The organism is Alloalcanivorax sp. C16-2, from assembly GCF_046507615.1.
Lineage (GTDB): Bacteria > Pseudomonadota > Gammaproteobacteria > Pseudomonadales > Alcanivoracaceae > Alloalcanivorax > Alloalcanivorax marinus_A.
Map to the genome: position 1 here is coordinate 2,138,563 of NZ_JBKFTL010000001.1, position 55,587 is coordinate 2,194,149.

Here is a 55,587-nt window from a genome sequence, read left to right on the forward strand (position 1 = left end):
TACCCCGGGGTGGGCCCGGAACACGCCTGGTTGAAGGACATCGGCCGGGTCAACTACGTGGCCGCCGATGACACCGAGGCGCTGGCCGCCTTCCGCGAGGTGACCCGCGTGGAAGGCATCATGCCGGCGCTGGAATCCGCCCATGCCCTGGCCTACGCCCGCAAGCTGGCGCCCACCATGGGCAAGGACAAGGATATCATCGTCAACCTGTCCGGGCGCGGCGACAAGGACATCCTGACCGTGGCCGAGATCGACGGCATTCACTTCTGAGGATTGGGGAGACCACGCAACATGAGCCGTATTGAAACCACCTTCGCGCGCCTCAAGGAACAGCAGCGCAAGGCCCTGATCCCCTTTATCACCGCCGGCGACCCGGGGCTGGAAGTCACCGTGCCGCTGATGCGCACCCTGGTGGAGGCGGGCGCCGACGTCATTGAACTGGGCGTGCCGTTTTCCGATCCCATGGCCGACGGCCCGGTGATCCAGAAAGCCTGTGAGCGGGCCCTGGCCGCCGGCACCGGTTTGCCCGACGTGCTCGCCATGGTGCGCGAGTTCCGGCGCGCCGACGACACCACCCCGGTGGTGCTGATGGGCTACCTGAATCCGGTGGAGTGCATGGGCTACGAGCGCTTCGCGGAAACCTGCGCCGAAGTGGGCGTGGACGGCGTGCTGCTGGTGGACCTGCCGCCGGAGGAATGCGACGAGATCGCGCCGCTGTTCAAGGAACGCGGCGTGGACCTGATCTTCCTGGTGGCGCCGACCACCACGGAGGCGCGTATCAGCCGCATTGCCGAGGCGGCCAGCGGCTACCTCTATTATGTGTCCCTGAAGGGCGTTACCGGCTCCGCGTCACTGAACGTGGACGAAGTGGCGGCCCGGGTTGAAACAATTCGCAATCTTGCTCAATTGCCCATCGGGGTGGGCTTTGGTATCAAGGACGCGCAATCGGCGCGGGCGGTGAGTCGCGTGGCCGATGGCGTGGTGGTGGGCAGCGCCCTGGTCAGTCAGGTCGCCGCGCACGCCGACGATCCCATGGCCATGACCGCCGCCGTGTCGGAGATTCTGGCCGGCATGCGCGCCGCCATGGACAAGCCCTGAGCATTCGAGGAAGGCCCGGACGATGAGCAATAACTGGCTGGAAAAGATTCTCCCCACGGTGCGTCGTTCCCAGGAGAACCGACGCAGCAACGTGCCCGAGGGGCTGTGGCGAAAGTGCCCGCGCTGCGACAGTGCGTTGTACCGGCCGGAATTGGAACGCAACCAGGACGTGTGCCCGAAATGCGGCCACCATCTGCGGGTGGGCGCGCGCAAGCGTCTGCGCTTGTTCCTGGATGAAGGGCAGACCAGCGAGATCGGCGCCGATCTGGCGCCGGTGGATCGCCTCAAGTTCAAGGACTCCAAGAAATACAAGGACCGCCTTGCCGCCGCCCAGAAGGACACCCAGGAAAAAGACGCCCTGGTGGCCATGAAGGGCGGGCTGCATGGCATGCCGCTGGTGGCGGTGGCCTTTGAGTTCCGTTTCATGGGCGGTTCCATGGGCTCCGTGGTCGGCGAGCGCTTCGTCCGCGCCGTGGACGTATGCCTGGAGCAGGGTCTGCCACTGGTGTGCTTCGCCGCCAGCGGCGGCGCGCGCATGCAGGAGGCGCTGTTCTCCCTGATGCAGATGGCCAAGACCTCCGCCGCCCTGGAGCGCATGCGCGAGGCCGGGCTGCCGTTCATTTCGGTGCTTACCGATCCGGTCTATGGCGGCGTGTCCGCCTCCCTGGCCATGCTTGGCGACGTCAACGTGGCGGAGCCCAACGCGCTGATCGGTTTCGCCGGCCCCAGGGTGATCGAGCAGACCGTGCGCCAGAAGCTGCCGGAAGGCTTCCAGCGCAGTGAATTCCTGCTCGAACACGGCGCCATCGACATGATCGTGGAGCGCCAGCATATGCGCGACACTCTGCACCGTCTGCTCGCCAATCTCACCGGGGCCCCGCTGGCCGATACCGCCGACGCATGAGCGCGCGGCCATGAGCGACAGCCTGGATACCTGGCTCGCCCGCATCGAGCGCCTCCACCCCAGCGAGATTGAGCTGGGTCTGGAGCGGCTGCGCGGCGTCGCCGGGGCGCTCGGCGTGGAGCGGCTGCCAATGCCGGTGATCACGGTGGCCGGCACCAATGGCAAGGGCTCGGTGGTGGCGCTGATTCGCGCCCTGGCCGGCGCCGCCGGCCTGGGCTGTTGCGTATACACCTCGCCGCACCTGCAACGCTTCAATGAACGCATCGTGCTGCCTGATGGCCAGGCCGGCGATGACGACCTGTGCCGCGCCTTCGAGGCGGTGGAAGCGGCCCGGGGCGATACCCCGCTGACCTATTTCGAATTCACCACCCTGGCCGGTCTCTGGCTGTTCCGTGACAGCGGCGCCGATCTGGCGGTGTTGGAAGTGGGCCTGGGCGGTCGTTTGGACGCGGTCAATTTGCTCGACGCGGACGTGGCGGTGGTCACGTCGGTGGGCCTGGACCATGTGGAATGGCTCGGCGACACCCGCGAGAAGGTGGCGGTGGAAAAGCTTGGCATCGGGCGTCCCGGCCACCCGCTGGTGTACGGTGAACGGGACGCTCCCGCCAATCTTGACGCGGAGCTGGAGCGGCTGGGCGTGGTGCCACTGCGCGCCGGTCGGGAATACCACGTTGACGATGCCCACCTGATGATCCGGGTCGGTGAGCGGTTGCGCCGCTACCCCTTGCCGTTGCCCGCGCGGCTCGGCTCGGACAATCTGGCCACCGCCTGCCAGGCATTGGCCGCCGCCGGCCTGGCGCCGGCGCCGGATCTGCCGCACCGGGTGGCGGATACCGGCCTGGTGGGGCGTTGCCAGGTACGCCGCTGGCGCGGCGCCCAGTGCGTGCTGGACGTGGGCCACAACCTCGAGGCCCTGAGCCGGCTGCGTGAGCGGCTGCCGCTGTGCGCCGGTCGTCGCCGGATCGTGGCTGGCATGATGGCGGACAAACCGGTGGAGGCGGCGCTGGGCCTGCTCGCCGAGCGCCCCGCCGACTGGTACCTGGCGCGCCCGGGCCTGCCGCGGGCGGCGGACCCGGCGCGGCTCGCGGCGGCCCTGCCCGAGAGCGCCCCCCGGCGCGTGTTCGACAGTGTGGCCGAGGCCCTCGCGTGCGCCGTGGCGGACTGCGGGGCTGGCGACCAGGTGTTGATCGTGGGATCCTTCTACACGGTGGCCGAAGCGCTCAACGCCATGGACGAGGATGACTAGGTGCGACAACGAACCCGCCAACGCCTGATCGGGCTGTTGCTGCTGCTGCTGCTGGCCGCCATTCTCGCGCCGCTGGTATTGCGTTCCCCTGAGCAGGTCCGGATGGCCCTGGATATGTCGATTCCGGAGCCGCCGGCGGTGGATGAACCGCGAGTCGACCCGGTGATCGGCGGCGAGGAGCAGGTCGCCACCGACCAGCAGATCAGCGAGGAACAGCAGGCGGTGGCCGAGGCCGGCGAGGAGCAAGCGAAGGACGAGCCAGCCGAGGACGCGCCCGCCACCACGCAAGCTCCCGCCGCGCCGAGCCGCGAACCGTCGGCGGAGCAGGGCGGCGGGGCAAGGGATGAGCCCGCCCCGGCCCCGGCCAAACCGGACGGACAGGACGGGCCGCGACCCGGCTTCACCGTACAGGTGGCCAGTTTCAGCGACGCCGCCAACGCCGAGGCCCTGGTCACGCGCCTGCGCGCCGCCGGCTACAACGCCTATCACCGCACCGTCAGCCAGGACGGCAACCACTGGGAACGGGTGTTCGTGGGCCCGGAGATCAAGCGCGCCGACGCGGAGTCCCTGCGTCAGCGCCTCGCCGACGACAAGGACTTCGCTCTGGATGGCCTGGTGCGGACCTTCGTGCCTTGAATCCGGGCCGACAAAGCCCTGTGCCGGCAAGGGCCGCTCTGGTAGACTTTGCCGCCTGTTCCAACCACGCGCGTGTTCATGAATCTGGCAGACGGCATCATTCTGTTCATCATCGCCGTATCGGCGTTGATCAGCGTTCGGCGCGGCTTCACGCGCGAAGCGTTTTCCCTGCTGACCTGGATCGCCGCCTTCATCGTCGCGCGCCTGTTCAGCCCGGCCCTGACGGTGCTGCTGGCCGATTCCATCGAAACACCCAGCGTGCGCCTGGCGGTGGCGTTCGGCGGCCTGTTCGCCGTTACCCTGATCGTCGGCGCGCTGATCAATCATCTGCTCGGCGAGCTGATTCGCGTGACCGGTCTCAGTGGCACCGATCGTCTGCTGGGCATGGTATTCGGCGCCCTGCGCGGCGCCCTGGTAGTGGTGGTGCTGGTGGCCCTGGGTCATCATCTCTTCGCCCAGGATGTCTGGTGGCAACAGTCGCTGCTGGTCCCGCATTTCGCCATGCTGGAGGACTGGACGCGGCGCGTCGCCGGGGATCTGATCGCTTATCTCATGAACGTCAGCGGAAGCTAAACTCTCAAGTTAGCGAAGCAAGCTAGAGGACACGCAAAATGTGCGGCATTGTTGGCATTGTCGGCCACTCCTACGTGAACCAGGCGATCTACGACGCCTTGACGGTTCTGCAGCACCGGGGACAGGACGCCGCCGGCATCGTTACCTGCGACGGGGACCGGCTGTTCCTGCGCAAGGACAACGGCATGGTGCGGGATGTTTTCCGTAACCGCCATATGCGTCGCCTGGTGGGCAACATGGGCATCGGCCATGTGCGTTACCCCACCGCCGGCAGTTCCAGTTCCGCGGAGGCGCAACCGTTCTACGTCAACTCGCCCTACGGCATTACCCTGGCGCACAACGGCAACCTGACCAACTCCGAGGTTCTGGCCGAGCATCTCTACCGCTCCGACCTGCGCCACATCAACACCACCTCGGACTCGGAAGTGCTGCTCAACGTGTTCGCCCATGAACTGCACGAGCGGGGCAAGGGCAAGCTGCGCCCCGAGCCGGACGATATCTTCGACGCCGTGGCGGCGGTGCACCGTCGCGCCGAGGGCGCCTATGCCGTGGTCGCCATGATAACCGGCTACGGCATTCTGGCGTTCCGCGACCCGCGTGGCATACGTCCGGTGTGCTTCGGCAAGAAGGACACCGAGCACGGCCCGGAATACATGGTGGCGTCGGAATCCGTGGCACTGTCCTCCCTGGGCTTTCACCTGGTACGGGACCTGGCCCCCGGCGAGGCGATCTACATCACCGCCGACGGCGAGGCCCACACCCGCCAGTGCTACGATCAGCCGCGTCTTAACCCCTGCATCTTCGAGCAGGTCTATCTGGCTCGTCCGGATTCCATTATCGATGACATCTCGGTGTACAAGGCGCGCCTGCGCATGGGCGAGAAACTGGCGGAGAAGGTCGAGCGCGAATGGGCCGATCACGACATCGACGTGGTGATTCCGATTCCCGACACCAGCCGCACCTCGGCGCTGCAGATGGCCAACCGGCTGAATCTGAAATACCGGGAAGGGTTCATCAAGAACCGCTATATCGGCCGCACCTTCATCATGCCCGGCCAGCAGCAGCGGCGGAAATCCGTGCGCCAGAAGCTGAACGCCATCGAGCTGGAATTCTCGGGCAAGAACGTGCTGCTGGTGGACGACTCCATCGTGCGCGGCACCACCTGCCACGAAATCATCCAGATGGCCCGGGAAGCGGGCGCGCGCAAGGTGTATTTCGCTTCCGCCGCGCCGGCGGTGAAGTTCCCCAACGTCTACGGCATCGATATGCCCGCCGCCCGGGAACTGATCGCCCACGGTCGCAGCGACCAGGAAGTCTGCGATCTGATCGGCGCCGATCGACTGATCTACCAGGACCTGGACGATCTGGTCAGCGCCTGCCAGGAGGGCAACCCGAACATCACCGACTTCGATTGTTCGGTGTTTAACGGCGAATACCTGGCCGGTAACATCGATCAGAATTACCTGGATGAGCTGGAAGCACGGCGCAGCGACGACGCCAAGAAAAACAAGGAAAAGAGTCGCGCCCTGGCCGACAACGAAGTGATCGATCTCCACAATTCGAACTGAACGAGAAGGCAATGAGCGACAAACCGGATCCGAGCGACTACAACACCGACACCCTGGCCATTCGGTGGGCGCAACTGCGCACCGACGAGATGTCGCACTCGGATCCGATCTTCCTCACCTCCAGTTTCGTCTACAACAGCGCCGCCGAGGCCGCCGCCCGCTTTTCCGGCGAGCAGCCGGGCAATGTTTACTCGCGTTTCACCAACCCCACCGTGCGCGCCTTCGAGCAACGCCTGGCGGCCCTGGAAGGCGGCGAGCAGTGCCAGGCGCTGGCTTCCGGCATGGCCGCCATCAGCAGCACCTTTTTCGCGCTGCTGACGCCGGGGGATCACATCGTCAGCTCGCGCAGCGTGTTCGGCACCACCAACGTGATCTACGATCGTTACCTGAAGAAATTCGGTATCGACACCACCCTGGTGGATCTCGATGATCTGGATCAGTGGAAGGCGGCGATCCGCCCGCAAACCCGGGTGCTGTTCCTGGAAACCCCCTCCAACCCGCTGTCCGAGGTGGGCGATATCGAGGCGCTGGCGAAGCTGGCCCACGACAACGGCGCGCTGCTGATCGTCGATAACTGCTTCTGCACGCCGGCGCTGCAGAAGCCCATCGCCCTGGGCGCCGATCTGGTGATCCACAGCGCCACCAAATACCTGGATGGCCAGGGTCGCTGCATCGGCGGCGCCGTGGTGGGCCCGGCGGATCTGATCAAGGAAGTGCACGGTTTCGTGCGTTCCGCCGGCCCCAGCATGAGCCCCTTCAACGCCTGGGTGTTCCTCAAGGGTCTCGAGACCCTGGGGCTGCGCATGAAGGCGCATTGCGCCAACACCCTGGAGCTGGCGCGCTGGCTGGAACGGCAGCCGGGCATTGCCAAGGTTCATTACGCCGGGCTGGAAAGTCACCCGCAGCACGCCCTGGCCGCCCGCCAGCAGAGCGGCTTTGGCGCGGTGCTGGCCATCGAGGTGGTGGACAGCGACGGCAATGCCGACCGTCAGGCCGCCTGGCGTTTTATCGACGGCACCAGGCTGCTGTCGATCACCGCCAACCTGGGCGACGTGAAATCCACCATCACCCATCCCGGCTCCACGACCCACGGTCGTGTGAACCCGGAAGAAAAAGAACGCGCCGGGATTACTGAAAACCTGATCCGTATCGCGGTAGGCTTGGAAGACATCGACGATCTGAAACAGGACCTGACGCTGGCGATCAAGGCGCTCGGCTTCTAAAGCAGGGGGTTTATGCAGGCACTGGACAAGGCGCTGGCCCAGGTGGGCCGCGTGGTACTGGGGAAGCCGGAGCAGCTCAAGCTGGCCCTGGCCTGCATGCTTGCCGGTGGCCACCTGCTGATCGAGGATCTGCCGGGCATGGGCAAAACCACCCTGGCCCATGCTCTGGCGAGGGTGTTCCGGCTTGATTACCGCCGGGTTCAGTTCACCAGCGACATGCTGCCCGCCGACATCCTTGGTGTTTCGGTATTCGACCCGGACAGCGGCGCTTTCAATTTGCGTGAAGGGCCCGTGTTCAGTCAGTTGCTGCTGGCCGATGAAATCAACCGCGCCACCCCCAAGACCCAGGGCGCCCTGCTGGAGGCCATGGAGGAGCGGCAGGTCACCCTGGATGGCCTGACCCGGCCATTGCCCGAGCCGTTCTTCGTGGTCGCTACCCAGAACCCGGTCACCCAGGCCGGCACCTTCGTGCTGCCGGAATCCCAGCTCGACCGTTTTCTGATGCGCATCTCCCTGGGCTATCCGGCCCCGGAGGTAGAGATGGAACTGCTCGCCGGCGGCGATCCGCGCGACACGGTGCGCGGCCTCAAACCGGTGATCGAACCCAGCGGCCTGATCAAGCTGGTGGCCCACGTCGGCAAGGTGCGCGCCACCCGCGACCTGCTCGATTACGTGCAGCGTTTGCTCGAGGCCACCCGCGCCGACGACCGGCTGGTGGCCGGGCTATCGCCCCGGGCCGGCCTGGGCCTGCTGCGCGCCGCTCGTGCCTGGGCCCTGATCCACGACCGCGACTACGTGCTCCCCGAGGACGTGCAGGCGGTGTGGCCCTCGGTGGCGGAACACCGTCTGCAGCCCCGTGAGGGGGGCAGCGTGGCCGCCATGACCCAGTCGCTGTTGCAAACCGTGCCCGTGGTGCGCGGCTGACCCGGCCCCCGGCCGCGGCCCGACGGAGAGCGCCATGGTCAAGAACGCCTGGCAACGCTGGCTCGACCGCCGCCTGCCCCGCGCCCGCCAGGTACGCCTGGATCAGCGGCGCATCTTTATCCTGCCCACCGGCTACGGCCTGCTATACCTGACCGTGGCGGTGCTGCTGTTCTTCGGTGGCATCAACTACGAAAACAACCTGATTCTGGCGCTGTGCTTCCTGATGGTGAGCCTGTTTCTGGTCGCCATCCTGCACACTTTCCGCAATCTCTCCGGCCTGATGCTGCGCGCCGGTGGTGGCCGCTCCGGCTTCGTCGGTGGCCAGGGCAGCCTGGAGGTGGTGCTGATCGCCCGCCGCCGGCCACACCGGGCGCTGTGGCTGCGCTGGCTGGACCAGGCCGCTCAGGAAACCAGTGTTGAGCCCGGGGAGGAAACCAGCCTGTGGCTGAACCTGCCGCTGCGTCGCCGGGGCCCGGTGCTGCCACCCCGACTGCGTGTGGAGAGCCGCTACCCTCTGGGTCTGTTACGGGCCTGGTCCCTGGTCGCCCTGGACCAGGAATGCCTGGCCTGGCCACGCCCGCTGGAAAGCGCCGATTGCCCGGCGGAGGGCGGTGACCGGGAACGGCGCGTGGCCCGGGCCGGGCAAAGCGGCAGCGAGGAATTCCGCGGGCTGCGCGGCTATGTGCCCGGCGACAGCCTGTCCCAGGTGGATTGGAAGGGCTATGCCCGGGGGCGTGGACTCAACGTCAAGCTGTTCGAGGAACCCGCCAGTGGCCGCCTGTGGTTGCGCTATGACCGTACCGAGGAGCGCCCTCTGGAACAGCGGCTGTCGATTCTGTGCTACTGGGTGTTGCGTCTGAGCCGCGAAAACCGGCCCTTCGCGCTGGTGTTGCCCGGTGCCGAGCTGGCCCCCGGCCAGGGCGACGAGCAACGCCTGCGCGCCCTGGACCTGCTTGCCCGTCACGGCAAGGAGGGCTGATGGCGCGCATCTATCAGGTACCCAGCCACGCCCGCCTGTGGCTCACCCTTGCGATCATCGCCGCCTCCCTGCCGCAGTTTCAGGACGGGCCCTGGTGGCAGGCGCTGCTGCTGCTGGTGGTATTGGGCTGGCGCGCGCTGCTCGATCACCAGCGTCTGGCGCAGCCAGGCCGGCTGGTGCGCCTGGGGCTGCTGCTGGCCACCGTGGGCGCTACCTTTTACAGCTATGGCCGCCTGCACGGGCCGGAGGCGGGCAGCGCGCTGATCACCAGCCTGTTCGCCCTCAAATACCTGGAACTGGTCGGCAAGCGCGACGCCTATGTATTGATCGTGCTGGGTTATTTCGTGTGCGCCACCATCCTGCTGTTTCACCGCGGCCCCCTGGCGGCGCTCTACGTGCTGGGCTGCCTGACCCTGCTCACCGCCAGCCTGGCGGGCATCAACTACAGCGATACCCACGCCCGGCGGCGGCAGCATCTGACGGTGGCCGCCGCCATGCTGCTGCAGGCGCTGCCCCTGGCGTTGGTATTGTTCGTTCTGGTACCCCGGGTGGCGCCGCTCTGGAACATGCAGCTCGACAGCGGCCAGGCCCGCACCGGCATGAGCGACAGCATGTCACCGGGGCAGGTGAGCCGGCTCACCGAATCCAGCGAGCTGGCGTTCCGGGTGCAGTTCGACGGCTCGCCGCCGCCCCCGGAGCAACGCTACTGGCGGGGTCTCACCTACAGCTATTTCGACGGCGGCACCTGGCGGCAGGCGCGCCCGCCGGGATGGGGCGACACGGACACCCTCTACAACGGGCGTGGCCCGCAGCCACCCTGGTACCGGGATCTGCGTGCCGCCGCCCGGGGGCCGGCCTGGGAATACCGGGTGATCATGGAGCCCAGTCAGCAGCGCTGGCTGTACGCTCTGGCGGTGCCGTTCACCAATCTGGACGGCCAGGGCCTGGCCCGGGACCTGCGCCTGGTGGCCGACAATCCGGTGTCCGGCAGTTACAGCTATCGGGTGCGCAGCGTACCGGCGGCCGCCGAGGGCGTTACCCTGAACGGGCCCGAACGTCGCCTGATGCTGGATCTGCCGGCGCGCGGTAATCAGCGCGCCCGGGATCTGGCGGCCTCCTGGCGCCAGCGCTACCCGGACGACGACGATCTGGTGCGCGCCGCGTTGCGTTATTTTCGCGAACAACCTTTCCATTACACCCTGGAGCCGCCCAGGCTCGCCGGCGACACCGTGGACGGTTTCCTGTTCAACACCCGGCGCGGCTTTTGCGAACACTACGCCTCCGGCTTTACCTTCCTGATGCGCGCCGCCGGCATTCCGGCCCGGGTGGTGGCCGGCTATCAAGGCGGTGAACGCAACGGTGATTACCTGCAGATTCGTCAGTACGACGCCCACGCCTGGAGCGAGGTATGGCTCAATGGCCGCTGGCAACGGGTGGACCCCACCGCCGCGGTGGCCCCGGAACGCATCGAACTGGGCCTGCGTGGTCTGGTGGAGCAACGCGCCGACAGCGGCGGTGACGCGGTGACCGGTGCCCTGGGGCGTCTGCCGGTGCTGTTCCGCCTGCGGCAATGGATGGACTATGTGGACTTCAACTGGCAGAAGTGGGTGCTGGGCTATCGTCAGGAGGATCAGCGTGCCCTGATCGAACGGCTGCTGGGGGCGTTCACGCCTACCCGCGTGGCGCTTGCCCTGGTGGGCGTGGTGTTGCTGGTATGCGCGGCGTTGGCGGTAGTGATACTGGCGCGCCGCCGGGACGACCCGGCGCGGCCCCTGGAGCGGGAGTTCGGGCGCCTGCGCCGGGGGCTCGCCAGGCGTGGTCTGGATGTGAGTGCCTGCCATTCCGCCGCCGCCCTGGAAGCGGCGGTGGGGCGTCGCTGGCCGGGCAGTGCTGCCCGTGCCGGGCACTGGCGGCGCTATTTCGAGTACCTGGCCTACCGCCGCGACGGCGACCCGCCCCGGGCCGAACTGCACCAACTGGGCCGCCGGCGCCGGGCGCTGCTGAGCGGTTTGAATGCCGGCGCGGACCGCGCCTAGCATGAACCACGGCAACACAATGCGGGCATCAACGACGGATAATGAAAATCAAGGGAGGAATCGCTATGGGGGTCGCACGTTACAAGGAAGCCCTGTCACTTACCGAGCACTCGCCCTGGGCGCGCCGTTTCTGGGACGCCCTGGTGCCCCTCAAGGACCGGGTGGTGGAGCATCCGCTGTTCGTCCAGATGGGGCAGGGCAATCTGTCCCTGGAACGCTTCCAGGATGCTCTGCTGCATTTCTATCCGCTGGTGGAGAATTTCCCCAAGTACATGGGGCTGGCCCTGGCCAAGACCCGGGCTGGGCGCCTGCCCGGCCACGAGGACACCAAGAACTGGCTGATCGGCAACATCAAGATCGAGCAGCGCCACGCCTACTGGTATCAGGACTGGGCCGCCGGCTTCGGCCTGGACCGCCGGCGCCTGGAGACCACCACGCCACCACCGGCCATGGACGCCGTCAATCAGTTTCTGTGGAGCATCGGTCACCAGGGCACCCTGGAAGAGAGCATCGCCGCCACCAATCTGGCCATTGAATGGGCCACCGGTGAGTGGAGCCAGCGCGTGGTGGCCGGCGTCAAGCACTACGCCGAGCAGGGGCGCGCCGACATCAACCGCCACACCATGGCCTGGCTGCGGGCCCATGCCAGTTACGACGACGCTCATCCCCACGAAGCCATGGAACTGGTCAAGCGGCTGGCGGTGGACGAACCTGCCCGACAGCGTGCCTTCACCGCCGCGCGACGCGGCCTGGAATATTATGTGCTGGCGCTGGACGATTGTTACCAGCAGGCCGGAAAACGCTCGTTGGTGGTGCCGCCAGTACTCGCTGATTCAAATTAGCGCGCCATTTTTTGAAGAGAAATTCGTTTGATTCTCATTATTGAAAAAAAGGGGCTCGTTATTTTGAGCCCTTAGTATTTCAGAGAGTATTTTAACAAATAGAACAATAAAATTGCTGGACCACGAAAAACATCAACGCTATTTTCCGCCGGAAGGGAGGCGCAAGCCTCTTTTGACGGGCATTCGCCGATGAACGGCGACCTTAGGTCGGGAAAAGAAAGATGATGGTCCATTCATTGAATGAAGCATCGCGCCTGGGCGCGCTTACCGATTATAAAGTTTTTGGCACACCGCCCGAAAAGGAATTCGACCGGATCGTCAAGCTGATGGCGGAGGTGTTTTCCATGCCGACCGCGCTGATTGGCTTCATGGGCGGTGAATCGCATTATTTCAAGGCGCGGGTCGGCTTCGACGCTTGCGAGGCTTCCCGGGAGGTGTCGTTTTGCACCTACACCGTGGAAAGCAATCAATTGCTGGTGATCCCGGATACCCACGCGGACCCGGCCTATCGGGACAGCCCTCTGGTGCAGGGCCCGCCGGGCATTCGCTTCTATGCCGGCGCGCCCATCCGCAGCCCGGATGGCCATTGCCTCGGTGCCATCAGCCTGGTGGACTATGTGCCGCGCGCGCCCCTGAGCGCGGCGCAGGAGACCATGCTGGAGGAGTTCGCCGAGATGGTGATGGACCATCTCAACCGGCGCCGCCTGCTGATGGTGCGTCGCGCCGCTCTGAAGCTGGCATCCTCGATTCCCGACGCGATCATCTGCACCAACCATTTCGATGAAGTCACGTTCTGGAACAAAGGCGCTGAAGGTCTTACCGGTATCCATGGCAACAAGGCGCGGGGTCGCAAACTGGGTGCGCTGTTGGGCGCTCAGTTTCAGCACCTGCTGTTCGATGTCGGCCAGCACGCTGGTCTGGACCGGCGCCCGGTGGAGAACGAACGCAGCTTCATTTTGCGTGACGACGGCAGCCACCGCCCGGTGGAGGTGTCGTCCGCGATCTGGATGGAGGACGATCAGCAACAGAGAGGGTTCGTGATTCGTGACGTGGCCCACCGCCAGGACCTGCAGAACCGGGTCCGTTATCTGCGCGACAGCGACCGCCTCACCGGCTTGCCCAACCGGAGCCGGTTCCTGGAAATCGCCCAGGACTATCTGGAGCGCGGTCGGGCGTTGACGGTGCTGAAGGTCGGGCTCGATAACTTCAAGGTGGTGAACTCTTCCCTGGGCATCGCCACCGGCGACGAGGTACTGCGTGAAGCGGCGCGGCGGGTGTCCGCCCTGGCGCCGGAGCAGGCCATGGTGGCCCGACTGGCCGGCGACGAATTCGGCGTGCTGCTGTCCGGCGACCCGGACCCTGAGACCATCCACCGGTTGGGTGAGGCCATCGTCCGCGACATGGCGCGCCCTTACCGAATCCACGGTTTCGAATGCCGGCTTACCGCATGCATGGGCATTGCCTCGGCGCCGGCGGAGGCCAAGGGCGAGCTGGACAGCGCCGGTCTTCTGAAACGGGCGCTGCTGGCCCTGCAGGAGGCAAAATGCCGGGGGGCCAACCAGAGCGTGGTGTTCACGTCGGCGCTTAGCGAGCAGGCGGACAAGAAGCATCGCCTGGAGCAGGACCTGCGCACCGCCTTTCAACAGCACGATTTCGAGTTGCACTTCCAGCCGCAGAATACCCTCGGCTCCGGCAAGGTGGTGGGCGCCGAGGCCCTGCTGCGCTGGCGACACCGCGAACGGGGTCTGGTGTCCCCGGCGGAGTTCATCAGCGTGCTCGAGGTCAGTGACCAGGCGTTGCGGGTAGGTGACTGGATACTGGAAGCCAGCTGCGCCTTCGCGGCGGCGCAACGGGCCCGGCACGAGACCTTCCGGGTCGGCGTCAATCTGTTCCCTTGCCAGCTCCATGATCCGGAGCTCGCCAACAAGGTGGAGGCCCTGCTGAACCGCTATGGACTGCCGCCCCAGGCGCTGGAACTGGAAATCACCGAGACCACCATCCTCGAGAGCAGCCCGGATATTCTGGGGATGCTGCGGCGGCTGCATGATCTGGGCGTGGGAATCGCCTTCGATGATTACGGTACCGGTTATGCCTCCCTGAGCCTGCTCAAGAAATACCCGCTGACGCGGCTCAAGATCGACCGTCAGTTCGTCGCCAATCTGGGGACCAGCCCGCATGACCTGGCGATCGTTAATTCGATCATCGTGCTGGGCCGCAATCTGGGGCTGGAGGTGATCGCCGAGGGCATCGAGGAGCAGGGCCAGATGGAGATGCTGCTGCGCCTGGGGTGCCAGGAAGGGCAGGGTTATTGGTTCAGCCGCCCGGTGCCGGAGGCGGAGTTTCCCACCAGCCAGTGATCCACCCCGCGCGCGCTTTCCGATACCATGCCGGTTTTCCTGGCCAAGGGTGCAGGCGCGATGTCGAACATGAACCCCGCCTCCCTGCCCGTGGAGGCGGTGCTGCCGGAATTGCTGGACTGCCTGGCGGGGCAGGGTGGGGCGGTGCTGGAGGCGCCGCCGGGGGCTGGCAAGTCCACCCGGGTGCCGCTGGCTCTGCTGGGCGCGCCCTGGCGAGGCGAGCGCCGGATTCTGGTGCTGGAGCCGCGCCGGGTGGCGGCGCGGGCGGTGGCCACCTTCATGGCCCGCCAGCTTGGCGAACCGGTGGGTGCGACCGTGGGCTACCGCACCCGGCTGGATTCCCGGGTCGGGGCGACCACCCTTGTGGAAGTAGTCACCGAGGGCGTGCTGACGCGGTTGTTGCTGGATGATCCTTCCCTGGACGGCTACGCCGCGGTGCTGTTCGATGAATTCCATGAGCGTTCCCTACAAGCGGATCTGGGCCTGGCCCTGGTCCAGGAAGTGCGTGGCGCGCTGCGCGAGGATCTGCGTCTGCTGGTGATGTCCGCCACCCTGGCGGTGGGGCCGCTGGCGGCAGGGTTGGGGTTGCCGGTGGTACGCAGCGAGGGTCGCGTGTTCCCGGTCACCATCGACCATGCGCCGCCGCCTCGCGACGGTGATCCCCTGGAACACTGCGCCCGGCAGGTGGCGGCGCTGGCCGGGCGGGGCACCACCCTGGTGTTTCTGCCCGGCGTGCGCGAGATCGAGCGGGTGCGTGAACGGCTCCGTGACGGCCCGCCGGTACAGGTGTTGCACGGGCGGCTGGACGGCGACGCCCAAGCGGCGGTCCTGGATGCCGGTGACGAAGCCCGGGTGGTACTGGCCACCAACGTGGCGGAGACCAGCGTTACCCTGGGCGGCGTCACCACCGTGGTGGACAGTGGCCTGGAACGGCGCCCGGATTATGACCCCCGCCGTCATCGCACGCGTCTGGTGACGCGCCGCATCAGCCAGGCCAACGCCGATCAACGCGCCGGGCGGGCCGGCCGCCTCGGCCCTGGTCGCTGCCTGCGGCTGTGGGCTCGCGAAGAGGTGCTGGCCCGGCACATCGAGCCGGGGATTCATCACACCGCCCTGGACGCCCTGGTACTCGATCTGGCCCGTTGGGGCTGCCGGGACCCGGCGGAGCTGTTCTGGCTCGACCCGCCGCCGGCCGGCCCCTGGCGTGCCGCCACGGGCCGCCTGCGCGAAGCCGGGGCCCTGGACGCGGCGGGTGGCCTTACCGAGTTGGGCCGACGCCTGCACGGCGTGCCGCTGCCGCCGGACCTGGCCGCTCTGGTGCTGCTAGGCCGTGATCGTGGCCGCCCCCGGGCCGCCGCCGCCCTGGCGCTGCTGCTCAACGAGCGAACCCCTGGCCTGGACCGGGAGCCGGATCTGTCCCGGCGCCTGCGGCGTTTTTCGCAACGTCCCGACGATTGGCCACTGCTGGCCCGGGAGTGGCGGCGCCTCGCCGGTGAGCGCCAGGATCGGGATAATGGCTCACCGCTGGACGTCTTGCTGGCCGCCGCCTTCCCGGAGCGGCTGGCACGGGTTCGCGATGGCGATGCCCGTCGCTATCTGCTCGCCGATGGCAGTGGCGCGCGCCTTGATGCGGACAGCCCGTTCATCGGGCGTGATTGGCTGCTGGTGCTGGATACCGACGGTCGTGCCCAGGATGCGCGGGTGCGTCTGGCCTGGCCGTTGAGCAACGACGTTCTGGCCATGGTGTTGGGTGAGCGGGGCCGCGACGAAGAACGGGTGCATTGGGATGCCGACCGCGACCGCGTGGTGGCGGAGCGGGTGCGGGCGGTGGGCGCCATCGTGCTGGAGCGGCGCCCCCTGGCGAACCCGCCGCCGGCGCTGCTGGAACGGGGGCTGCTGGACGGAGTTCGAGCCCGGGGCCTGGAGCTGCTTCCCTGGGACGAGGCGGACCGGCAATGGCGCGCCCGGCTGGCCTGGATGCACCGGTTGGCGCCGGATGCCTGGCCGGCCATGGACGACGACGCCCTGCTGGCCGGGCTGGAGACCTGGTTGCTGCCGTTCCTGGCCGGCCGGCGTACCCTGCGTGATCTTAACCAGGTGCCGCTGCGCCAGGCGCTCAACCTGCTGCTGGCGCCGGGCCAGGCCGCCGAGCTGGAGCGGGACCTGCCGGCCCGTTGCCCGGTGGCCTCCGGGCGCGATGTGACAATCAATTACCGGGCCGAGGGTGGCCCGCGACTGGCGGTGAAGCTGCAGGAGTGTTTCGGCATGGAGTGTCTGCCGGCGCTGGCCGGCGGGCGGCTCGCGCTGACCGCCGAGCTGCTCACGCCCGCCGGGCGACCGGCGGCGATCACCGGCGATCTGGCGCGTTTCTGGCGGGAAGGCTACCCGGCGGTGCGCAAGGACCTGCGTGGCCGCTATCCCAAACACCCCTGGCCGGAGGACCCGACCACCGCGCAAGCCACCGGTAAAACCAAGCGGGCGTTGAGCGATCGCTGACCCCTTTCCAAGCGGGAGCCGCTCTGCTATCAATAGCCGCTTTGTTGGGAGCGATTTATGAAATACAGTTCCATTGTTGAGGCGGCCGCCGCCACCTCCATGACCGTGCCCGAGGGCTGGGGCCAGGGCCGGGCCACCTTCGGCGGCATCGTGGGCGCCATCCTGATCGCTCACATGGACGCCCATCTCAAAGCGGAGCAGGGCGATGACGTGGCGCCGTTGCGCAGTTTCTCGCTGTCCTTCGTGGCGCCGATGGCGCCGGGGCCGCTGGATCTGGACGCGGAAACCCTGCGCGCCGGCAAATCGGTGACCCAGGTTCTGGTCACCGCGCGCCAGGACGGCGCCGTGGTGGCGACCATGCTCGGCAGCCTGGGGCGCCCACGTCCCTCCTCGCTGGCGGTGCCCGGCGCCGGGGCGCCGGCCATCAAAGCACCGGAAGAATGCATGCCAATGCCCTTCATCGAGGGCGTGACCCCGGATTTCCTGCGTTACTTCGATCTGCTCTACGCCGGTGACAACCTGCCATACACCGGTTCGCCGCGACCGGACTTCGAGGGTTACATGCGCTTCAAGGACGACAACCAGCCCCAGGACGCCGCCAGCCTGGCTTGCCTGGTGGATACCTGGCCGGCGGCGGTGATCACCATGCTCAGCAGGCCGGCACCGATGAGTTCGCTGACCTGGACCATGGATTTCCTGGTCGATCCGGCGACCCTGCCGCCCACCCGCGACTGGCAGTACGACGTGATCACCGACGCCTTCGCCGACGGCTACGGCCATACCCGCTCAAGGATCTGGGATGGTGAAGGGCGCCCGGTGGCCTTCAGCCGCCAGGCGGTGGTGGTATTCGCCTGATCCGCGGGCCGCTCACCCGGCTTCGCGATGCCGGCGGATGTAATCCTCGCGACCCATGGCCGCCACCAGTGCATAGGCGAGCGGCGCCGCCAGCGCATCCAGCAGGGTGCGGGTATCGTCGTCGAAGGGCTCCAGCGATGCCAGTTCCAACACGCCCAGAGCCTCGTCGCCCTGGCGGATGGTCAGGAACAGCAGGTGGCCCGGACGTATCACGCTCTGGCCGGTTTCCAGGTCCAGATAACCCGCCGGCACGTCGTGGCGCACGGTGATCGTGCCTTCCGTGTCCAGGGCTCCGGCCAGCAGGCCGTCGCGCTCCACCCGGCCCGTTTGCCGGGCCTCGGCGTTGAGGCCCCGAGCGGCCTCCTGGTGCAGGCCATCGTCGTCCACCCGGTAGGCGGCGCCGGCCACCGCCGGCCCGTGCTCGATCATGAACGCCAGGGCCTGGTCGAGCAGCACCGCCACCCGGGGGTTACCGGCGATGTGCGCCATGAACTCGTTGAGCAGGGCCTGGCGGCGCGCTTCCCGGTCCGCGTTGTCGCGCCATTGCCGCAGGCGGTCGGATTCCCGATTGAGCAGCAGGGTGTTGGCGTAGCTGTGGCGGGCGCTGGCGTCGAGCATGTAGCCATTGAGCGCGCACACCACCAGCGGGAAGCCGTAGAACAACAGCAACGCCGCCGGGTCCACGGACCAGCCCAGGATCAGAGCCAGGGTCAGCGCCACCACCAGCGAGCCGAGACACCAGAACAGGGTGCGCGTGGGCGGCAGTCGCAGAATGGAAAAACCGATGATCAGCACGTAAACGGTCTCGAAGGCGGCCACCTGGCCCAGGAAGGTGTCGGCCAGTTTGATCGCGCCGAGCAGGGTGCCGGCCAGGGAGGTCATCAGCGCCAGGCCGATCAGGGTGCTCATGAAGCGCTTCAGAGCCTCCACCTTCACCGCCAGGAACAGCAGCGCCAGGGCACCGGCAATGGGCCAGAAGCCATACAGGCGCCAGGTGGCCAGGTGACTGTCGTCGACGAAGACCAGTACCGGTAGCGTCACCGCCAGGAACAACACGATCAGCACGTACAGTGAACGACCGATCAGCTTACGGGCGCGGCGCAGGGCGTGAATGATGTAGGCGTCTTCCAGGGAACCGGGAAAGCGCACCCACAGGGTGGCGACCGCCCGCTTCAGATCGCGCTCCTGGCGCGCGTCCACGGCGGGCTTGGACGTGGAACCGGACATCGGTGGAACCCCCTCTTTGTTGTCGGTCTCCGTGCCCGGCATTGGCCCGGCGGCGCGGAGCGCTTCGCGTTATTGCTTTACGTCAGGGTGCTCGTTGGCAGTAGACTGGTGCCGTCGACCGGCCCCCACCGGCGGCGACCCTAAGGAAAAATCGGTAGCCAACAAACAGGTGAGAATAATGGCGGATACAGCGCGTTTTGAACAGGCCCGCGAGGACGTTCAGACCCTCAACAAGAAACCCGGCAACGATGACCTTCTGTTCCTGTACGCCCACTACAAGCAGGGCAGCCAGGGCGACGTCAGCGGCAAACGTCCGGGCATGCTGGACATGGTCGGGCGCGCCAAGTACGACGCCTGGGCCAGGCTCAAGGGCATGAGCGCCGACGATGCCATGCAAAAGTACATCGACAAGGTCGAAGCCCTGCTCAAGACCCACAAGTAGGCGTGGGCCGGGCGCCCCGACGGCGGGGCGCGCCGCTTATTCCGAATACTGCCGGTATTGTTCTTCCAGCAATTCCTGCTGGCGCTGAAGTTCGAACTGCTGGGCGCGGGCGCGCTCCGCGTAGTTCTGGTAGGCCGGCAGTGCCACGGCGAGCAGCAGCCCCACCCAGGCCACCACCAGCACCAGCAAGGTAACCGCTCCCACCACCAGGCCCGCGCCATTGGCGACCGGGCGCGGTCCGAATCGGTTTTCTGACGTGTTGCCCGGTACGAACAGCAGGACGACGGTGAGCACCAGGTTCACCAGGGGCACCAGCGCCAGCAGAATCCACCAGCCCGAGAAGCCCAGATCGTTGAGCCGGCGCTTGCCGAATATCAGGCCCGACACCGCGCACAGCACGGTCACCAGCAGCATCAGGGGCATCAGCACCATGCTGGCCGCCGATTCCGCCATGAACCCGGACACCAGCACGGAAGCGACGGTCAGCACGGCATACAGGGCCGCCACCACCGCACCGCCGTAGACGAAATAGCGCAACCGTCCAAGACGGCCCTCGATAGCGAAAAAACGAGGCACGTAGGTAACGTCCGCCGGCGTGCCCGCCACGCCTTCCGGTGGTGTATAGGGCTGGTTCATCGTGGTTCCCCCGATTCATGAGTGCGTTTCAAGCAAAGCGGGCATCATAGCCGGTCGCCGTCGCGCCAGCCATGAAGGGGTTGGCGTCGTTTACAGATAACGGCCGGCGGAGCCGATCACCACCACGATCAGGCCCAGCAGCAGGTTGAGCCCCACCAACTGGCGAATTTGTCCCACCCGGCGTGCGCCTTCGGCGGTGTCGCTGGCCGCCACCGCCTGCTTCAGGCGCCGGAACGGCGCGAAGTATACATGGGCGAAGATCAGCATCATCACGATGCCCAGCCCGAGCATGGCGTGGATATGCCAGCCGACTTTGGCCATGCCGCCGTAGACGCCGAAAATCATGCCGAAGCCGGTGGCCAGCAACAGCGCCACCGCCGCCCACACCCAGACGAAGAACCGGCCCAGGGTTTCCGCCCACAGGCGGGGTCGCCAGGCGGGGTCGATCACCGCGCCCACCGCCGGGCGCATCGCCATGTAAGCGTAGAACATACCGCCTACCCAGATCACGGCGGCGAGCAGGTGAAGGGCGAGGGGAAGGGCCATGGCCATGGTGGTCTCCGGGGTTGGTAATCAGGGCCGGCCAGTCTATAAAAAAAAGCCTTGGAAGTATCTCCCCAAGGGGGGCGGAGCTTGCTACCTTTGGCGCCCGTTGCCATCGCAACGGATCGTGCCCATTTACGGGCCGGGTCAGCGCGCACAAGAGGAAAAACGCTCCCATGACCATCGAGGCCATTCGCGTCGAGGATTATTACGAACCGGCGGTGTTCCGCCGCATCAAGGACCTGGCGGACACCCAGGAAACGCCCTTCGTGGTGATCGACACCGAGACGGTCGGCCGCCATTACGACCAGCTCATCGAGCAGTTTCCGTTTGCCCGCGTCCACTACGCGGTGAAGGCCAACCCGGCCCCGGAGCTGATCACCCTGCTGCGCGACCGGGGCGCCAACTTCGACATCGCCTCCATCCATGAGCTGGATAAGGTGATGGGCCTGGGCGTGGCGGCGGAGCGCTGCATCTTCGGCAACACCATCAAGAAGGCCCGGGATATTCGCGCCTTCCACGAAAAGGGCGTACGCATGTTCGCCACCGACTCGGAGGCGGATCTGCGCAACATCGCCAAGGCGGCGCCGGGTTCACGGGTGTATGTGCGCATCCTTACCGAGGGCACGCACACCGCCGACTGGCCGTTGTCGCGCAAGTTCGGCTGTCAGACCGACATGGCTCTGGATCTCATGATCCTGGCCCGGGATCTGGGCCTGGAACCCTACGGGGTGTCCTTCCATGTGGGATCGCAGCAACGGGATATCGGCGCCTGGGATGCCGCCATCGGCAAGGTCAAGATCATGTTCGAGCGGCTCCGCGAGGAAGTCGGCATCGAGCTCAGGATGATCAACCTGGGCGGCGGCTTCCCCGCCAACTACATCGCCAAGACCAACGATCTGGAAACCTACGCCTCGGAAATCATCCGTTTCCTCAAGGAGGATTTCGGCGAGGACCTGCCGGAGATCATCCTGGAGCCGGGCCGTTCGCTGATCGCCAACGCCGGGGTGCTGGTCAGTGAGGTGGTGCTCATTTCCCGTAAATCCCGTACCGCCCTGCAGCGCTGGGTATTCACCGACGTGGGCAAGTTCTCTGGCCTGATCGAGACCCTGGACGAAGCCATCAAATACCCGATCCATACAGAGAAGAAAGGGGAAATGGAAGAGGTGGTGATCGCCGGCCCCACCTGCGACAGCGCCGATATCATGTACGAGAACTACAAGTATGGCCTGCCGCTGAATCTGGCCATCGGTGACCGGTTGTACTGGTTCTCCACGGGCGCCTACACGACCAGCTACAGCGCCGTGGAATTCAACGGTTTCCCACCGCTGAAAAGCTACTTCGTGTAGGTGTCGCTCACGCTGCCTTGACCGTATTCTGAGACATTCTTCCCTAAAGCGCTTTACGCGCGGCAAGAAAAAGCGGCAAGCTTTAGCCCCTTTTTCATGGTTGTGCATATGGGGAGAGGCATGCTGAAGCAGGCCCGAAGATGGTTTGAGGACCGAAAACTGGCGCGGTTGCCGGTGGATCGGGACCAATGGGAGGAGGCGGTGGCCCGCTGGCCGGTGGCCGCCCGCTATGAAGGCGCGCAGCGCGATCGGTTGTTCGAGATGACGCTGCGCTTTCTGGTCCGCAAGGAACTGGCCAGCGGTGGCGGGTTCGAGCTGGACGACGGTATGCGCCTGCTGATCGCCACCATGGCGGTGGTGCCGGTGCTGGAGCTGGGCCTGGACTGGTACGACGGCTGGTACACGGTGATCGTCTACGAGGACACCTTCGTGACCCCGGAAGGGGAAATGGACCAGTACGGCGTGGTCCACGAAGAAGGCCGGGTGCTGGCCGGCGAGGCCTGGCTGCAAGGGCCGGTGATTCTATCCTGGGGCGACATCCGTCGCGCCAGTGCCGAGGACGGCTACAACGTGGTCATCCACGAGCTTTCCCACAAGCTGGACATGCTGGCCGAGGGTGCCAATGGCGCGCCGCCGTTGCATCCAGGCATGGACGGCGAGCATTGGCATGAGGTATTCAGCCATGCCTGGCAGGCGTTGCAAAGCGCCGAGAAGGGCGGTCACCCGTTTCTCGACCCCTATGCCCTGGAGGACCCGGCGGAGTTTTTCGCCGTCGCCTCCGAGAGCTTTTTCGAGGCGCCGGCCTACCTGCGCCGGGTGCTGCCGGACGTCTACGAGCAACTGGCGCTGTTTTATCGTCAGCGCCCGGGCGGGGATCGTTAGCGCGGGTCCAGGAATCGTTCCAGGCGTCGTCGCAGGGCCGCGTTCTCCCGACGCAGGCGCCGGTTTTCCTCGCTCAGTTCCAACGCCAGGGCGACACCGCTCCAGTCCATGGCCAGATCCCGGTGCAGCCGCGCCGCCCGGGTCACCAGCACGGTGACGGTTTCGTCGAACAGCCAGTGAGGGTCGTGGCTGTCCGGCTCGATGATGCCCAGTTCGACGATCTCGGTGACCGTGGCCACCGGCAGGGCCACGCGTCGGGACAGTTCGGTGAGGGTCAGTCGGCTCATGCTCGTTTCTCCCAGTCCGCGCGTGGATCGAAGCCCGCCCGGTCAGCCAGTTGCCGCCAGAGTGCGAGGCTTTCTTCGTCCTGGTGCTCGGGCAGCACCACCTTGAGCACCGCGTACAGGTCACCGGTATGGCGCTGGCCGACGAGGCCCTTGCCCTTGATGCGCAGGCGGCGACCATTCTGGCTGTTGGCCGGCACCGTCAGGCTGATGCGTCCGCTCAGGGTGGGCACCGATACCTTGGCGCCGAGCACCGCCTCCCAGGGCGCCACCGGCACCGTCACGAGCAGGTCGTGGCCGTCCACGTCGAACAAAGGGTGGGGCACCAGCCGCACGCGCAGATAGAGGTCGCCGGCGGGGCCGCCGTCCAGGCCCGGGGCACCCTGACCCTTGAGCCGGATGCGTTCGTTGTCGCCGGTACCGGCGGGCACGGTCACGTTCAGAGTGCGATCACCGACCCGGATTTGCTTGCGAGTATCCGCCACGGTGTCTTCCAGAAACAGGGGCAGCTCCACCTCCAGATCCCGCCCGGCACGGGGCCCGCCGCGCTGGCTGAAACCGCCGCCACCACCGAAAATCGATTGGAAAAAGTCCGAGAACGCGCCGGCGTCATCGAAATGCGCCTCGCCGCCACCCTGGCGGAAACCCTGCCAGCCGTCGGGGCCGGCCTGGCCGCCGCCGCTTTGCCGATAGCGCCGCAACTGGTCGTATTCGGCGCGTTTTTCCGGGTCCTTGAGCACGTGATAGGCCTCCGACACCGCCTTGAATTTGCTCTCGGCGTCGTCGTCACTGCTCACGTCCGGGTGGTATTTGCGCGCCAACTTCCGGTACGCGCCCTTGATGGCCTTGTCGTCGGCATCCGGTTTGATGCCGAGAATGTCGTAGTAGTCCTTGAACTCCATAATCGCCGCGAACTCCTTGGGAGTCTTCGTTCTGAATGTCCTTTTTATGGCGTCACGGCGGGCTTTTACAAGCCTTTACCAGCGCCCCGGACCGCTTTTCCCATGCCAATGCTATTTTAGTTCCAGTCAGTGTTTTTTGACGAAAATCAGCAAGTTGAGCCAGCGAGCTGGACCAGGGAAAAGGAGAGCGGCTTGAAGATTCTCGACACCACCCTGTTTTACACCCAGGCAAGCGGGGGTGTGCGTACCTACGTGGACGCCAAACGACAGGCATTATTGCGACGCGGCGGCATGGGCCACAAGGTGGTGATGCCCGGCGCCGGGGTGCGTTTCGACGAGGACTTCATCGAGCTGCCGGCCATGCCGTTGCCACTGGCGCCCGGTTACCGGTTCCCTCTGCGGCTGGGGTTGTGGGCCAGCGTCATGGCGGGGCTGCAGCCGGACCTGATCGAGGCCGGTGATCCCTATACGCCGGCCTGGGCCGCTCAACGCGCCGCGCGCCTGCTGGACGTCCCGGCGGTCGGTTTTTATCACTCGGATCTCATGTCGCTGGTGCATCACCGGGTCGGCGCCTGGCTCGACTCGGGTAGCCGTTCCTACATTCGCCGTCTGTACCGGGGGTTCGATCTGGTGCTCAGCCCCAGCCATTTGATGGCCCGGCGCCTTGAACAGTGTGGGGTGGAGGACGTCCAGGTGCAGCCGCTGGGCGTTGATCTGGAGGCCTTCCGGCCCGACCGCGCCAAGCCGGACGCCCGGCGCCGGCTTGGCATCGACGACGATCGTCCATTGCTGGTGTTCGCCGGTCGTGGCACCCAGGAAAAGAACATCCCGGTGCTGCTGGAGGCGATGCGTCACCTGCCGGAGTATCACTTGCTGTTGATCGGTACCGGGCTGCAGCCGGACGCGCCCTCCAATGTGTCGGTGATCCATGAATTCTGTCCGGCTCCGGAAGTGGCCGGTTGGATGGCGGCGGCGGACGCGCTGGTGCACGCCGGTGACCAGGAGACCTTTGGCCTGGTGGCCCTGGAAGGCATGGCCTGCGGCTTGCCGGTGGTGTGCGCCGACGCCGGCGCGCTGCCGGAGGTGGTGCCGGAACAATGCGGTCGACGCGCCGCCCCTAACGACGGTGGTGCCTTCGCCGAGGCGATCCGCGACCTGTTCGAGAACGACGATCCGGCGGCTCTGGGTCAGGCGGCACGGGCCCATGTGGAAGGCCGGCACAGCTGGAACGTGGTGGTCGACAATCTGCTCGCCCACTACCGGCGCGTGCTGGGTGAACACGAGCAACCGTCGATGGTGCCGAGCCATGAATCCCATTCCTGATCTCGGCCCCGCTTTCTTTCTGTCGCTGCATGATGTGGCGCCGCACAGCTGGCCGCTGTACCGGGCCTTCCTGGCCGAGTTGGAGCGGTCGGAGGAGGGCGGTCGGCTGGCGTGCACCTTGCTGGCGGTACCGGATTTTCACCACCGGGACACGGCCGAGCGCCATCCCGGCTTTTGCCAGGACCTCCGTGAGCGCCAGCGGGCCGGCGATGAGCTGGTGCTGCATGGTTTCTACCACGAGGACGATGGGCCGCCGCCGCGCGGGCCCGGCGCGCTGCTGCGGCGCCGGGTGCTGACCCACGAAGGCGAATTCTCGGCGCTCAGCGGCGGCGAGGCGGCGCGTCGTATCCGCGACGGGTTGTCCTTGTTCTACGGCCAGGGCTGGCGCACGGACGGCTTCGTACCGCCCGGCTGGGTCACCAATGAAGCCAGCCGCCGGGCGATCCGCGAGGCGGGTTTCGCCTACCGCACCGACGCCAGCGCTCTTTACCGCCTGCCCGACGAGCGCCGGTTGCCACTGCCCACGCTGGTGATGTCATCCCGCTCCGCCTGGCGGCGGCGCCTGTTCGTGGCGCTTAACCGGCTACGACTGTGGCGCTACCGGCATGCCCCGGTGATCCGCCTGGCGTTGCATCCCGTGGACCTGCGCCACGAAGAAAGCCGCCGGTTCTGGCTCGATACCGTGCGCCTGCTGCGACGGCAACGTCGTTGCGTCACCAAACGTCGCTGGCTGCTGGAACAGGCCGGGGCGGCGCGATGAGACGTCACTGGCGGTGGCTGCTGCTGGCGGCCCTGGTAGTGGGCGCCACGGTGCCGCTGGTAATGGGCGGCCCGGCGGCGTTCCATGAGCTGGTACGGCTGCCCCCGTCCTGGCTGCTGGGCATGCTGGCGCTGATTGGCCTGTGTTGGAACCTGAACGCCTGGCGCCTGCGGCTGATGCTTAATGGCCGGGCACCGGGTATGGGCCACGGGTCGGCCCTGGCCACGGTGGTGGTCACTGAATTCAGCCTGAACGCCACTCCCGGCGGTAGCGGTGCTCCTTTTACCCTGGCGGCGCTGTTGTCACGGTATGGCGTGGCCCCGGCCCGGGCCACCGCGGTGCTGGCCGTGGACCAGCTCACCGACATGCTGGTGTTCGCGACCCTGTTGCCCACCGTGGCGCTGTATGGTTTGGCCCGTTATCTGGACTGGGGCGGCTGGTGGCAACTGGCGGTGCCGTTGGGACTGCTGGTGGGGGGCCTGGCGTTGGTGACGTTGCTGGCCCGGCATCAGCGTCGCGTGTTGATCGCGTCCGGGGACCTGCTGGCCTGGTTGGGCCTGCGCCGACGGCGTCGGTATCGCATGGCGCGGGCGGTGTTGCGCTTTCGCCGGGGGCTGGAGGAGACCCTGGCGGTGCCGCGCCGTCGGTTGCTGCTGATGTTCGCGCTGTGTCTGCTGCACTGGTTGCTGCGCTACTCGGTGATTTACCTGGCGGTGCTGGCCCTGGGCGAGCACCTGGACTGGACCTACGGGTTCTTCGTGCAGATGGTGGCCATGGGCGCCGGCCATCTGACCCTGCTGCCCGGTGGCGCCGGCGGCGCCGAGGTGGCCGGCGCGGCGCTGCTCAATCCCTGGCTGGGCACGGTGACCGCCGCCACGGTGATCGTGATCTGGCGCTTCGTGACCTTCTACTGGTATCTGATCGCCGGCGGTCTGGTGATGCTGTTCCTGGGCTTCAAGGAAGCCCGCCCGCTGATGAACGGCGGATAAAAAAATCCCCGGCCGGGGCCGGGGAGATAGACACGCTTCAAGGTGCGTCGAGCGTTAAATCAGAAACCAAAGGCCAGAATCAGCTGGGTGTAGAGGTTGCCGTCGTCGTTGCCAAGCTGGGTGCCACCTTCGGCGGCGGAGGCGTCCGGCTGGTACAGCCCGACCAGCGGGATGATCGCCAGGTTCGGCGTTACGCCCCATTCCACGAACAGATCGAACTCGCGGGCATCCAGGTTGCCGCCGGCGCCCTTGTCCAGGGTGGTGAAGTCATAGGCCAGCAGGCCCACCGCCAGGTTTTCCCGGGGCGCGGCGTGCACGGCCACGTTGTGGACCTTGGCGTTGGTATTGAACGGCCCCGCGTAGTTGGCCGCCACCTCGCCCTGGAACCAGGTGCCGAGGGTGCGCCCGTTGCCGTAGAACATCGGGTCGAAACCCTCGGAGAAGCGGCTGTAGCGGTAGTTCACGCTGGGCTGCCAGGGCGCGTCGGCGAACGTCCAGCCGGCTTCCACGTACCAGGCGTCTTCATCGCCCTGGTCCTGGTCCTGCCAGGCGTATTCTCCGGACAGGAACAGGTTTTCGACGCCGGCGCTGCCCTGGTAGCGCAGGCTCCAGGTTTCCATGCCGTCGCGTTGCGGGTACAGGAAGGCCAGGTCTTCTTCCACATCGTCCACCTTGATGTAGCTGAGGCCCACGGTGCCGTTCTCGCCGACGTGCTCCAGGTTGCCCACCTTCATGGACGCTTCCACCTGGGCCGGGTTGTCCGACTCGATCCACATGGCGTCGCCGCGCCAGCCGCTGTCGCCGCCCAGGCTGAGCACGGCGGTCTTGTCGAAGGCCTGGCGGGCGGCCAGGTAGTAGGCGCCACCCCGGTCGAGCAGGCCGCCGGCGATGCCCTCACCGAAGTTGAGCGCGTCACCGGCGATCAGGAAGCCATCGCCCAGTGTGATGGCCTGGCGCCCGGCGGAAAGGGCCACGCCGTCTTCTCCCAGTGCCGGGAACAGATCCCCGGAGCGCCAGCCCAGATAGGCGTCTTCCACGTCGGTTTCCCGCTCATCGCCGTTGCTGAAACCGGCGGCGTCGCCGTCGCCCCAGGTGCCGCCACTGAGGGCGTTGAGGGCACCGAACAGGCGGCCGGCGCCCAATTCCTGTTCCAGGGCGAAGCCGTATTTGAGGTAGCCTTCCTGCCAGCTGGAGGAGCCTTCGCTCTTGCTGCCGGCGGTGGCGTAGTTTTCCTCGCTGTGGAAGGCGCCGGCCACGCCTTCCACGGTGAGATCCAGTTGCGTGGTGTCGTTGGCCACCAGCTCCAGGGCCTGGGCCTGGACCCCCAGGGCGGTCAGTGAACAGGCAAGCAGGGCCCGTTTCACGGCTTTCGGATAAGCAGTGATCATGGTTGAGTCTCCATTCGGGTGAAGCCCGCGCCGGCGGCGCGGGCCGCGGGATCAGCTCATTGGCTGTCTCCGTTGTCGTTGTTGTCGAGCAGGTCCTCGTGGGGCATGCCGTCGTGGATGGCGATGCCCTGGTCGTGCATGCGCCGGATCAAGTGGGCGCGGGTGTCCGGCAGATTGTTCAACCGGGTGGCGCGAATGCGTGTTACCTCGGCGGCGGTGTAGGGCGCCGCGTCCTCCGGCGTGCTGGTGCCGGCCATGCCGTCGCGGTCAAGAATCCAGTTGAGCAACTCGGCGAGTTGATCGTCGCCGAGCGCGGACTGGGAGACGCCGGGTACCCGTACCAGGAACTCGCGGCCACCTTCCACGCGCAGGAAGTTGCCGACGAATCCGGTCATGCGGGGTACATCATTGCGCGGTGCCCCCTGGCCTTCGGACAGGTGACAGCCGGCGCATTGCAACTGGTAGTTCACGGCTGGTCCGTAGCCGGCCCGGGACAGAGGAATCTGCGGCACCTCGTTGCCCGGCGCTGGCGTCTGCGACGGGTCCGGCATGGCCCGGGCGTGGGCGCCCGGGCCGGTGACGGTGGCCGCCAGCAGAACAGTAAGCAGCAGGCCGTGTCGCATACGCCTCAACCGGCCTTGGCCACGCCGCGGATCACCGCCACGGTGCAGTTATAGACGTTGGCGTCGGCGCCCAGGCACCAGTTGATGTCGTTGTTGTTGAACGGCCGGTACATCGGCTCCTCGCTGTCGTTACGGGTGCAGGCGCACTGGGCGCAGCTGTGCTTACCGCAGCAGTCGTTGTAGGAAATGATGTAGTCGATGCCGTCCGCCGGGTTGCGGCAGGTGCCCACCCAGGTCACTTCCGAGCCCTGGGTGCCCGGCGGGCAGCTGTTCACGGTGCCGCCGCAGCAACTGCACAGGAAGCCGTCGATGGAGCAATAGCGCCAGTAATCGCAGCTGGTGGGGTCACCGGGGTCGCCGGCCTGGGGCGATTCCGCCGCCAGGGCCTTGGCGGTGCGGTCCACCGGCAGCAGGACCGGCATGGCGGCGCCGGCCACCAGGAAGGAGCCGAGCCGGCCCAGGAAACGGCGCCGCGAGGTGGTGCTGGCCACATGGCGGGTGGAACGCTCGAAGAAACGGTCGAGGAATTTCATGGTTCAGGCGCTCCCTTTTTCGGTGGGCAGGTTGTCACCGGGATGGTGGATGTGAGGCGCCTGGCCACGCAGGTAGTCCTGCAGGGTGGCGGCGCCCAGCAGTTCGGTCTCGAACAGGCTGTCCAGGTGCTCGCGGGAGTTCACCAGCCCCTTGGCCTTGAGGGTGCCCTCGGCGTCGATCAGCACCGCGTAGGGCAGCTTGCCGATCTGGTAGGTCATGCCCACTTCCGGGTCCACCACGTAGCGGGAGCGGTCGAGCTTGAACTCGGCGATGATCTTTTCCTGCTCGGCCATGTCGCCGTCGCTGACGTAGACCACCTCCAGGTCGTCCCGGGAGCGGTCGATGGCGCGCACCGCCGGCAGCAGGGATTTACAGATCGGGCAGGTGGGGGACAGGAAGAACAGCATCTGTGCCCGCTCGCCGGGGTAGCCCACGTTCACCGGGCGTCCCAGGCGGTCCTCGGCGGTCAGTTTCGGCGCCGGCTGATTCACCGCCACCCCCTTGTCCACCATCAGGGCGCCGGCCGGCGCGATGCGCCCGTGCAGCACGCCGATCTGGCGGATCAGACCGACCACCACCAGGGCCATGGCCACCAACAGGCACCAGAGAAGTACATTGGAAACAATCAAGGCTTGCATGGATGTCACCTTAGTTCTGTTTGTTCATCGTCCGGACAGACCGAGCAGACGGGGCTGGTTGGCCAGCCACACCTCGATCGCCGCGTACAGCAAAACGGTTACCGCCGTGGCGGCCAGCACCACGAAGCCGTCGAACACACCCAGCGCGCGGGGCGCGGCGGGGGCGGCGGCGAGCAGTGCCAGCCCGGCCAGCAGCAGGTTGCGCGAGAGCAGCCGGGGGTGCAGCGGCTGCGGCGCGCCGGGGCCGGCGCAGCCGCAATCCAGGTCGTGGCGGCCGCGCGCCAGGTTGACGCCGATGGCGGCGGCGTACAGCCCCACCAGGGCGAGCGCCGCCAGGGCCGCCGCGCCACGCGTGGCCGGCCACAGCAACGCCAGCGCCAGGGCACCTTCCAGCAGCGGCAGGGCGCGCGCCGCCGGCCCGTGCAGGGCCTCCGGGAGCAGCCGGTAGTCGGCCACCTGGCGGCGGAACCAGGCCGGCGCGCGTACCTTGTGGCTGGCGGCGCTGGCCAGGATCACCGCCAGGGAGACGGCACCGGTGGCGGTGAGAATGGGATCCACGGTCATGGGCCCTCCTGGTTAATGGTTGATGACCAGGGTCGGGGTCTTGCTGACGCCGTCCATGGTGTCCACGTACTCGCCCTTGGTGAGGTCGAAGATGTCCAGACCGCCCTCGATGTTGGTGCCCAGCAGCAGGGGCTTGTCATCGGAGGTGGCGTTCAGGCTCCACACCAGGCTGGGTGTTTCCATGGTGTCCACCTTCTTGCCGGTCTTGAGATCGTAGACCCAGATGGTCTGGCTCGGATCTTCCCATTTGTGCGGTGCGTGCTCCGGGTGCATCAGCACGTAGAGCCGGTTCAGCGCCGGGGCCACCGCCATCAGTTGCCAGCCGCCCGGGGCCCAGCCTTCCTTGCGTTCCTGCTTGGTGGTCAGCCACCAGTCACGCAGCACCTTGGGTTTCTTGCCGGACAGATCGACGCCGCGTACATGACCTTCGGTGGTGACGAAATAGTAGGTGTCGCCGTTGCCCACCGCCCGTTCGATCAGCTTCTCTTCATCCGGGTTGAAGAAGCGGGTGGCGGTGCGGTTCACCTCCTGGCCATCGTCGTCCAGGGTGATGACCTGAAGCTTGCCATCGCCGCACAGGGAGGCGAAGCGGCGCTCGCCGGCCGGGTAGTTGAGGATGCAGCCAGGGATCGCCAGTTCGTTGACTACTTCCTGCTTCTCGGTGTCCACCACGGTGATCGAGGTGGAGGGCGTGAAATTGTAGATGTACACGAAACGGTCATCGGCACTGGTGCTCAGGCCGTAGCGCTCGGTGAGGATGGAGGCGCGTTTGCTGGGGATTTTCACTTCCCAGCGCGGCGACAGGGAGGAGGTGTCCCAGGCGGTGATCACGTCGGTGCGCTTGCCGCGCACATAGCGCTCGAAGAAGATGTCCGCGGTGTACACGGTTTTCTGGTCGTGGGACAACACCGCCGGTGCCGCGCCGCCGGTGCTGAGCATGCCCAGTACCTTGCGCTGGTCCGGATCGACCACCACCACCCGGGTGGCGACCATGTTGTTGAACTCGAAATCAACGATGTAGCTGCGGTGCGGGTCCGGCGGGAACGGCAGGGTGGTGTTCTGCCCCAGCTTCTCCACCGGCAGTTGCGCCTGGGCTCCGGCGGCGGCCACGCAGGCCGCGGCCAGCAACAGGCCCTTGCACAGGGGTCGTAGTAGTCGCATAGCTGCTCCGGTTGTAGGTGTGGTTATTCATCGAGTGTGTGCCAGCGCCGGCCCGCGCGCATGCTATTGCGTGCCAGAGACTTGTTAATTTTTGCCAATCCGGCACCCCGGAGGGCGTATCAATGGAGACAAAAGTGCCATCGGCACGTCTCCATTGGTTACACTAGTGGGCGCGCGCCGTCGCGTCCGCTGCAAGGAGAAAACCACTCAATGTCCCGCGAAGACCGGAATCCGGACGCCTCTCATCCGGCTACGGAGCTGGATCTGACCCGCTTTTTGCCGTACCGGCTCAACAATCTGGGCGGGCGGATCAGCCAGGCCCTGGCGGTGATCTACCGCGAGCGGTTCGGTATTTCCATCCCGGAATGGCGCATTCTGGTGTGGCTTAATGAGCGACCGGTGCTTACCGCCAAGCAGTTGACCGGGTTGACGCAGATGGACAAGGTGCGGGTGTCCCGTTCGGTGCGCGCCCTGGAGAGTCGGGATCTGATTCAGCGCCGCCCGTCCACGGAGGATCAGCGTCAGCAGCTGTTACGGCTCACTGATCCGGCCCGGGAACTGCTCGCGGAACTGATACCGGCCACCCGCCGTTGGGAGGCGGAGTTGGCGGCGACTCTGTCGGAGGGTGAGCACGAAGCGTTGCTGGCGGCGCTGAACAAGCTCGAGGAACGTCTCGAGCACCTGGTGGCGACGGAGAGCGACAACAGCTAGGGCGCCGGTCGCCATTGCATCGCCGGTCGCGCCCGGCGGGCCTTGGCCAGCGCCCCCGGGCCGCCTTCGGAGAACGTCAGTTCGGCCATGAAATAGAACGATTCGCCGAACGGGATGCGATCAAGAGCGAAGCCCACATTGGGAGTCTGGCCGGGAAAACGCTCCGGTTTGTCTTCCAGCTCCGGATCATCCTGGTAAAGAAAGCGCGCTCCGGTGCCGAAGCCGGAGGCGAAATTCAGCCGCGCCAGCATGGCGAAGCCGTTACCGGTGTCGAACCACAGCCAGTTGCGGGCCGGCACCGGGCTATCCACCATGGCCCGCTCATCGGCGTCCAGCCGGCCATCCACCCGCGCCTCCCGGTCTCCGGTCCAACTGGTACGCAGCCGCGCGCCGTTCAGATCGTGGCCGTCCACGGTGACCCGGGCGCCGGGTTCGCGCAGCACGGCGGCGGCGAAACCGGGCAACCGGAAGCGGGCGTGCACCGCCACCGCCTGGTCCTGGATCACCAGGAAATTGTGTACCTTGAGCACCGGCAGGCCGGCCACCCGTACCCGGGTGCGGGCGTACACCAGGGTCGCCAGGGGGCCGTCGATCACCTGGCGGATCTCCGGGTCCAGATTTTCGTTGGTGAGGGTAAGCCGGGCACCGGCGCTGAACACTCCGGCGCTCAGGCGCAGTTTAAGACTGTCCAGCAGATTGCGGCGCCGGCCTTCGGCGTCGGTGTAGCCGTCATGGAAAAAGTCCCCCCAGAGGAACAGGTTGTCGTCGCGCAAGCGCAGCTCGAAGTCGTCGGTGCGTAGACGCAGCGGGTCCCGGCGCAACCGGGCCGGCGCCGGGTGGGGGGAGGGTGGCCGGGCCAGCAGGTAGAGGGTTCGGGTGTCGTCGCCGGCATCGATGATCAGAGTGCCGAGAAGTCCCGGCGGGTCGGTGGAGGGTGCCCCGTCGGTGTCCTCCGGCACCTTCACCAGCAGACGGTCGGCGGTGGCGATGCGCGTCACCGGCAGGTCGCGTTCGCTGTCCGGGTCCTGCTCGAAGTAGGGAGCCTGGCCGTTGCTCCAGGCCAGCCATTGGTGGGGTACGCTCTGGAAGGCGCCGTCGCGGTAAACGGCCACGTCCACCGCCGCCCGTTCCTGGCCGGCCAAGCCCTCCAGTCCGCCGCCTTCCAGCGCCACCACCCGGGCGGTGCCGGCGGCCGGTACCAGCAGCAGCGCCAGCGCGGCGGCGATCAGATTCCGGGAACGTACGCGAGTTAGCATGGGCCTCCTTGCCTGACTCGACGGATTGATTCATCACTGATCAGGCTCGGCGTGAGGCGCCGGGAAGTCGAGGCCGCCCGGCCCGGTTGGGCGGGCGTTCGGGTCATGGGGTGGTAATCGCGGCTAAAGCCGCTCCTACGGCGAAAAATATCCCTATAGGAGCGGCTGTAGCCGCGATCGAGCTCAACGTCAGTCCGCCAGTTCCGGGCGGTCGGCGAAGTGTTGCAGGGCATCCGGGTTGGCCAGGGCGTTGCGGTTACGCACCTCCCGGCCGTGCACCACGTCGCGCACCGCCAGCTCGACGATCTTGCCGCTCACCGTGCGCGGAATCTCCGGCACGGTGAGAATCACCGCCGGCACATGGCGGGGGCTGGCGCCGGCGCGGATGGTGGTCCGGATTTTCTTTTGCAGCTCGTCGCTGAGCTCGACACCCTCGGCGGGCACCACGAACAGCACCACCCGCACGTCGCCCTGGAACTGCTGGCCGATGACGATGGCTTCACGAATTTCTTCCAGGGTTTCCACCTGACGGTAGATTTCGGCGGTGCCGATGCGCACGCCGCCGGGGTTGAGCACGGCGTCGGAGCGACCATGGATGATCAGTCCGTCGTGGCCTTCGTGGGCGACGATCTCGGCGTAGTCACCATGGGCCCAGATGTTCTCGAAGGTGTCGAAGTAAGCATCGTGGAAACGCTGCTCATCCGGGTCGTTCCAGAACGCCACCGGGCAGGCGGGGAAGGGCGCCCGGCATACCAGCTCGCCTTTTTCGCCGACCACCGCTTCGCCGTCGTCGTTGAACACCGCCACGTCCAGCCCAAGGCCCAGGCATTGCAGCTCGCCCCGGTAGACCGGCACCACCGGGTTGCCCAGGGCGAAGCAGGACAGGATGTCGGTGCCGCCGGAGATGGAGCTTACCAGCAGGTCCGGTTTGACCTGCTCATAGAGGAAGTCGTAGCTCTCGTGGAGCAGCGGCGAGCCGGTGGACATCAGGGTTCGCAGGGTGGACAGATCGTGGCTCTCCCGGGGCACGATGCCGGCTTTTTCCACCGCTTGCACGAACTTGGCGCTGGTGCCGAAGTGGGTGATCTTCTCGGCGTCGATCAGATCGAACAGGCGGGCGGCGTCCGGGTAGGCCGGGTTGCCGTCGTAGAGCACCAGGGTGGCGCCGGTCTGCAAACCGCTCACCAGCCAGTTCCACATCATCCAGCCGCAGGTGGTGAAGTAGAACAGCACGTCGTCGGCGCCCAGGTCGCCGTGCAGGCGGTGCTCCTTGGCGTGCTGGATCAGGGCGCCGCCGGTGCCGTGCACGATGCACTTAGGGGCGCCGGTGGTGCCGGAGGAATAGAGAATGTAGAGCGGGTGGTTGAACGGCAGCTCGGCGAACGGCGGCGGCGCTTCGGCGGCGGCCAGCCAGTCGCTCCAGTTGAGCGCCTTGTGCACCCGGCTGGTGTGGCCCCGGCCGGGAATCGCCACCAACAGCTCCGGTTGCAGCTTGTCGTGCAGGTCCTGGATGCGCTGATCCAGTTCGATCCATTTCCCGTTGTACTGATAACCGTCGCAGGCGAACAGCACCTTGGGTTCGATCTGGCCGAAGCGGTCGATCACGCCTTGCACGCCGAAGTCCGGCGAACAGGACGACCAGATCGCACCGATCCAGGCGCAGCCCAGGGCGGCGATCACGGTTTCGATGCGGTTCGGCATGAAGCCCGCCACCCGGTCGCCGGGTTGTACGCCGGCGGCACTCAGTTGCGCGGCCACCTGACCGGCGGCCACACGCAGGTCGTTGTAGCTGATTTCGTCGCGGTGTCCGGACTCATCCACGCTGATCAGCGCGGGGTGGGTGTCGTGGCGCGCCAGCAGATTCTCCGCCATGTTCAGACGGGCGTCCGGGAACCAGCGGTTGTGACGGAATACGGGACTGGGTTCCAGGACCCGTTCGCCCTTGTGCCCTTGCAGCGCGCAGAAATCCCAGACCAGGTTCCAGAACGCCTCGGGCTCGCGCACCGACCATTGATGCAGGGCGCGGTAATCGTCCAGGGCTTGTCCGGTGAGGGCTTCCGCCTGTTTACGGAACGCGGTGAGCTGGCTGTGTTCCAGCCGCCGCGCGTCGGGCTGCCAAAGCGGGGATGGGGCTGTTGTCATTCTTCCTCCGTTTCAAAGTCCACCAACAAGGTGCCTTCAGAAACGCTGTCTCCGGCTTGCACGAGGAAGGCCCGCACGGTGCCTGGGGCACTGGCGCGCAGGGTATGTTCCATTTTCATGGCTTCCAGTGTAATCACGGCATCGCCGGCGGCCACGGGCGTATCCGGCGCCGCATGGCAGGCCACGATGGTGCCGCTCATGGGCGCGCGGAAATCGTCCGCGCCGCCGGCGTGCTCGCTCTCCCGAGCCGGATGCGTTTCGATGCGATAGTCCTGTCCGTGGACGAACAACGTCAGGCGCCGGCCATCAAAAAAGAGGGCCTGGCCGGAAAGCCTGTCTTCACCCCAGTCCAGTTCGAACAGGTCGCCGTGCCGGCGCAGCCGGTAGGGCGCGCGCCGATCCGCGACGGTCGCCTGTTCATTATCGAGGACCACGGTGAAGTCGTGTTCGTCCACGCGCAGCGGCACTAGGGTACGCCGGCGGCCAAGCGGACGCCAGGCGGGCAGCCCGGACCAGGGGTCACCGCCGGCTTGGCCCTGGCCGGCGACCAGCGTGGCGGCGGCCACCGCCAGGGGCTCCGGCGCTTGCCCGGCGGGTTCCAGCAGGTAGGGGCGGTGCTCCAGCAGGCGGGTGTCCAACTCGCCGGCGGCGAACGCCTCGTCCAGCAGCACCCGACGCAGGAAGGCGGTGTTGTGATGCACCCCGGTGAGCGCCAGCTGGTCCAGGGCCCGGGCCAGACGCCGGCGGGCCTGGTCCCGGTCGTCACCGTGGGCGATCAGCTTGGCGATCATGGGATCGTAATAATCGGAAACAATATCCCCTTGCTCCACGCCGGCGTCGACGCGCACGCCGTCCGGCCAGCGCAGTTGGTCGATGCGCCCGGAGGAGGGCAGGAACTGTTGGTAGGGGTTCTCCGCGTACAGGCGCACCTCCATGGCGGCGCCGTTCAGACACAGGTCCTGCTGGGCCTTGGGCAGCGGCCGGCCCTCTGCCACCGCCAGCTGCCAGGCCACCAGGTCCTCGCCGGTGACCAGCTCGGTGACCGGGTGCTCCACCTGCAGGCGGGTGTTCATCTCCATGAAGAAGAATTCGCCTTCGGGGGAAAACAGGAACTCCACGGTGCCGGCGCCCTGGTAATCGATGGCGCGAGCGGCGCGTACCGCCGCCTGGCCCAGCTCCTGGCGCTGTTGTTCGCTGAGCCCCGGCGCCGGCGCTTCCTCGATCACCTTCTGGTGGCGCCGTTGCACCGAGCAGTCACGCTCGAACAGATGCACGGCGTTACCGTGTTCGTCGGCGAACACCTGCACCTCCACGTGGCGGGCGGTGGGCAGGTAGCGCTCCAGCAGCACGCGGTCGTCGTCGAAGGCATTGCGGGCCTCGCGGCGGGCGGCGGCCAGGGCTTCCTCGAACTCCTCGGCACGCTGCACCGCGCGCATGCCCTTGCCGCCGCCCCCGGCCACCGCCTTGATCAGCAGCGGGAAGCCGACCCGGTCGGCCTCGCGGAGCAGGGTGGCGTCGTCGGCGCCTTCCCGGTCGAAGCCGGGCAGCACCGGCACGCCGTGCTCCGCCATGCGCTGGCGGGCGGCGGCCTTGTCGCCCATCAGGCGGATCGAAGCCGGGGCCGGGCCGACGAAAATCAGCCCGGCCTCGGCGCAGGCTTCGGCGAAGGCGGCGTTCTCCGACAGAAAGCCGTAACCGGGGTGAATGGCGTCGGCGCCACTGTCCCGGGCGGCGGCCAGCACCGCTTCGATGTTCAGGTAGCTGTCGCGGGCACTGGCCGGGCCCAGATGCATGGCGCGGTCCGCCTCGCGGACATGGGGCGCGTCGGCGTCGATGTCGGAATACACCGCCACCGTGGTGAGCCCGAGCTCACGGCCGGTGCGGATGATGCGCCGGGCTATTTCGCCCCGGTTGGCGATCAGAAGGGTGTCGATGCGGGCCATTGTTGTTCCTTTCTGTGTGGGCGGCTATTCGTCGATCCAGTTCGGGGCGCGTTTTTCCAGGAAGGCGCTCAGGCCCTCCTGACCTTCGGCCCCGGTGCGCAGCTCGGCGATCAGGTCGGCGGTGTAGTCCACCACGGCCGGGTCCACGGCGCTGCCGTCGGCACGGTGCACCAGTTCCCGGGCGCGTTGCTGGGCGCCAGGCGCGCCGTTCAGCAGGGCGGCGATCAGCCGTTCCACGGTGGTGTCGAGATCCACCGCCGGCACCACTTCATGGACCAGCCCCAATTGCCCGGCGCGGGGGGCGTCGATCACCTCGGCGGTCATGAAATAGCGGCGCGCCTGCCGTGGCCCCATGGCGCGCACCACGTAAGGGGCGATGACGGCCGGCAGAATGCCGAGCTTCACCTCACTGAGGCAGAAGCGGGCGTCGTCGGCGGCCACCGCGATGTCGGCGGCGCAGATCAGCCCCAGGGCGCCGCCGAAGGCGGCCCCCTGGACCCGGGCGATGACCGGCTTGGCGGCGCCGTCGATGGCGCTCATCAGTGCCGCCAGCCGGCGTGCGTCGGCGCGGTTCTGGTCCGCGTCCAACTCGCCCATGGCGCGCATCCAGTTGAGGTCGGCGCCGGCGGAAAAGTGCTTGCCGGCGGCGTCCAGCAGGATCACCCGGGTGCTTTCCTCGTCGCCGGCCCGCTGGAACGCTTCGATCAGCGCTTCGATGATGGCGTCGTCAAAAGCATTACGTTTGTCCGGCCGGTTGAGGGTGATGTGCGTAACCAGGCCCGTATTGGTGCTTGTTATGCTCATGGGTTGCTCCTGTTGTTGGTCGCTGGAGGTCAGACGCCGGACGCCGGACGCCGGACGCTGGACGCCGGACGCTGGACGCTTAACCCTGGGCGTCCAGGTGTGACGTGTTTCCTGACGGGTTGTTCTGAACTGGCAGGGAACACGTCATCCTTTCAAGGCTCGGTTTAAGCGTCTGGCGTCTGGCGTCTGGCGTTACTCACATCCGGAAAATGCCGTAGCGGGTTTCGCCGATGGGGGCGTTAAGGCTGGCGGAGATCGCCAGGCCAAGCACGTCGCGGGTGTCCGCCGGGTCGATAACGCCGTCGTCCCACAGCCGCGCGCTGGCGTACCACGGTTGCGCCATGGTTTCGTATTGCTCGGTCATGTCCGCCTGGAAACGGCGCGCCTCGTCCTCGTCCCAGTGCTCGCCTTTCTTCTTCAGGGCGGCGGCCTTCACCTGGGTGAGCACGCTGGCGGCCTGCTCGCCGCCCATCACCGAGATGCGCGCGTTGGGCCACATGAACAGGAAGCGCGGGTCGTAGGCGCGACCGCACATGCCGTAGTTGCCGGCGCCGAAGCTGCCGCCCGTGATCACCGTGAATTTAGGCACGGCGGCGCAGGCCACCGCGTTGACCAGTTTGGCGCCGTGCTTGGCGATGCCCTCGGCCTCGTACTTCTTGCCCACCATGAAGCCGGTGATGTTCTGCAGGAACAGCAGCGGAATGCCGCGCTGGTTGCACAGCTCCACGAAGTGAGCGCCCTTGAGGGACGATTCGGAATAGAGCACGCCGTCGTTGGCCAGAATGCCCACCGGGAAACCGTGGATGCGGGCGAAGCCGGTGACCAGCGTGGTGCCGTAGTTGGCCTTGAACTCGTCCAGGTCGGAGTCGTCGACGATGCGCGCGATCAGCTCCCGGGCCGGCATCGGCGAACGGGTGGTGGGCGGAATCAGGCCGTACAGCTCGTCGGCGTCGTAGGCCGGCGGTCGGGCCGGGCGCACGTCGAGCAGCTCCGGCTTGCGTCGGTTGAGCCGGTCGATGCAGCGGCGCGCCAGGTCCAGGGCGTGGGGCTCGTCGTCGGCCAGGTGGTCGGCCACGCCGGACTGTTCCCCATGCAGCGCGGCGCCACCCAGTTCCTCGGCGGTGACCTCCTCGCCGGTGGCCGCCTTGACCAGCGGCGGGCCGGCCAGGAACACGGTGGAATGCTCGCGCACCATGATCACCTCATCGGCCATGGCCGGTACGTAGGCGCCGCCGGCGGTGCAGGAGCCGAGCACCACGCTGATCTGGGGAATCCCCCGGGCGGACAGGTTGGCCATATTGAAGAAGATGCGACCGAAGTGTTCCCGGTCCGGGAATACCTCATCCTGGCGGGGCAGGTTGGCGCCGCCGGAATCCACCAGGTAGATACAGGGCAGATTGTTTTCCGCGGCCACCGCCTGGCAGCGCAGGTGTTTCTTTACCGTGAGCGGATAGTAGCTGCCGCCTTTCACGGTGGGGTCGTTGGCGACGATCATGCATTCCACGCCGGCCACCCGGCCGATGCCGCCCACGCAGCCGGCGGCGGGCACGTCCTCGCCGGGGTAGACGCCGTCGGCGGCCAGCGCCGACAGCTCCAGGAACGGCGAGCCCGGGTCCAGCAGGTGCTGGATACGCTCGCGGACCGGCAGCTTGCCCCGTTCGCGCAGGCGCCGTTCGGCGGCTTCGCCACCGCCGGCGGCGACCCGGTCCAGTTTTTCCCGGAGTTGCTCGCGCAGGGCCAGGTTATGGTCCCGGTACTCGGCGTATTCCGGGGTGCTTTTGTTGAGTTGGCTGATGATTTTTGGCATGGCTACGCCTCGCTTACACGCTTCACGCTGGCACGCACCTCGCTACGGGCGGCGTGCCAGCGTGAAGCGTGGTGCGTGTTAGCGGGTTTCATTGAACAACTCCCGACCGATCAGCATACGGCGGATTTCGCTGGTCCCGGCGCCGATTTCATAAAGCTTGGCGTCGCGCAGCAGGCGGCCGGTGGGGTAGTCGTTGATGTAGCCGTTACCGCCCAGGCACTGGATCGCGTCCAGGGCCATTTGCGTGGCGTTCTCGGCGCAATAGAGGATGGCGCCGGCGGCGTCCATGCGGGTGGTGCGGCCGGTGTCGCAGTTGCGCGCCACCTGGTAGAGGTAGCTGCGGCTGGCGTTGAGGGTCACGTACATGTCGGCGATCTTGCCCTGCATCAACTGGAACTCACCGATGGCCTTGCCGAACTGCTTGCGCTCGTGCACATAGGGCAGCACCACGTCCAGACAGGCCTGCATGATGCCGGTGCAGCCGCCGGCGAGCACGGTGCGCTCATAGTCCAGGCCGCTCATCAGCACCTTGACCCCTTCGCCGACCCGGCCCAGCACGTTTTCCTCCGGTACCTCGCAGTCCTCGAACACCAGCTCACAGGTGTTGGAGCCGCGCATGCCCAGCTTGTCCAGCTTCTGGGCCCGGGAGAAGCCGGGGAAATCCCGTTCCACCAGGAAAGCGGTGATGCCGCGTGGGCCGGCGTCCGCGTCGGTCTTGGCGTAGATCACGTAGGTGTGGGCGTCCGGGCCGTTGGTGATCCACATCTTGTTGCCGTTGAGCACATAGCGGTCGCCTTTCTTGTCGGCGCGCAGGCGCATGCTCACCACGTCGGAGCCGGCGCCGGGCTCGCTCATGGCCAGGGCGCCGATGTGCTCGCCGCTGACCAGGCCGGGCAGGTAACGGGCGCGCTGGGCGTCGTTGCCGTTCAGCCAGATCTGATTCACGCACAGGTTGGAATGGGCGCCGTAGGAAAGCCCCACGGAGGCGGAGGCCCGGGAGATTTCCTCCATTACCAGGGTGTGGGCCAGGTAGCCCAGGCCGGCGCCGCCGTATTCCTCGCCCACGGTGATACCGAGCACGCCCAGGTCGCCGAGTTTTTTCCACAGGTCATTGGGGAACTGGTTGTCCCGGTCCACCTGCTCGGCGAGGGGCGCGATTTCGTTGCGGGCGAAGGCGCGGGCGCTGTCGCGCAGGGCCTCCAGGGTATCGTCCAGTTGAAAGTCCAGGCCGCCGTTAAACATGATCGTTCTCCAGGTTTTCCATTGCTTGCCGGGCACGGGCCTCGGCGTCCTCCAGTTCCCCTTGCAGGATCCGGATGTCGGTGAGTTGTTGTTCGAGCTGGGCGCGTTTTTCGTTGATCTTGCCGATCAGGGCCATCAGCTGATCGCGGTTGTCCTCGGTGGGCCGGTACATGCGAATCAGGTCCCGGGATTCGGCCAGGGAGAAGCCCAGCCGCTTGCCGCGCAGGATCAGCTTCAGCGTGGTGCGGTCCGCCGTCGAATAGATTCGGGTCTGGCCGCGACGCTCCGGGCTCAGCAGGCCCTGATCCTCGTAGAAGCGGATGGTGCGCGTGGTGACGTCGAAGGCACGGGCCAGCTCGCCGATGGTGTAGGTCTTTTGAGTTTCCATGGGGTCGGAGATTAGGGGAAGTTTACGTTAACGTAAAGTGGCGGTTATGGATGGGACCGTGCCGTTGCGGGTGCCGGCGGGCCGGACACGCGGCAAGTACGTCCATGTAGCTCGTTTCCGGCATCCCTGCCTCCAACGGTCCGGCCCGCCGGCACCCGCAACGGCACTCCCGGGGTAACCTTCCCCTTGGGGGGTAGGAGCGGCTTTAGCCGCGATTGGGGGTGGCACGGCGGTCGGTCTGGCTCGGTCGCCAGCCGCGATGCGGTAGCCTGGGCGGTTGGGGGGTGTTACCTTTAGCGCCCGCTGGTTCCGAGGGTGTGGGACGGTGATTTACAGAAAAGATCGCAAGGTCCTCAAAAGAGTGGATTTCGGGGCCGCCAAGAATTCCCTGATGGGGGTGTTGGCGGCCCTTGTGGTTTACGCGCTGGTGATTGCCTGGGGCCGCGTTTACGAGGCGTTCCAGCTGGAGGCGCTGATCGCCGGTGGCGCGGTGGTGGTGGTGACCGCTTTCCGCCTGTGGCTGGTGGCGCGCTTCGATGCCCTGTATGGCGCCGGGCCGGCGCGCTGGCGGAGGCTGTTCGCGCTCGGCCTGATTCTGCACGCTCTGGTGTGGGGGCTGCTGCCGGCCTGGCTGGTGTGGCGCGTGGGCACCGGCTTCAATTTCTTCGTGGTGATTCTCTACAACGTCGGCGTGACCACCGCCCTGGGCAGTTCCTGGATGGCGGGGCTGCGGGTGCGGCAGGTCTATATCGTGCTGATGTTCCTGCCGGTGATCATCGCTCTGGTGTTGGGTGGCGGCCTGCGTGAGTGGCTGCTGGCGATGCTGGTGGCGGCCTATACCTTCTACCTGTTCCGGCTTTATCGCGGCCAGTACGAGCTGTTCTGGCACGCCGTGACCCGGGAACGCCGTGGTAGGGGCGTGGAGCGGCGCCGGGAGCTGCCGGCCAGCACCGACATCCAGCTCAGCCTGGTGTACCGGCTGGCCCATGAACTGCGCACGCCGATGAATTCGGTGATGGGCATGATGTCGCTACTGGAAGACACCCGCCTGGATGATGAACAGCAGGAATACCTGCAGGTGGCCGGGCAGAGCGGCAAGCTGATGATCACCCTGATCGACGACGTGCTGGATTATTCACGCATTCTCACCGGCCGCATCACCCTGAGCCCGGATTACTTTGATCTGCGTTTGGCGCTGGAACAGATTCTCGAGGCGTTCGGGCCGATGGCTCAGAGCAAGGGCCTGGAGCTGGCCGCCGTGGTGGATCGCTTGTTGCCCAAGCGGGTACGTGGCGACCGCGACCGGCTCATGCAGGTGCTCACCAACCTGCTCAGCAACGCGGTGAAATTCAGCGAACGGGGCGAAATCCGGGTGGACGTGGATTTCACCGCCGAGGGGGAAAACGATGGCGTGTTGCGGGTGCGGGTCAGTGACCAGGGGGCCGGCATGGACACCGACACCCTCAAGCACCTGTTCGAGGACCAGTTCCTGGATGGCGCCCAGGACGCCTTCGCGGTTCGTCACGCGGGCTTCGGCCTGCTGGTGTGCAAGGGGCTGATCGAGGCCATGGGCGGCCATATTGGCGCCGAAAGCGTGGAAGGGGAGGGCTCCACCTTCTGGTTCACGGTGCGGCTGGGCATGCAGGCGGACATGAGCGAATCCACCAAACTGGCCGCCGCCATGACCCAGGTTCAGGGGCTGGTGGTGGGCGCCGGCGGCGGCTCCCTGGCCGCCCTGCAGGAAGAGTTCGAGGCACTGGGCAGCCAGTGCCAGGGGGCGCGGGATTACGATCATGCCTTGCAGGCGCTGCGCGCCGGTCACCGTGAGCAGGCGGAGTTCGACCTGTTGCTGGTGGATACCCATGACCGCCGTGAGCTGGCGCTGAACCTGTGCCGCAACGTGCTGGAAGACCCCAGCTTGCGACCGGTGAAGCTGATGCTGATGTGCACCATCGAGGAGCGTGGCCAGCCGACCATCCAGCGTCTGGTGGACAAGCATGGCCTGGTGACCCTGGTGCGGCCGGTGCATCGCTCCGGGCTGCGCATCGCCCTGGGCCGGGTGCTCGGCATCCGCCGTCCGGCGCCGGTACAGGATCTGCCCACGGAGACCCCGGAGGAGCGGCAGCGTCGCAAGCTGTTCCGCCTGCTGCTGGTGGAGGACAACGAGGTTAACCAACTGGTTACCCGGGGCATGTTGGGCAAGCTCGGTTACCAGGTGAAGACCGTTAATAACGCGGAAACCGCTCTCGCGCTGCTGGAGCAGGAGACCTTCGATCTGATCCTGATGGACTGCATGATGCCGGACCTGGACGGCTTCGAAGCCACCCGGGTATTGCGCGAGCGGGAGCAGGCCGAGGAAAGCCCGCGCACGCCGGTGATCGCCATCACCGCCAATACCGCCGAAGGGGTGCAGGCGCGTTGCCTGGCCGCCGGCATGGATGACTTTCTCGCCAAACCCGTGCATCTTCAGGAACTGGAAACCGTTCTGCGGCGTTGGCTTTCGAAGGACGAGGACGACGCCGGAGGGGAACAGGACAGCGAATAACAAGAGGATGACGCCATGAGCCGAAGGGCCTTGCTGCTGGGCGCCACTGGATTGGTGGGCGGACACTGCCTGCGACTGCTGCTGGATTGCGACGAGTATGACGAAATCCGGGTACTCACCCGGCGCGCCACCGGGGTCGAGCACCCCAAACTGGTGGAAAGGGTCATCGACCCGACGGACATCGAAGCGCAGGCGGACTTCTTCGCCGTGGACGACGTGTTCTGCGCCATCGGTACCACGCTCAAGCAGGCCGGTTCCAAGGATGCTTTCCGGCGCGTGGATCTGGAGCTGGTGATCACCGTCGGCCGGCTGGCCCGGGACGCCGGCGTGCAGCGCTTCCTGCTGGTGTCGGCGGTCAACGCCAACGCCCACTCGCCATTCTTCTACGCGCGTACCAAGGGACAACTGGAGCGCGAGCTCAAGGACCTCAAACTACCGTTGCTGGCCCTGTTCCAGCCGTCGCTGCTACTCGGTGAGCGGGAAGTGCCGCGCCCGGTGGAGGCGTTCGGCATTCGTTTTTCCAAGATCATCGACCCGATCACCCGCTGGACCGACGCCCACTGGCTGCCGGTGAGCGGCGAAAGGGTCGCCGAGGCGCTGATCGGCATGGCGTTGATGGGCCCGGACACCGGCACCTACCGGGTGCGGTTCCGGGATTTCATCGTCTACGCCGGCAAGTTCCGCGACAAATGTTTGCGCTCGGCCTCCTGAGCGCGAAGGAGTTCACCCCCGGACAATGCAAACAATGGAGAGACAATGACTTTCGTCACCTGTGATCTGTGCGACGACAACGCCGACATCGTATCCGTGGTCACCGGCCTGAACTGGTTCAGCTACGGCGGGCGGAGTGCCTTTGGCGGTGAGATCGTCACCGTGAAATGCTTCGAGGACAATTCCCGGGTCAAGGAGCATCTGGGCACCGACGGCAAGGGCAAGGTGCTGGTGGTGGACGGCGGCGGCAGCCTGCGCAACGCACTGATCGGCGACATGATCGCCGAAAACGCGGTCAAGAACGGCTGGGAAGGGGTGATCATCAACGGTGCCTGTCGGGACGTGGATGAACTGGCCAAGCTGGACATTGGCGTCATGACCCTGGGTTGCGTGCCGATCAAATCGGTGCGCCGCGACGAGGGCCAGCTTAATATCGATGTTACCTTCGGCGGGGTCAGCTTCCGCCCCGGCGAATACGTCTACGCCGACAACAATGGCGTGATCGTGGCGCCCCGTTCGCTGCTTTGAGCGGCACCACCCACGTTTTGCGAAAATTTATAGTTCGTTCCGTGCCGACGCGAGCCAGTCGGTGGTCCGCCGTATAGGATGTAGCGCAACATCTTCGTCGATTCTTGCGTTGTTCCGTTGAAGGGGTGGTAGTACATGGAGCGTTTTCGTTGCTGGCCGGTGCTGGTCATGGTGCTGGTCTGCTGGCCGTTGGCGGCCCAGGGCTTTGGTTTCCAGGACGTCATCGACCGCGCCAGGGAGCAAGCCGGGGAGCCCTACCGGGCGCCGACGCCGATTCCATCCTTCCTGCAGGAACTCAACCACGAGCAATACCAGGGCATCCGCTTCAAGCCGGAGCGCACCCTGTGGCATGAAAGCGGCTCGCGTTTTCAGGTGCGACTGGTCTCGCCGGGGCTGTATTTCAAGCACGCCGTCAAGCTCCACCAGGTGGACGCGGAGGGCGTGCACGACGTGCCCTACGACAAAACCGATTTCAACTACACCAGCGAGGAACTGGCACGGCGAGTGCCGGCGGACCTTGGCTACGCGGGCTTTCAGCTTACCTATCCGTTGCACGGCGAGAACAGCCGCGATCCTTTCCTGGTGTTCGCCGGCGCCAGTTATTTCCGCGCCGTCGGCAAGGACGGCCACTTCGGGCTGTCCGCCCGGGGCATCGCCGTGAACACCGGCTTGCCATCCGGTGAGCAGTTTCCCTCGTTCACCGAATTCTGGCTGGTGCGGCCGACCGCCAAGGCCGACACCATGACCTTCTACGCCCTGCTGGACGGCCGCGCCCTCACCGGTGCCTACCAGTTCGACGTGCGTGTCGATGACGCCGCGATCATGGACGTGAAGTCCCGGCTGTTCCTGCGCGAGGACATCGAGAAACTGGGCATCGCGCCGCTCACCTCCATGTTCTTTTACGGTGGCAACACCGCCCGGCCAGTGGGCGAGTGGCGCCCCCGGGTACACGATTCCGACGGCCTTCTGATGCACGACGGCGGCAGCGGCGAATGGCTGTGGCGGCCACTGCTCAACCCCAAGAATCTGAAGATCGATTACTTCAGCGCCGAGAAAACCGGTGGTTTCGGGCTCATGCAGCGCCAGACCCGTTTCGATGATTTCCAGGATTTCGCCGCCCATTATCACCAGCGACCAAGCGCCTGGGTGGCTCCCAAGGGAGAATGGGGCAAGGGGCGCATGTCCCTGGTGCAGTTGCCGTCCAGCAACGAAAACAACGACAACATCGTCGCCTTCTGGACCCCGTCCGAACCGGCCCGCAAGGGCCAGGCCCTGGCCTACGACTACCGCCTCAAGTTCGGTGATCCGTCGATCAGCGGCAGCCAGCGGGCCAGCGCCGTGAAGACCTTCGTCGGCGACGGCAACCGCGCCGGCGGCGGTAACGTGGAAGGCGCCTACCGGGTGGTGGTGGATTTCGCCGGTGGGCCGCTCGGCGATCTGTCCGGTGACGCCCCGGTGACCAGCGCGGTGACCGCCGAGGGCAACGGCGAGGTGATCGAGCACTTCGTGGAGTACCTGTCACCGGTGAATCGCTGGCGTATCTCGATCCTGGCCAAGCCAGCGCCGGAACGGCCACTGGCCCTGCGTGCCTTCCTCAAGAACGGTGATGAAGCGGTAAGCGAAACCTGGTCCTACGAGATTCCCGCCAACAATGACATTCTGGGAGCGGAATCCTGATGAGCGATAATCTGATCGAGGATGCCCTGGGCCGGGCGCTGGCCTACCTGCGTCTGGCCGGCCTGGATGCCGACCCGGCGCTGACCCGACGCGCCCTGCGATTGGTGGACGAAATGCTGGAGCAGGGCGAGGATGGCCTGGTGGAGCGGGTGATGTCGGCGCTGCCGGAGCGTTTCGCGGTGCCCGAGCCGCCGGAGCCGCTGGGCACGCCGCCGATTCACCGTGGTGCCATCGGCTATGGCGTGGGCGGTTACGGCGTGGGGCGATGAGCCTGGCCATGAACGCGAACCCCGAAGCACCCACCGTGCCGCGCTGGAAGGCGGTGGCGGCCACCCGCCGCGCAATACTGATACTGCTGGTGCTGGCACAGACCGTGGGTGGCCTGTACGGCATGCAGTCGGTGCTGCCCTATCACGGTGGCAACCTGCTGGAAAAGGGCATCCTGTTCCTGTTCGCGGTGTTGTTCGCCTGGATCTCGGTGGGTTTCTGGACCGCCTTGCTGGGGTTCTGGCTGCGGCGGCGCGGCGGCGACCCCTATTCCCTGGTACGCCACCATGACGCCGCCACCCTGGCGGCCACGCCTCTGGCGCGCACCGCGGTAGTGATGCCGGTGTACAACGAGCCGGTGGACCGCACCCTGGCCGGTTTGCGCGCCACCATCGAGGACCTGCGCGCCACCGGCGAGCTGGACCACTTCGATTTCTACATTCTCTCCGACAGTCGTGACGCCGAGCAGTGGCTTGCCGAACGCAGCGCCTGGTATCGGCTGTGCGAGGAACAGGATCTGCATGGCCGGCTGTTCTACCGCCACCGGCCGGTCAATCTGAACTTCAAAAGTGGCAACGTGGCGGATTTTCTGCGCCGCTGGGGGCGGGACTACGTCTACATGGTGGTGCTCGACGCGGACAGCGTGATGGGCGGCAATACGCTTACGCGCATGGTGCGGCACATGGAGCTGGCCCCGCGCGTGGGTATCCTGCAAACCAGCCCGTCGCTGATCAACGCCCATTCCGCCTTCGCCCGCTTCCAGCAGTTCGCCAACCGGGTGTACGGTCCCTTGTTCACCGCCGGTCTGGCCGGCATTCAACTTGGCGAGGCCGCCTACTGGGGCCACAACGCGATCATCCGCACCGATCTGTTCATGCGTCACTGCGGTCTGCGCCGGCTCAGCGGGTTCGGCCTGTTCAATGGCCCGATCATGAGCCACGACTTCGTGGAAGCCGCCTACATGGGCCGGGCCGGCTATGAGGTATGGATGGAGCCGGAGCTGGACGAAAGCTACGAGGAATCACCGCCCACCCTGGTGGACGAACTGACCCGCGACCGGCGTTGGGCCAAGGGCAACCTGCAGCACGCCTGGTTGTTCTTCTTCGCCCCCAGGCTGCGTTTCGCCCATCGCATGGCGTTCCTCAATGGCATTCTGTCCTATCTGTCGTCGCCGATCTGGCTGGTCTTTCTGATTCTGACCAGCATCGAGGCCACCCGGCTGACGTTGTGGCCCATCGATTACTTCCCCGACCAGCGCGGCAGCATGTTCCCGGTGTGGCCGGAGTGGCACCCGCACTGGGCCGTGGGATTGGTGCTGAGCACCCTGTTTCTGTTGTTCGTGCCCAAGTTCCTGGCGGTGCTGGATGTGCTGCTCACCGGTCGGCGGCGCCAGCACGGCGGCGCCTGGCGGTTGTTCCTGTCGGTATGCCTGGAATTGCTGGTGTCCATGTTGCTGGCGCCGATTCGCATGCTTGCCCACAGCCGTTACGTGCTGGAAGCCCTGTTCAACGTGCGCCTGCACTGGGGTGGCCAGAACCGCACCGATGAGACCGGCTGGCGACAGGCGTTTCTCAGCCAGGCGCCGGGCACCCTGCTGGCGATCGGCTGGTCGGGCCTGGCTTTGCGGCTGGACCCGATGTTCTTCTTCTGGTCCCTGCCGGTGGCGCTGCCGCTGATTCTGGCCGCGCCCACCTCGGTACTGCTCAGCCGGGTGGCGATCGGTGAACGCCTGCGCCGCCGGCGTCTGCTGCTCACCCCGGAAGAACAGCGGCTTTCCCCCCAGGTGGATACCATCGCCGCGCCGCGACCGCTCAACCCGGTGCGCCTCACCGCCTTCGAGGCGGCGGTGCTGGACCCGGTCCTCAACCGGGTGCACCGGGCGCTGGCCCGGCGCCGGCGCCCGGTGGATGCCGAGGCCTGGCGGCAGTGGCTGGAGCGCTGCATGAAGGAGGGCCCGGACGGCCTCAACCGCCGTCAGCTCAATGCCCTGGCCCGGGACGCCGACGCGCTGGCGCGTCTTCATCAGGCCGCCTGGACCGCGCCCCGGGACAGTTACTGGGGCGTGCGGGTCGGGGTGGTGAAAAGCCGCGATTATGGGTAGGCTTCTGTCCCTTCTTTGACGCTTCAAGGGACGAAGCCATGTTGAGAGCCAATCCGGTCAGGGATTGCATGAAACCGGACCCCTTCACACTGTCTCCTTCCTCGACGGTAAGCGATGCCGCCCGGGCCCTGCTGACGCGCAATCTTTCCGGCGCGCCGGTAGTGGATGAGCGCGGAGAGCTGATCGGTATGTTTTCCGAAGCGGACGCGCTCAAGGCCGCCCTGGACGCTGATTACCACGGCACCGGCAGCGGGCGGGTAGTGGATTATATGAGCCGCGAAGTGCATGGCGTGCCGGTGGCGGCCACCGTGCAGGAGGCGGCGGAACTGTTCTTGCGTTATCACCGGCGAACCTTGCCGGTGGTCCAGGGGCCGCGGCTGGTGGGACTGCTAAGCCGCGGGGATGTGCTGCGCCAGGTGACGCCGGCGAGGACAACGTCACCGTGATGGTGGTGGCACGATGTTTAACGACCAAACAGGGGATCACCCGATGAATCAACCTTACCAAGCGCCGGAAGCCAGCCTGGGGGCCGGCTCCGAGGAAACCTATCAGCCCAGGTTGTTCCAGACCTCCGGCCGTCTCGGTCGGGCGCGTTATTTCGTTTACGTGATGGCGCTCACCATGATCACCTACCTCGCCATGGGGCTGGTCATGGGGGTGGGTTTCGGCAGCGCCTCACCGGGCAGTGGCCCCAGTGGCATCTTTATTATCCTGATGCTGCTGGTGATGGCGCCGGTGAGTATTTTCACCATGGTGATGAGCATCATTTACGGTATTCGCCGGCTTAACGACATGAACATGAGCGGCTGGATGATTCTGCTGATGTTCGTGCCCATCGCCAACTTCGTGATCGCCATCATGCTGCTGTTCGTGCCCGGCTCCAAGGTGGCCAACAAATACGGCCCGAAACCGGCGCCCAATGGGAACGGCGTGATCGCCGCCCTGGTGGTGCTACTGGTTCTTTTCGTGGGCGGCTTCGTGGGCATGGGCGCCATGATCGGCTCGATGAGCCAGGGCATGAACAGCCCGGGCATGTACCAGATGGACGGCTACTGAGCATCTGAGCATCGAACCAAAAAAGGCTCCCCGAGGGGAGCCTTTTTCATGCGCCGATCGCCGCCAGGAGACGGCGGGCGAGGTTACGGCAGCAGGTGTTTCACCGCGTCGCGTTCCTCGGCCAGCTCGGTCTCGGTGGCGGTCATGCGCTCGCGGGAGAAGTCGTTGACCTCCAGGCCCTGAACGATTTCCCAGTCGCCGTTCTTGCACACACACGGGAAGGAGTAGATCAGACCTTCCTGAATGCCGTAGGAACCGTCGCTGTAGATGCCCATGGACACCCAGTCGCCCTCGTCGGTGCCCAGCGCCCAGGAGCGCATGTGGTCGACGGCGGCGTTCGCGGCGGAGGCGGCGGAGGAAGCACCACGGGCCTTGATGATGGCCGCGCCGCGCTGTTGCACGGTGGGGATGTACTCTTCCGCGTACCACTTCCGGTCCACTTGCTCGGCGGCGTTCTTGCCATCCACTTCGCAGTGGTGCAGATCCGGGTACTGGGTGGAGGAGTGGTTACCCCAGATGGTCATCTTCTTGATGTCGTTCACGGTCTTGCCCAGCTTCTCACCCAGCTGCGCCATGGCGCGGTTATGGTCGAGACGGGTCATGGCGGTGAACTGGCGCGGATCGATGTCCGGCGCGTTGCGCTGGGCGATCAGGGCGTTGGTGTTGGCCGGGTTGCCGACCACCAGAACCTTGATACCACGGCTGGCCACCTCGTTGATGGCCTGGCCCTGAGCGGAGAAGATCGCCGCGTTGGCTTCCAGAAGGTCCTTGCGCTCCATGCCCGGACCACGCGGACGGGCGCCGACCAGCAACGCGTAATCGGCATCCTTGAAGGCCACCTTGGCGTCGTCGGTCTGCACGATGCCGGCAACCAGCGGGAAGGCGCAATCTTCCAGTTCCATGGCGACGCCTTTCAGCGCTTCCAGGGCAGGGGTGATTTCGAGCAGCTGCAGGATGACCGGCTGGTCCTTGCCGAGCATGTCGCCGGAGGCGATCCGGAACAGCAGGGAGTAGCTGATTTGACCAGCGGCGCCGGTGACAGCAACGCGTACAGGTGCTTTCATGAACAATCTCCTAACCAGAATTCGGGAGGACGTAAGTGACTGAAAGTTGGGGAGCCTTCGAGCAATGGCGAAACCCGGCACGGGCCAGCGGGCCCGGGACGGCGCGTATTATAGAGGAACCGCGAGCTCATTCATACTTGCCGCGCTGACCTGTTCCCTGATCTCCCCCTAACCTCCGTCTTGTGCGTGGCGGGCCCGCCGCCTGCCAGGCGCTGCCCGCATAGTCCGTCGTCTCCAAAAAATCAGCGGACTGCTTTGTTTCATAGCGGGCTCCTGCCCGAAAAGGTTGCATTTCGCTTCTGTGATCCACCTCTAATAATGCTAAGCCATAATTATTATAGGCTGGCTAAAGGATGTCTTTGATTGGTTGTGCGCCCGCCGGGGATCAGGGGAGGGCAGAGGTTTTTGCCGAAAATAGAAGCTATTTCACGCCGGTCCGTTATTGCCTTTTACATCATCTTACGAGTAATCCGAATCAACTGGGCCGCAAATGCGCGGGCTTGCGATATTGCCCGACCGTGACCCGGCAAGAGTCCGCTGACCAAGCCGAATTGGGGGTTTTTAGGTAATATTTTCCGGGGCGTTGATATTGGGCGTCTACCTCTCGAGTTTACAGCTTGTATGGTGGGGGATATGAGTTTTTCCAAGAACAACACGAAGTTAGTTGGGCGCGTGGCGCGAAAACCGTTGTGGATTTTTCTTATATTTTTTGCTTTAGCAGTTTTATTTCTTGTGGCGGAGGGCATATACAAGGATATCATCCATGATGGATTTGAGCCTGGTCCGAAGCTGGCGACGGTCGAGTATGCTGAGCCGACGAAAGATTTTCCGAACGGCAGTGTTGAGAGATGGTCCTACAAAAATGGATTTTTCTCTTTTGATACCAGAAATGCAAGATCTAGGTTAATAGCTGCATCTGAAGAGACCAGTTTGATGGTTGTCATGGGGGCTTCATGGCGGGAATTTTATGATAAAAAAACTATTTCAATAATATAAGAAATGATCCTTATAGTGAAATGAGAATTATTTTTCAAGTTAGAACTGATACAGGAAATGCTCATACCCAAATCAGTCATGATATCAGTGTCCTAGGTGGGGTGGATCAACGTTACCCTGATTTCTACGGCTATGCCCGAGGGAGCGGGGCATATCCAAGGTGGACTTATATTGGTAGGTATCCTGAACTTATGAAGCCAAACGGCGAACCTGTAATAATCTCATGCACTGGCGATGATGTTGTTGGGATAGGAAATACAAAAAAGGGTTGGTGTAGTTATTCGTTTATTTACGACGATTTGCTTCGTGCACAAGTCAGGTTTAATAAGCCTTTAATGTATGAGTTCAGCAAAAAACACAGCGATCTTGTCAAGTTTTTGGAATCTTTCAAGGAGGAAAGATGATGGTTTTTTATTATTTTGATCTGTTTACAAAAATAAAAGCTCATGTGGCGGTGCTTTACCATGGAGGCCAATTTTTAGAGAAATGGAAAGAGGTGCAGCGGAAAGTATCTCGCCTTATTTACGGCTTTTCCGTAAGAGAGAGTAAAGTTAATGAGTGGTTGTCATGGCTAAGTCATTGACCTGCGAGCAACTCGAAAGTTATCAATTGATTATTGATTGGCGGACAGTCACTTGGGTCAAGCCTTGTTGCTCGCTCGCTTGAATGGGGTGGCTGGAAATGTTTTTAGAGTTAATAAAGAAAATCGTTGGAAGGCCAGTTTTTGCTCTTTTCTTTCTGTTTTTTGGGGGGGCTTTGTTTCTTGTTGGGGAGGAATTATATAAAGATAGCGTCTATGCAAGAGAAGTGCCGCCACCAATAGCAACTGTTCAATTTTATAAACCAACAAAAGAATTTCCTTCTGGGAGCATGGAGAAGTGGAGATATAAGTACGGTTTTCTTAAAGTCGATAGAAGGTATGGTTATGCTAGGAGTTATAGACTTCCAGAGCCAAGGCTCTTCGCGGCGACAAATGTCGCATGGCCTCATTATGATAAAATGGAAGAGCGTTATGAATTTATCAAGGAAAATCCGGACGGTCGATTGAGAATTCTGTTTTTTATAAAGAGGGGCACAAAGGATATACGTACGGTACTTCCTGCTGATATGGATAAGCTGAGAGGGGTGGATAAGCGTTATCCTGGTTTTCTTGGTTATGCTTATCAGAGTGATAAGAAGCCTCTATGGATTTATATAGGGAAATACCCTGATTTGATTAAACCTGACGGGGGGCTCGTCACGGTGCGATGCTCATCTGATGAAAGCTATGGGATCGATAACAGAAAGGTAGGGCATTGCAGTTACATATTGGTTTTTGATGATTTTCTGCATGCACAGGTTAGATTTAATAAACCATTAATGCATGAATTCAGCAATATGCATAGTGATCTCGTTAATTTTTTGCACTCATTCAAGGAATGATGGATGTGTGATTCATGGACATCGTTTCACTTTTTCTGGCCTCAGGTCGAGCTTGTGGCTTGGATCGCGCATCCCGTACACCTCACCCCAGAAAGGCGTGTCGTGGATTAAATCCATGAAGTTTTCCATTGGTCTTCTGCCTCCATGAACCGCTTCTGAACTTTTTCTGCAATCGCCGCTGAATTTCTCTGTTCATGACTCCCGAGTATATTGAAGGGGTGTCTATGAATTACATGGCTCGTATATTTCCACGGCGGATATTCCAAGCCAGTGATGGCCCGAGAATCCGCGGGGACTCAGTCTCGAGCCGCTGCATGGATGAGAGGAGAGACCATGGTGCACTGGGACGTGATCGTGGCGGGGGCCGGCCAGGCGGGGTGCGCGGCGGCCTGGGATCTGGCCGCCGGTGGCGCCCGGGTGTTGTTGCTGCACGGTGGTCCGGAGCGGCCCAAGCCCTGTGCCGGCGGCCTTACCATCAAGGCCTTGCGGCGCTATCGCTTTCCGGTGGACGCGGTGATCCGCGAGCGGGTTGATCGGGTGGCCATGAGCCGGGCTGGTGGGCCGCGGGTGTTGGCGGGCGCGGCGGTTCCGTTTTGTGTGATGACCCACCGGCGGGAGCTGGACGCTCTGTGCCGCGAGCGGGCGCTGGCGCGGGGCGCCGAGTGGCGCGCCGTCGCCGGGGTGCGCGCGGTGCGTCAGGGTGCCGCCGGCGTCACCCTGACCACTAGCGAGGGGGAGCTGTTGCGGGCTACCTGGCTGGTCGCCGCGGACGGCGCCCACAGCCCGGTGCGTCGTTTGTTGCAAGGCCAGCCGGCGGCATCGCCGGCCATGGCGCTGGAAGGGCACCTGCCCCGGGCGAAGGCCCGTCATTATCCCCCCATGACCCTGGATTTTCAGGAGGTGCCGGGCGGCTATGGCTGGCTGTTTCCCAAGGGCGATCACATC

Annotated in this window: 53 protein-coding genes (2 of these 53 cut by a window edge); 34 read left to right on the forward strand and 19 right to left on the reverse strand. The window is 65.4% G+C overall.

What is annotated here, in order from left to right; all coding sequences use genetic code 11:
- The 15 genes from trpB to ACLD02_RS09920 all read left to right on the forward strand — a co-directional run.
- Positions 1-270, forward strand: partial view of a tryptophan synthase subunit beta gene (gene trpB / locus ACLD02_RS09850; RefSeq protein ID WP_203101263.1) — the end only. The gene continues 942 nt to the left of window position 1, outside the view; 270 of the gene's 1,212 nt are visible here — the last part of the coding sequence; its start codon lies beyond the left edge, outside the window; its stop codon occupies positions 268-270.
- Positions 271-291: 21 nt separating this feature from the next.
- The gene (gene trpA / locus ACLD02_RS09855; RefSeq protein ID WP_410298588.1) at positions 292-1,098 is read left to right on the forward strand and encodes a tryptophan synthase subunit alpha; all 807 of its coding nucleotides are present in this window, start codon (positions 292-294) and stop codon (positions 1,096-1,098) included.
- A 22-nt stretch (positions 1,099-1,120) separates the two neighbouring features.
- On the forward strand, positions 1,121-2,002 hold the full coding sequence (gene accD, locus ACLD02_RS09860; protein WP_203101266.1) for an acetyl-CoA carboxylase, carboxyltransferase subunit beta: 882 nt from the start codon (positions 1,121-1,123) through the stop codon (positions 2,000-2,002).
- A gap of 10 nt (positions 2,003-2,012) precedes the next feature.
- On the forward strand, positions 2,013-3,248 hold the full coding sequence (locus tag ACLD02_RS09865) for a bifunctional folylpolyglutamate synthase/dihydrofolate synthase (protein ID WP_203101267.1): 1,236 nt from the start codon (positions 2,013-2,015) through the stop codon (positions 3,246-3,248).
- Entirely contained in the window at positions 3,249-3,884 is a 636-nt protein-coding gene (locus ACLD02_RS09870; protein ID WP_410298589.1) for an SPOR domain-containing protein, read from the forward strand. It abuts the gene before it with no gap.
- Positions 3,885-3,962: 78 nt separating this feature from the next.
- Positions 3,963-4,457, forward strand: a complete 495-nt coding sequence (locus ACLD02_RS09875) for a CvpA family protein (RefSeq protein WP_203101269.1) — start codon at positions 3,963-3,965, stop codon at positions 4,455-4,457.
- Positions 4,458-4,495: 38 nt separating this feature from the next.
- Positions 4,496-6,025 carry an amidophosphoribosyltransferase gene (gene purF, locus ACLD02_RS09880; protein WP_203101270.1) on the forward strand — a complete coding sequence of 510 codons (1,530 nt, stop codon included), beginning with the start codon at positions 4,496-4,498 and terminating at the stop codon, positions 6,023-6,025.
- An 11-nt stretch (positions 6,026-6,036) separates the two neighbouring features.
- Positions 6,037-7,248, forward strand: coding sequence for an O-succinylhomoserine sulfhydrylase (locus tag ACLD02_RS09885; protein ID WP_203101271.1), 1,212 nt, complete (start codon positions 6,037-6,039; stop codon positions 7,246-7,248).
- Positions 7,249-7,260: 12 nt separating this feature from the next.
- The gene (locus tag ACLD02_RS09890) at positions 7,261-8,172 is read left to right on the forward strand and encodes an AAA family ATPase (protein WP_203101272.1); all 912 of its coding nucleotides are present in this window, start codon (positions 7,261-7,263) and stop codon (positions 8,170-8,172) included.
- 34 nt (positions 8,173-8,206) lie between these two features.
- Positions 8,207-9,151, forward strand: a complete 945-nt coding sequence (locus ACLD02_RS09895; RefSeq protein WP_203101273.1) for a DUF58 domain-containing protein — start codon at positions 8,207-8,209, stop codon at positions 9,149-9,151.
- Positions 9,151-11,187 carry a transglutaminaseTgpA domain-containing protein gene (locus tag ACLD02_RS09900; RefSeq protein WP_410298590.1) on the forward strand — a complete coding sequence of 679 codons (2,037 nt, stop codon included), beginning with the start codon at positions 9,151-9,153 and terminating at the stop codon, positions 11,185-11,187. The genes ACLD02_RS09895 and ACLD02_RS09900 overlap by 1 nt, the downstream gene beginning before the upstream one ends.
- A 65-nt stretch (positions 11,188-11,252) precedes the next feature.
- Positions 11,253-12,029 (forward strand): TenA family transcriptional regulator, encoded by a 777-nt coding sequence (locus tag ACLD02_RS09905; RefSeq protein ID WP_410298591.1) that lies wholly within the window; start codon positions 11,253-11,255, stop codon positions 12,027-12,029.
- A 221-nt stretch (positions 12,030-12,250) separates the two neighbouring features.
- A complete protein-coding gene (locus tag ACLD02_RS09910; RefSeq protein WP_410298592.1) occupies positions 12,251-14,386 on the forward strand; it encodes a putative bifunctional diguanylate cyclase/phosphodiesterase in 2,136 nt (711 codons plus the stop codon).
- A gap of 69 nt (positions 14,387-14,455) precedes the next feature.
- Complete coding sequence (gene hrpB, locus ACLD02_RS09915) at positions 14,456-16,882, forward strand: ATP-dependent helicase HrpB (RefSeq protein ID WP_410298593.1); 2,427 nt, start codon at positions 14,456-14,458, stop codon at positions 16,880-16,882.
- A gap of 57 nt (positions 16,883-16,939) precedes the next feature.
- Positions 16,940-17,737 (forward strand): thioesterase family protein, encoded by a 798-nt coding sequence (locus ACLD02_RS09920; protein WP_410298594.1) that lies wholly within the window; start codon positions 16,940-16,942, stop codon positions 17,735-17,737.
- A 12-nt stretch (positions 17,738-17,749) separates the two neighbouring features.
- Here ACLD02_RS09920 and ACLD02_RS09925 read toward each other — a convergent pair whose 3' ends face one another.
- Positions 17,750-18,964 (reverse strand): GAF domain-containing protein, encoded by a 1,215-nt coding sequence (locus tag ACLD02_RS09925; RefSeq protein ID WP_203101286.1) that lies wholly within the window; start codon positions 18,962-18,964, stop codon positions 17,750-17,752.
- A gap of 178 nt (positions 18,965-19,142) precedes the next feature.
- On the opposite strand from ACLD02_RS09925, the gene ACLD02_RS09930 reads away from it, so the two are divergent.
- Entirely contained in the window at positions 19,143-19,406 is a 264-nt protein-coding gene (locus tag ACLD02_RS09930) for an acyl-CoA-binding protein (protein ID WP_203101288.1), read from the forward strand.
- Positions 19,407-19,442: 36 nt separating this feature from the next.
- Here the strand turns inward: ACLD02_RS09930 and ACLD02_RS09935 are convergent, their stop codons facing one another.
- The gene (locus ACLD02_RS09935; protein WP_410298595.1) at positions 19,443-20,042 is read right to left on the reverse strand and encodes a DUF805 domain-containing protein; all 600 of its coding nucleotides are present in this window, start codon (positions 20,040-20,042) and stop codon (positions 19,443-19,445) included.
- Between the two features lie 90 nt (positions 20,043-20,132).
- Entirely contained in the window at positions 20,133-20,594 is a 462-nt protein-coding gene (locus ACLD02_RS09940) for a CopD family protein (RefSeq protein WP_238400826.1), read from the reverse strand.
- Positions 20,595-20,761: 167 nt separating this feature from the next.
- Between ACLD02_RS09940 and ACLD02_RS09945 the strand changes: the two genes are divergently transcribed.
- Together ACLD02_RS09945 and ACLD02_RS09950 are read left to right on the forward strand one after the other, a co-directional pair.
- On the forward strand, positions 20,762-21,934 hold the full coding sequence (locus tag ACLD02_RS09945) for a type III PLP-dependent enzyme (RefSeq protein ID WP_203101292.1): 1,173 nt from the start codon (positions 20,762-20,764) through the stop codon (positions 21,932-21,934).
- Positions 21,935-22,054: 120 nt separating this feature from the next.
- Entirely contained in the window at positions 22,055-22,816 is a 762-nt protein-coding gene (locus ACLD02_RS09950; protein ID WP_203101293.1) for a zinc-dependent peptidase, read from the forward strand.
- Here the strand turns inward: ACLD02_RS09950 and ACLD02_RS09955 are convergent.
- Entirely contained in the window at positions 22,813-23,103 is a 291-nt protein-coding gene (locus tag ACLD02_RS09955; RefSeq protein ID WP_203101294.1) for a chaperone modulator CbpM, read from the reverse strand. The two genes, ACLD02_RS09950 and ACLD02_RS09955, sit on opposite strands and share 4 nt — an antisense overlap.
- On the reverse strand, positions 23,100-24,002 hold the full coding sequence (locus ACLD02_RS09960) for a DnaJ C-terminal domain-containing protein (RefSeq protein ID WP_203101296.1): 903 nt from the start codon (positions 24,000-24,002) through the stop codon (positions 23,100-23,102). The genes ACLD02_RS09955 and ACLD02_RS09960 overlap by 4 nt, the downstream gene beginning before the upstream one ends.
- Before the next feature lie 192 nt (positions 24,003-24,194).
- Between ACLD02_RS09960 and ACLD02_RS09965 the strand changes: the two genes are divergently transcribed.
- The 3 genes from ACLD02_RS09965 to ACLD02_RS09975 are packed head-to-tail and all read left to right on the forward strand — an operon-like array spanning position 24,195 to position 27,074.
- Complete coding sequence (locus ACLD02_RS09965; protein WP_203101297.1) at positions 24,195-25,325, forward strand: glycosyltransferase family 4 protein; 1,131 nt, start codon at positions 24,195-24,197, stop codon at positions 25,323-25,325.
- The gene (locus tag ACLD02_RS09970; RefSeq protein ID WP_203101298.1) at positions 25,309-26,085 is read left to right on the forward strand and encodes a DUF2334 domain-containing protein; all 777 of its coding nucleotides are present in this window, start codon (positions 25,309-25,311) and stop codon (positions 26,083-26,085) included. The genes ACLD02_RS09965 and ACLD02_RS09970 overlap by 17 nt, the downstream gene beginning before the upstream one ends.
- On the forward strand, positions 26,082-27,074 hold the full coding sequence (locus ACLD02_RS09975) for a YbhN family protein (protein WP_203101299.1): 993 nt from the start codon (positions 26,082-26,084) through the stop codon (positions 27,072-27,074). Before ACLD02_RS09970 ends, ACLD02_RS09975 begins: the two co-directional genes overlap by 4 nt.
- Before the next feature lie 59 nt (positions 27,075-27,133).
- On the opposite strand, the gene ACLD02_RS09980 is transcribed toward ACLD02_RS09975, so the two are convergent.
- The 6 genes from ACLD02_RS09980 to ACLD02_RS10005 are packed head-to-tail and all read right to left on the reverse strand — an operon-like array spanning position 27,134 to position 31,982.
- On the reverse strand, positions 27,134-28,462 hold the full coding sequence (locus ACLD02_RS09980; protein ID WP_203101300.1) for a hypothetical protein: 1,329 nt from the start codon (positions 28,460-28,462) through the stop codon (positions 27,134-27,136).
- A gap of 56 nt (positions 28,463-28,518) precedes the next feature.
- Positions 28,519-29,085, reverse strand: a complete 567-nt coding sequence (locus tag ACLD02_RS09985; protein WP_203101301.1) for a cytochrome C — start codon at positions 29,083-29,085, stop codon at positions 28,519-28,521.
- A gap of 5 nt (positions 29,086-29,090) precedes the next feature.
- Positions 29,091-29,618, reverse strand: coding sequence for a methylamine dehydrogenase light chain (locus ACLD02_RS09990; RefSeq protein ID WP_203101303.1), 528 nt, complete (start codon positions 29,616-29,618; stop codon positions 29,091-29,093).
- A gap of 3 nt (positions 29,619-29,621) precedes the next feature.
- Positions 29,622-30,257: a methylamine dehydrogenase accessory protein MauD gene (mauD, locus tag ACLD02_RS09995; RefSeq protein ID WP_410298596.1), complete on the reverse strand. Its 636-nt coding sequence runs from the start codon at positions 30,255-30,257 to the stop codon at positions 29,622-29,624.
- A gap of 24 nt (positions 30,258-30,281) precedes the next feature.
- Complete coding sequence (locus tag ACLD02_RS10000; RefSeq protein WP_203101307.1) at positions 30,282-30,821, reverse strand: MauE/DoxX family redox-associated membrane protein; 540 nt, start codon at positions 30,819-30,821, stop codon at positions 30,282-30,284.
- Positions 30,822-30,833: 12 nt separating this feature from the next.
- Positions 30,834-31,982 (reverse strand): amine dehydrogenase large subunit, encoded by a 1,149-nt coding sequence (locus ACLD02_RS10005; protein ID WP_203101309.1) that lies wholly within the window; start codon positions 31,980-31,982, stop codon positions 30,834-30,836.
- Positions 31,983-32,192: 210 nt separating this feature from the next.
- Between ACLD02_RS10005 and ACLD02_RS10010 the strand changes: the two genes are divergently transcribed.
- Positions 32,193-32,693, forward strand: a complete 501-nt coding sequence (locus ACLD02_RS10010) for a MarR family winged helix-turn-helix transcriptional regulator (RefSeq protein WP_203101311.1) — start codon at positions 32,193-32,195, stop codon at positions 32,691-32,693.
- Here the strand turns inward: ACLD02_RS10010 and ACLD02_RS10015 are convergent.
- The 7 genes from ACLD02_RS10015 to ACLD02_RS10045 form a co-directional block, all read right to left on the reverse strand.
- On the reverse strand, positions 32,690-33,949 hold the full coding sequence (locus ACLD02_RS10015; protein ID WP_410298597.1) for a hypothetical protein: 1,260 nt from the start codon (positions 33,947-33,949) through the stop codon (positions 32,690-32,692). The two genes, ACLD02_RS10010 and ACLD02_RS10015, sit on opposite strands and share 4 nt — an antisense overlap.
- A 189-nt stretch (positions 33,950-34,138) precedes the next feature.
- Positions 34,139-36,091 carry an acetoacetate--CoA ligase gene (locus tag ACLD02_RS10020; RefSeq protein WP_410298598.1) on the reverse strand — a complete coding sequence of 651 codons (1,953 nt, stop codon included), beginning with the start codon at positions 36,089-36,091 and terminating at the stop codon, positions 34,139-34,141.
- On the reverse strand, positions 36,088-38,034 hold the full coding sequence (locus ACLD02_RS10025) for an acetyl/propionyl/methylcrotonyl-CoA carboxylase subunit alpha (protein ID WP_410298599.1): 1,947 nt from the start codon (positions 38,032-38,034) through the stop codon (positions 36,088-36,090). The genes ACLD02_RS10020 and ACLD02_RS10025 overlap by 4 nt, the downstream gene beginning before the upstream one ends.
- Positions 38,035-38,058: 24 nt before the next feature.
- Positions 38,059-38,838 carry an enoyl-CoA hydratase-related protein gene (locus ACLD02_RS10030; RefSeq protein ID WP_410298600.1) on the reverse strand — a complete coding sequence of 260 codons (780 nt, stop codon included), beginning with the start codon at positions 38,836-38,838 and terminating at the stop codon, positions 38,059-38,061.
- Between the two features lie 196 nt (positions 38,839-39,034).
- A complete protein-coding gene (locus ACLD02_RS10035; RefSeq protein ID WP_410298601.1) occupies positions 39,035-40,645 on the reverse strand; it encodes a carboxyl transferase domain-containing protein in 1,611 nt (536 codons plus the stop codon).
- A gap of 78 nt (positions 40,646-40,723) precedes the next feature.
- Positions 40,724-41,887 carry an isovaleryl-CoA dehydrogenase gene (locus ACLD02_RS10040; RefSeq protein WP_410298602.1) on the reverse strand — a complete coding sequence of 388 codons (1,164 nt, stop codon included), beginning with the start codon at positions 41,885-41,887 and terminating at the stop codon, positions 40,724-40,726.
- Complete coding sequence (locus ACLD02_RS10045) at positions 41,880-42,275, reverse strand: MerR family transcriptional regulator (protein WP_203101318.1); 396 nt, start codon at positions 42,273-42,275, stop codon at positions 41,880-41,882. The genes ACLD02_RS10040 and ACLD02_RS10045 overlap by 8 nt, the downstream gene beginning before the upstream one ends.
- Positions 42,276-42,600: 325 nt before the next feature.
- Between ACLD02_RS10045 and ACLD02_RS10050 the strand changes: the two genes are divergently transcribed.
- The 8 genes from ACLD02_RS10050 (at position 42,601) to ACLD02_RS10085 (ending at position 51,160) form a co-directional block, all read left to right on the forward strand.
- Positions 42,601-44,820, forward strand: a complete 2,220-nt coding sequence (locus ACLD02_RS10050; RefSeq protein WP_410298603.1) for a response regulator — start codon at positions 42,601-42,603, stop codon at positions 44,818-44,820.
- A 15-nt stretch (positions 44,821-44,835) separates the two neighbouring features.
- Positions 44,836-45,531 (forward strand): NAD(P)H-binding protein, encoded by a 696-nt coding sequence (locus ACLD02_RS10055; RefSeq protein WP_410298604.1) that lies wholly within the window; start codon positions 44,836-44,838, stop codon positions 45,529-45,531.
- Positions 45,532-45,576: 45 nt separating this feature from the next.
- Complete coding sequence (gene rraA, locus ACLD02_RS10060) at positions 45,577-46,059, forward strand: ribonuclease E activity regulator RraA (RefSeq protein ID WP_203101327.1); 483 nt, start codon at positions 45,577-45,579, stop codon at positions 46,057-46,059.
- 135 nt (positions 46,060-46,194) lie between these two features.
- Entirely contained in the window at positions 46,195-47,736 is a 1,542-nt protein-coding gene (locus tag ACLD02_RS10065; RefSeq protein ID WP_410298605.1) for a glucan biosynthesis protein, read from the forward strand.
- On the forward strand, positions 47,736-48,005 hold the full coding sequence (locus ACLD02_RS10070; protein WP_203101329.1) for a hypothetical protein: 270 nt from the start codon (positions 47,736-47,738) through the stop codon (positions 48,003-48,005). Before ACLD02_RS10065 ends, ACLD02_RS10070 begins: the two co-directional genes overlap by 1 nt.
- Before the next feature lie 8 nt (positions 48,006-48,013).
- Positions 48,014-50,104, forward strand: a complete 2,091-nt coding sequence (mdoH, locus tag ACLD02_RS10075) for a glucans biosynthesis glucosyltransferase MdoH (protein WP_410298606.1) — start codon at positions 48,014-48,016, stop codon at positions 50,102-50,104.
- A gap of 68 nt (positions 50,105-50,172) precedes the next feature.
- Positions 50,173-50,550: a CBS domain-containing protein gene (locus tag ACLD02_RS10080; RefSeq protein ID WP_203101333.1), complete on the forward strand. Its 378-nt coding sequence runs from the start codon at positions 50,173-50,175 to the stop codon at positions 50,548-50,550.
- A gap of 43 nt (positions 50,551-50,593) precedes the next feature.
- Positions 50,594-51,160, forward strand: a complete 567-nt coding sequence (locus ACLD02_RS10085; protein ID WP_410298607.1) for a DUF805 domain-containing protein — start codon at positions 50,594-50,596, stop codon at positions 51,158-51,160.
- A gap of 83 nt (positions 51,161-51,243) precedes the next feature.
- Here ACLD02_RS10085 and ACLD02_RS10090 read toward each other — a convergent pair whose 3' ends face one another.
- Positions 51,244-52,224 carry a malate dehydrogenase gene (locus ACLD02_RS10090; protein WP_203101337.1) on the reverse strand — a complete coding sequence of 327 codons (981 nt, stop codon included), beginning with the start codon at positions 52,222-52,224 and terminating at the stop codon, positions 51,244-51,246.
- A 633-nt stretch (positions 52,225-52,857) separates the two neighbouring features.
- On the opposite strand from ACLD02_RS10090, the gene ACLD02_RS10095 reads away from it, so the two are divergent.
- The 4 genes from ACLD02_RS10095 to ACLD02_RS10110 form a co-directional block, all read left to right on the forward strand.
- Positions 52,858-53,220, forward strand: a complete 363-nt coding sequence (locus ACLD02_RS10095; protein WP_410298608.1) for a hypothetical protein — start codon at positions 52,858-52,860, stop codon at positions 53,218-53,220.
- A 400-nt stretch (positions 53,221-53,620) separates the two neighbouring features.
- Positions 53,621-53,803 (forward strand): hypothetical protein, encoded by a 183-nt coding sequence (locus ACLD02_RS10100; protein ID WP_203101339.1) that lies wholly within the window; start codon positions 53,621-53,623, stop codon positions 53,801-53,803.
- An 83-nt stretch (positions 53,804-53,886) separates the two neighbouring features.
- Positions 53,887-54,642, forward strand: a complete 756-nt coding sequence (locus ACLD02_RS10105; protein WP_410298609.1) for a hypothetical protein — start codon at positions 53,887-53,889, stop codon at positions 54,640-54,642.
- A gap of 333 nt (positions 54,643-54,975) precedes the next feature.
- Positions 54,976-55,587, forward strand: the 5' portion of a protein-coding gene (locus ACLD02_RS10110; RefSeq protein WP_410298610.1) for an NAD(P)/FAD-dependent oxidoreductase. It continues 501 nt past the right edge of the window; 612 of the gene's 1,113 nt are visible here — the first part of the coding sequence; it begins with the start codon at positions 54,976-54,978; its stop codon lies off the right edge, out of view.

What these genes read in the sequence shown, in the direction of transcription:
- ACLD02_RS09945 (WP_203101292.1), top strand. Translation starts at nt 20,762, where the DNA reads ATGACCATCGAGGCCATTCGCGTCGAGGATTATTACGAACCGGCGGTG.
- ACLD02_RS09925 (WP_203101286.1), bottom strand. Translation starts at nt 18,964, where the DNA reads ATGTCCGGTTCCACGTCCAAGCCCGCCGTGGACGCGCGCCAGGAGCGC.
- ACLD02_RS09955 (WP_203101294.1), bottom strand. Translation starts at nt 23,103, where the DNA reads ATGAGCCGACTGACCCTCACCGAACTGTCCCGACGCGTGGCCCTGCCG.
- ACLD02_RS10105 (WP_410298609.1), top strand. Translation starts at nt 53,887, where the DNA reads ATGGGGTGGCTGGAAATGTTTTTAGAGTTAATAAAGAAAATCGTTGGA.
- ACLD02_RS10070 (WP_203101329.1), top strand. Translation starts at nt 47,736, where the DNA reads ATGAGCGATAATCTGATCGAGGATGCCCTGGGCCGGGCGCTGGCCTAC.
- ACLD02_RS10020 (WP_410298598.1), bottom strand. Translation starts at nt 36,091, where the DNA reads ATGACAACAGCCCCATCCCCGCTTTGGCAGCCCGACGCGCGGCGGCTG.
- mauD (WP_410298596.1), bottom strand. Translation starts at nt 30,257, where the DNA reads ATGCAAGCCTTGATTGTTTCCAATGTACTTCTCTGGTGCCTGTTGGTG.
- ACLD02_RS09990 (WP_203101303.1), bottom strand. Translation starts at nt 29,618, where the DNA reads ATGAAATTCCTCGACCGTTTCTTCGAGCGTTCCACCCGCCATGTGGCC.
- ACLD02_RS10025 (WP_410298599.1), bottom strand. Translation starts at nt 38,034, where the DNA reads ATGGCCCGCATCGACACCCTTCTGATCGCCAACCGGGGCGAAATAGCC.
- ACLD02_RS10015 (WP_410298597.1), bottom strand. Translation starts at nt 33,949, where the DNA reads ATGCTAACTCGCGTACGTTCCCGGAATCTGATCGCCGCCGCGCTGGCG.
- ACLD02_RS09905 (WP_410298591.1), top strand. Translation starts at nt 11,253, where the DNA reads ATGGGGGTCGCACGTTACAAGGAAGCCCTGTCACTTACCGAGCACTCG.
- ACLD02_RS09935 (WP_410298595.1), bottom strand. Translation starts at nt 20,042, where the DNA reads ATGAACCAGCCCTATACACCACCGGAAGGCGTGGCGGGCACGCCGGCG.
- ACLD02_RS09980 (WP_203101300.1), bottom strand. Translation starts at nt 28,462, where the DNA reads ATGATCACTGCTTATCCGAAAGCCGTGAAACGGGCCCTGCTTGCCTGT.
- ACLD02_RS10005 (WP_203101309.1), bottom strand. Translation starts at nt 31,982, where the DNA reads ATGCGACTACTACGACCCCTGTGCAAGGGCCTGTTGCTGGCCGCGGCC.
- ACLD02_RS10010 (WP_203101311.1), top strand. Translation starts at nt 32,193, where the DNA reads ATGTCCCGCGAAGACCGGAATCCGGACGCCTCTCATCCGGCTACGGAG.
- ACLD02_RS10080 (WP_203101333.1), top strand. Translation starts at nt 50,173, where the DNA reads ATGAAACCGGACCCCTTCACACTGTCTCCTTCCTCGACGGTAAGCGAT.
- ACLD02_RS10000 (WP_203101307.1), bottom strand. Translation starts at nt 30,821, where the DNA reads ATGACCGTGGATCCCATTCTCACCGCCACCGGTGCCGTCTCCCTGGCG.
- accD (WP_203101266.1), top strand. Translation starts at nt 1,121, where the DNA reads ATGAGCAATAACTGGCTGGAAAAGATTCTCCCCACGGTGCGTCGTTCC.
- ACLD02_RS09865 (WP_203101267.1), top strand. Translation starts at nt 2,013, where the DNA reads ATGAGCGACAGCCTGGATACCTGGCTCGCCCGCATCGAGCGCCTCCAC.
- ACLD02_RS09970 (WP_203101298.1), top strand. Translation starts at nt 25,309, where the DNA reads ATGAATCCCATTCCTGATCTCGGCCCCGCTTTCTTTCTGTCGCTGCAT.
- ACLD02_RS10090 (WP_203101337.1), bottom strand. Translation starts at nt 52,224, where the DNA reads ATGAAAGCACCTGTACGCGTTGCTGTCACCGGCGCCGCTGGTCAAATC.
- ACLD02_RS10085 (WP_410298607.1), top strand. Translation starts at nt 50,594, where the DNA reads ATGAATCAACCTTACCAAGCGCCGGAAGCCAGCCTGGGGGCCGGCTCC.
- ACLD02_RS09975 (WP_203101299.1), top strand. Translation starts at nt 26,082, where the DNA reads ATGAGACGTCACTGGCGGTGGCTGCTGCTGGCGGCCCTGGTAGTGGGC.
- trpA (WP_410298588.1), top strand. Translation starts at nt 292, where the DNA reads ATGAGCCGTATTGAAACCACCTTCGCGCGCCTCAAGGAACAGCAGCGC.
- ACLD02_RS10100 (WP_203101339.1), top strand. Translation starts at nt 53,621, where the DNA reads ATGATGGTTTTTTATTATTTTGATCTGTTTACAAAAATAAAAGCTCAT.
- ACLD02_RS10045 (WP_203101318.1), bottom strand. Translation starts at nt 42,275, where the DNA reads ATGGAAACTCAAAAGACCTACACCATCGGCGAGCTGGCCCGTGCCTTC.
- ACLD02_RS10040 (WP_410298602.1), bottom strand. Translation starts at nt 41,887, where the DNA reads ATGTTTAACGGCGGCCTGGACTTTCAACTGGACGATACCCTGGAGGCC.
- mdoH (WP_410298606.1), top strand. Translation starts at nt 48,014, where the DNA reads ATGAACGCGAACCCCGAAGCACCCACCGTGCCGCGCTGGAAGGCGGTG.
- purF (WP_203101270.1), top strand. Translation starts at nt 4,496, where the DNA reads ATGTGCGGCATTGTTGGCATTGTCGGCCACTCCTACGTGAACCAGGCG.
- ACLD02_RS09910 (WP_410298592.1), top strand. Translation starts at nt 12,251, where the DNA reads ATGATGGTCCATTCATTGAATGAAGCATCGCGCCTGGGCGCGCTTACC.
- ACLD02_RS09960 (WP_203101296.1), bottom strand. Translation starts at nt 24,002, where the DNA reads ATGGAGTTCAAGGACTACTACGACATTCTCGGCATCAAACCGGATGCC.
- ACLD02_RS09930 (WP_203101288.1), top strand. Translation starts at nt 19,143, where the DNA reads ATGGCGGATACAGCGCGTTTTGAACAGGCCCGCGAGGACGTTCAGACC.
- ACLD02_RS09900 (WP_410298590.1), top strand. Translation starts at nt 9,151, where the DNA reads ATGGCGCGCATCTATCAGGTACCCAGCCACGCCCGCCTGTGGCTCACC.
- ACLD02_RS09950 (WP_203101293.1), top strand. Translation starts at nt 22,055, where the DNA reads ATGCTGAAGCAGGCCCGAAGATGGTTTGAGGACCGAAAACTGGCGCGG.
- ACLD02_RS10055 (WP_410298604.1), top strand. Translation starts at nt 44,836, where the DNA reads ATGAGCCGAAGGGCCTTGCTGCTGGGCGCCACTGGATTGGTGGGCGGA.
- ACLD02_RS09875 (WP_203101269.1), top strand. Translation starts at nt 3,963, where the DNA reads ATGAATCTGGCAGACGGCATCATTCTGTTCATCATCGCCGTATCGGCG.
- ACLD02_RS09985 (WP_203101301.1), bottom strand. Translation starts at nt 29,085, where the DNA reads ATGCGACACGGCCTGCTGCTTACTGTTCTGCTGGCGGCCACCGTCACC.
- hrpB (WP_410298593.1), top strand. Translation starts at nt 14,456, where the DNA reads ATGAACCCCGCCTCCCTGCCCGTGGAGGCGGTGCTGCCGGAATTGCTG.
- ACLD02_RS09920 (WP_410298594.1), top strand. Translation starts at nt 16,940, where the DNA reads ATGAAATACAGTTCCATTGTTGAGGCGGCCGCCGCCACCTCCATGACC.
- rraA (WP_203101327.1), top strand. Translation starts at nt 45,577, where the DNA reads ATGACTTTCGTCACCTGTGATCTGTGCGACGACAACGCCGACATCGTA.
- ACLD02_RS10065 (WP_410298605.1), top strand. Translation starts at nt 46,195, where the DNA reads ATGGAGCGTTTTCGTTGCTGGCCGGTGCTGGTCATGGTGCTGGTCTGC.
- ACLD02_RS09895 (WP_203101273.1), top strand. Translation starts at nt 8,207, where the DNA reads ATGGTCAAGAACGCCTGGCAACGCTGGCTCGACCGCCGCCTGCCCCGC.
- ACLD02_RS09890 (WP_203101272.1), top strand. Translation starts at nt 7,261, where the DNA reads ATGCAGGCACTGGACAAGGCGCTGGCCCAGGTGGGCCGCGTGGTACTG.
- ACLD02_RS10095 (WP_410298608.1), top strand. Translation starts at nt 52,858, where the DNA reads ATGAGTTTTTCCAAGAACAACACGAAGTTAGTTGGGCGCGTGGCGCGA.
- ACLD02_RS09885 (WP_203101271.1), top strand. Translation starts at nt 6,037, where the DNA reads ATGAGCGACAAACCGGATCCGAGCGACTACAACACCGACACCCTGGCC.
- ACLD02_RS10030 (WP_410298600.1), bottom strand. Translation starts at nt 38,838, where the DNA reads ATGAGCATAACAAGCACCAATACGGGCCTGGTTACGCACATCACCCTC.
- ACLD02_RS09940 (WP_238400826.1), bottom strand. Translation starts at nt 20,594, where the DNA reads ATGGCCATGGCCCTTCCCCTCGCCCTTCACCTGCTCGCCGCCGTGATC.
- ACLD02_RS10035 (WP_410298601.1), bottom strand. Translation starts at nt 40,645, where the DNA reads ATGCCAAAAATCATCAGCCAACTCAACAAAAGCACCCCGGAATACGCC.